The sequence below is a fragment of the Psychrobacter sp. NPDC078631 genome, assembly GCF_050268165.1.
In the GTDB taxonomy this organism is placed as follows: Bacteria; Pseudomonadota; Gammaproteobacteria; order Pseudomonadales; family Moraxellaceae; genus Psychrobacter.
Genome location: NZ_JBNNGG010000003.1, coordinates 484,650 through 530,703 on the forward strand (window position 1 = coordinate 484,650; position 46,054 = coordinate 530,703).

Here is a 46,054-nt window from a genome sequence, read left to right on the forward strand (position 1 = left end):
AAGTTTAGTGCTATCACTGTACTGCCAGTCATTAATATAATCGCTTTGAGTCAAGCGTTGGCCGAATCCTGCTACTGCCATCGCAAACTGAGTATCGATACTGGCTTTATTTAAAGCGTGGCTGGCTTTATTAATCGGTTGGCTAACGAGTTTGGAGCTACCACCTGTCGGTGCTTTATAACGAATTTTTAGATAGCCAAGTTCATTAGAGTTTTGTTTGTTATTCGAACTAATACTGGCATTGCTATTAGCATAACGGCGATCGCTATATAACCCTTTTTGACCTTTTGGTGTTACCTCAAACAAAGCGATAACTGACTTACCTGCCCCAAGCTCACCTGCATCAACTTTGTCATTATTGAAGTCTTCTTCAGCCAGTACGCGATTTTCATAACCAATCAAGCGCCACTCACTCACCACATCAGGATTAAACTCAACTTGGACTTTTACGTCTTTAGCGACGGTGTTAAATGTCGCGGCTAATTCATCGCCAAAGACTTTTTTGGCTTCAGTTAGACTGTCAATATAGCTGTAATTACCATTGCCGTTATCCGCCATCTGTTCCATCATGTGATCATTCAGATTACCGCGACCAAAGCCAACGGTAGACAAAGAGATACCGCGATCGCGATTGGCTTTGACCAAATCAAGCATCTCATCGACATCACTAATACCAACGTTAAAATCGCCATCCGTTAACATCATGATTCGATTGATACCGTTCTTTTTTAGTCCTTGTTCAGCTTGTCTGTAGGCCAATTTCAGAGCATCTTCCCCATTGGTTGAGCCTGAGGCGTTTAACCCATCGATCGCAGCCAATATTTTTGCTTTTTGGTCACCACTGGTCGCAGGCAATGCCACACTAGTACTACCTGAATAGGTCACGATACTGATGCTGTCTTGGGCGCGCATTTGCTCTGTCAACAGCTTAAGCGAAGACTGTGCCAATGGCAGCTTATCACGCGACGACATAGAGCCTGAGACATCTACTAAAAACACAAGGTTGGCAGGTGGCATAGATTGCTTATCCGTTTTTTGCGACCAGCTACTATCAACGGCTTTGATGCCAACTTTGACGATTTTATTATTCTGATCTGCTCTATCCCAAGGTGAGTCTACTACTTCAGTTGATACAACAAACGGGGCACTACCTAAGCGTTTGCCATCATCAAATTGATAGTTAAAATAATTAATCAATTCCTCTACCCGTACGGCATCAACAGGTGGTAGTTGACCCTCGTTTAAATAGCGGCGCACATTGGCGTAGCTGCCCGTATCGGTATCGATAGACAAGGTTGATACCGCCATATCCGTAGTTCGATGTACAGGATTGGCTGCGTTTTTTTGATAGTTGTCTTTTGCCTCTGGCGTGACTATGATGCTCGGTGATGGGCGTACGATACCTGTCTGCGCCGCAGAACGTATCATCATCTGTTGGCTGATGACGGATGGCCTGACGCTGGGTGACGCCATGATAGACTCTGACATCACTGCTGCATCTTGATTGACTGTGCTGCTTGTCTCGGCTGGTAGCGTTTTGCTCATTTGTGAAGTATTACAGGCTGTCAATCCTAGACTGGTTATAGCAGTAATCAATAGTACATTTCTAGTAGTGTTTTTCCCTAGGTGCTTACTTTCGTTTTTTAGCATTTTAGAGGCGGAAATTTTAGATAAAGGGTCAAATGACATAACAGAAATTCCTTATTGTAAGATAATTCAGTAGCGACTTGTCCGTGTCAATATATGGTTAACGCTATTTAAATAGGCAAAGCAGCCGCTTTATTCAGTCTATTAACCGTCATACTTTCAGTTATTAATTTTGCATTAAAGCTATTTTGCACCTATTTTCTTTAGACTAATGATAGATAAAATATCCTAAATAGAAACGATTCAACCTTAAGACATTTATTAACCATATAAAAAACAAATATTAGATTTACTATACTCAACTTAATCTATAAAAGCTATGAATCACCATACTATAAAAGACCTTTATAAGCGCTTATTTTAAGCACGTCACGAGATGTCGTATATTCTGACATACGTCTTTTTAATTGGTGCAATATCCTTTACGATAGCACTATCCTATTTGTATGCTTGAACCAATTATCTATACCTATTAAAACTGATAAGTGAATCCTATTTTATGTCTGATGTTATTGATCATACGATCGCCCCAATTATTCCCAATGAGCCGATGGATACTCGTTCAGTCGCAGAGTTCACTGAGCAGGCCTACCTCAACTATGCCATGTACGTCATCATGGATCGGGCGTTGCCAAATATCGCTGACGGTCTAAAACCTGTCCAGCGTCGCATCGTCTATGCCATGAGCGAGCTTGGGCTAAAGTCATCTGCTAAGGCGAAAAAATCCGCGCGTACGGTCGGTGACGTATTGGGTAAATACCATCCGCATGGTGACAGCGCTTGTTATGAAGCCATGGTACTGATGGCACAGCCGTTCAGTTATCGCTATCCACTCATCACTGGTCAAGGTAACTGGGGTAGCCCAGATGATCCGAAATCCTTTGCGGCGATGCGTTATACCGAAGCCAAAATGTCGGCTTATGCCAATACGTTGCTGGCAGAATTGGGTCAAGGTACAGTCGACTGGCAAGATAACTTCGATGGTACGATGCAAGAACCAACTACCCTACCTGCCCGCCTACCTAATATTTTATTAAACGGTACGACAGGTATCGCGGTTGGTATGGCAACGGATATTCCGCCGCATAACCTTAATGAAGTGGTACGCGCGGCCATTCGTCTGCTCAAAAACCCAGAGCTGTCGGTCAAGCAACTTACCCAATCGATACCCGCACCTGACCTACCGACACCAGCGGAAATCATCACTAGTAAAAAAGATTTGCAAGCGATGTACGAGACTGGACGCGGCAGTTATAAGATGCGCGCGACCTTTCATGTTGACCCTAAAGAAAAAAACCTCGTCATTATTGACGCGCTTCCTTACCAAGTTTCAGGCAACAAAATTCAAGAGCAAATCGCCAAGCTTATGACTGATAAGAAGCTGCCTTGGGTGACAGATATTCATGATGAATCAGATCACGAAAATGCCTGCCGTATCGTCCTTGAGTTGCGCTCAACGCGAGTCGATGTCGATCGTGTCATGAGTCATCTATTTGCAAGTACTGACCTAGAAAGCAATTACCGCGTCAATATGAATATGATTGGCTTAAATGGTAAGCCGCAGGTGAAAAACTTAAAAGAAGTCTTGGAAGAATGGTTAATCTGTCGCCGCTCGGTGGTCACGCGCCGCTTACAGTATCGCCTAGATAAAATTGATAAACGCTTGCATATCTTGGCGGGCTTGCTGATTGCTTATCTGAATATTGATGAAGTGATTCGCATCATTCGTGAAGAGGACGATCCAAAAGCAACCTTGATGCAGGACTATGACCTGACTGACATTCAAGCTAATGCTATCTTGGATATTCGTTTGCGTCAGTTGGCAAAATTAGAAGAGATTGAGCTGCGCCGCGAGCAAGACGAACTCGCTGCCGAACGTGCCATCATTCAAGAGTACTTAGATAATCCAGACAGTCTAACTAATCTGATGATTGACGAGCTTACCGCCGATATGAAAGAACATGGCAATGAGCGTGTATCACCGTTGGCAGAACGTGAAGAAGCGCAAGCACTGAAAGAGTCAGACCTCGTACCGAGTGAGCCGGTCACTGCCATCTTATCAAAAGCAGGTTGGATTCGTGCTGCCAAGGGTCATGATGTCGATGCCGCTGGTATGAGTTATCGCTCAGGTGACAGCTATCAAGCGCACGTGCGCGGCAAATCTAACGAAAGAATTTACGTACTCGACAGTACGGGACGCAGCTACAGTATTGATGCGCACAACTTAGCGTCTGCGCGTGGTCAAGGTGATCCGCTAACCAGTGTGTTAAAGCCGCCAGCAGGCGCTAGCTTTGAGCAGCTACTAACGGGTGATAACGAGCAACGTATTATCCTTGCCAGCTCGGCAGGTTATGGTTTTATTAATACCATTGGTAATCTCGATAGCAACCAAAAAGCTGGTAAAAACGTTATTAACCTAGCAACTGATAGTCGCTTGCTCCCTGTTGCGCGTATCGACGCGCCAGTAGAGACCGCCGCCAATGCCGAAGGTGAAAATAGTAATATACGTGTGACACCTGATCATGTTGCTGTCGTGACCAATGCAGGATATCTACTGATATTCGCCCTTGATGACTTGCCTGAACAAGCTCGCGGTAAAGGAAACAAACTAATCAAACTAAAAGATGGTGAAGAAGTGCTAGCTATCACACCACTTAGTCAGCAAGACAGCCTTGTCATCACTGCTGGCAAACGCCATGTGACACTCAAGCCAAATGATTTGGCTAACTATACGGGTGTTCGTGGTAATCGTGGTGGTCAATTGCCACGAGGCTTTCAGAATGTGACGAGTGTTGAGGTTGTGTGATTTAGCTTGAGTAAGCTCGATTAATAGCCTAGTTGACGTATGGTGCGCCCCGTGCACCATTTTTAGAGATTATTATTACTTTAGTGTATTGGGAGCACCATATAGCTAACCTATCCATGCTTATATTTTCTAAAATATATTATTGTAGATTAGTTAAATTTTGACATAATCAGTATATTTAAAATCGAATTGAAATTAATTAAGTTTCAAGTAGCTAAAATAAATTTATTTAACTTTTTGGGAGTATATTGTGAGTGAGCAACATGTTTACATTTATGTTAGAGAACGAGACCATGTAATAAGCGACGAACAAAAAGAAAAAGCGTTTTCGCTTTTTGACGAAAATATTATTGAGTGTGAACATGAACCCTATTTTGACGCAGTTGAAAATTTAGAACTAACCCATTCAGATGTTATTATTACTAGCCCATTTATTATGACCGCTGGAGATTTTGTAGCAACCAATAGGTTTTGGCAATTAGATGACAATGACAACGAAGAATTTGAAAGCGATATTAATGAAACCATATCTATTCGCCCAAAAATATTACAAGAATTAGAAAACATACTAGGTACTAAAGTTGCTGTTGTATGGGAGCATCGAGATTAGCAACCGTAGGCTGGACTTTTACCATGTAGGGTTGATTAGATAACACTGACTAAGTTGTTCTTACGGTTGAAGGTTGCGAGCAACAACAAGAACTTTACCTCTTCACTACGTCAACACAACTTACTTTCATTAAAAAGCCGCCTACACAAACGTATAAGCGGCTTTTCTACGCTACTCAAAATAGAGAAATTATTTAAGACTTATTAGATTCGCTATCCTTAAAGATCGTTTTCAGGAAGCTTGTAATCTGAGCACTTTTCATTAGATACGGATTAAAGTCAGCACCTGCCGAGAAGCTTTTTAGGGTATATGCTTCGTCTTCTGCACTTGATGTTAAATATTTTATTAAAAACCCATCCCACCTACGTTCTTCTATTTCCTCAATCTCACTGAGGTGGGGTACTAGGTAAGAGTACTCACTGATTAATTTTACTAGTATTTCATTGATAAGAGGTCTTGGACCTTCAATATTTTGAATAAAGTAATTATCATTCACGACAAGCGCTGAGGTTACACCACTTTTTTCATTATTCCTTCGCCATTGCTCAAGCAGACGAGCCAACCCTATCCCATTATTACTGTCACTATTTCTGCCAATATACGTTAGGCTGAGAGTAATATGCTCACCATGTCTTTTTCTATCTTCTAAAGGTTGGCTGGTAGTGATATGCATAAGAAACCTTATTCATAAAAAATTATCTAAATCAAAAGATACTTTATAGACGGCTTTTTTACGCCAATTAAAATAGATGACTCTTATGATATGTAAAGGCTACTCACTTAAAACCTATCGGATTCAACACCTTCAAATATCGCTGTCAGAAAATTTTCAATCTGAGTACTTTTCATTAGGTAAGGATTGAAGTCAAACCCTGCTGAGAAACTTTTTAAGGCATACTCCTCATCTTCGGCACTTTCCGTCAGGTGTTTGGTTACAAACCCATCCCACCGAAGCGCTTCTATTTCTTCTACCTTGACAACATTAGGAATAATCTTGAAATGCTCATCAATTATCTTCGCTAGAGCAGCGTTGACCGCAGGTCTGGAGCCTTGAATGTTTTGAACAAAGTAACCGTCATTGATTACAAGCGCTGCAACTAACCCACTTTCCTCAAAGTATCTTCGCCACTGCTCAAGAGCACGCGTCAATTCTATACCTGTTTTCATTTCGATGTTTTTACCGATATACGTTAGGCTAATCAGCAAATGCTCGCCATGTCTTTTCCTATTTCCTGAGGTTTGACTTGTCGTTATTTGCATAAGAAAATCCATTTATATAATAGGTATATAAATTAATATACACTTTATCATAAAGTATAATCAATAAAACTCTTGGGAATTGACCAGTTTCTTGTCATCTATAATTTGTAATAACATGATAAAAACAGATATCACTAGGTCATTTTTAGTAGTTAAGTCCTACAAGAGTCAGGTATGAATAGTCACTTATGGACATCCGCCAATATTCTGTCCAGTTGCTAAGAAAACATCCTGTACCGATACTGCTAACTTGCTTTCAACAAAAAGCCGCCTATACACAGTTATAGACGGCTTTTATATTTTAGATAGGACAAGTGGATACTACCTGTTCTAAGAGGTAAACGCTTAAAAACTAAATACCACTCATTTAAAATTAATTAGATTCAACATCTTCAAATATCGCTTTCAAAAAGCTTTCAATCTGAGAGCTTTTCATTAGATAAGGATTGTAGTCGGAGCCTGCTGAGAAGTTCTTTAGAGCATGCTCTTCATCTTCAACGCTTGAGGTTAGATGTTTAACTAAAAACCCATTCCATTGGCGCGATTCTATTTCCTCTATATTCACAATATTAGGGACAATAGTGGAATGCTCGTCAAGTATCTTTTCCAAGGCGGTATTGATAGCAGGTCTTGTTCCTTGAAAACTTTGAACGAAATAACCTTCACTAATGACTAAAGCTGAAACGATATCGTTTTCTTCAAAATATCTGCGCCAGTACTCAAGTGCGCGAGTCAGCTCAATCCCAGAATCTAGATCGACATTTTTGGCGATATATGTCATGTGGATAAGAATATGTTCGCCATGCCTTTTTCTATCTTCTGAAGGTTGGCTTGTCGTTATGTGCATAAGAAACCTTATTTATAAAATAATTCATTCAAATCAAGGTATACTTTAAGATAAAGTATAATTAATAACGTTTTTTATCATTTGCTATGATTTTTTTAGATTTATAACATAGAAGTTTCAATGATATAGCATACCAATATCCATAGTAGTAAAATTATACTACAAAGTTGTCACGTTCAGTATCTTGGCATTATTCCAATAGTTAACAAGCCTAATCTATATTCTCCTATAGCCCTGCCTCAACGCCCTTATATGACTAAGTCATGTTTACTTATAGACTAAACTCTACAAGTATTTATCAGGGTCTGTCATGTTTATTAAGTTAGCATATTTATAGGTATATAAAACACAACTTACCTTCAATAAAAAGCCGTCTATGCTATGTATAAAGAGTTTTGTATAGACGACTTTGTTGCATGCTAATTGAATAGCTAACGTATCAATACCGACCCATCTCAACTGTTGTTTCAGCAAGTACCGTATCGCCCTGCCATGCTTGTACATCTACCGTATACAGATGGTTTTTGCCGCCAGAACAAGGTGGCTTATATGCACCGCCCGCCTCGCCTTTACGACTTCGGTATTCTGCAACCATCTCAATACCTACTGGTACTTCGTAAGTATGACCAAATACTCGTGGCACTTCTGCGCTCATAGCACCCTCTGGTAGCGCGAACTCGACGATACCATGGCCACCATGCTGCATACGTTTGTTGCTTACATCGTTGTAGACGAATACCAAGCTTTCCGCGCCTGCCGGAATGTTTGAAACAGTCATACTAGGCGTGGCTGGGCTTTTACCGTCATAGTTTAAACATTGCTGCCCCTCAGGTATTTTCTTGCCATCCCAAGCAGCATCATTAAATTTAACATCCATTGCAAAAGCGTTAGCAGATAAAGCCATTGTTGCCAAAACTGTAACCGATTTTAAGGTAAAGAATTTCATGCTTGTTCCTTTAGGTAGCCGATGCATTAATAAGGATAGACCATCTTATTTCGCAGATTAGTTTTGATAATTGAATATAACTTTATAATAAACAAACACGGTTAAGTTAATCATATCGTTTAGCATTTTTGTTAATCCTTTGGGCAAGCGATGAGCAACTTCACAGATCACTATGCTAATGCTGACTCAATAAGCATATTTGTAGCATCATAGGTTACTCGATAGGTATTTATCTGGTTGGGTATGTTGTAGTAGTATCTGAATCATTGTATCTACACGACTAAAAATAATAGGATCATCATGTTTATCGAAGATAAGATTGCCAAAGAAAGTATGACTACTAAGATCTCGACCCCAAAAATCATCTTTTTTGACATCGATGATACCTTGAGCCGTAACGGCATTATTGCTGAACACAATAAAACGACGCTTGAGCAGCTTGCAGATACCGATATTAAACTAGTGATTTCGACTGGCCGCTCTAAAGCCATATTGCCTGAAGACATTTTAGCGTTGCTTGATGCAGATATATTGGACGCCATTATTTGTATGAATGGACAATACAGTTTTGATAAAAGCGGCCGAATCAGCCACTACCCTTTAACTGCTGAACAGACAGATAAAATCGTACGCCTGTGCCAACAGAGTGATTTGATTCATAAGTTTGACTCTGCCACTCATATCGCTTGGTCAGGTGAAAATGAACGTTTACGCGAGTTCAATGCGGTTACGCCCAATTCGATCCTTGACCCTGAGTACTACAAATCAAATACCGTCTATCAGTGCTCGGTATTTTTTAACAATCAGCAAGAAAAAATGCAGGACATCGACTTTGCTCAATATGATTTAAAGCTGGTACATTGGCATCAGATTGGTGCCGATATCTTGCCAGTAGATGCGTCAAAAGCGCGCGGTATCAAAGATGTATGCGAGTACTATGCGGTAGATGCAAGCGAGTGTATGGCATTTGGTGATGGTATGAACGACTTAGAAATGTTCGACTTGGTTGGATTTGCTGTGGCCATGGGAGATGCGCAGCCAGCTTTAATAGAACGTGCTGACTTCGTCACTGGGACGATTGAAGAGTATGGTATCCAAACCGTGCTTAATCAGTTAACAATGAAGTCATAAGACTGTTCAGGCACATAAAGCCATTAACGTTCATTTAAAAAAAGCCCTTACTAGCTGACTAGTAAAGGCTTTTTATTATGGTCTAATTTTATATAGGCGATTCAAATAAAAACTGTAGCGGTGATGACTCCAATACCTTGAAGATCGTTTTTTCATTTTACAAATTCAATAGAGCGTTAAGCAATCAGTTAAGGCCTCAATTAAGGCATTGTCAATCCACCATCGACGGCGATAGATTGTCCAGTAATAGCCATGCTCAAATCAGATGCCATGAGCAATACTGAACTGGCAAAGTCCGCTACCGAAGTCGCTTGGCGTAGGGGCGTCGTAGTTGCGATATAGTCGAATACCTCTTCAGTGGTTAAGCTGCTTGCATCGGTAGTTTTTAATAATCCACCTGCCAGCAAATTAACCCGAATACCATATTGTCCAAGCTCGCTCGCGAGATTGCGTGTTAGCCCAATCAATGCTGATTTAGCCGTGGTGTAATCATAATAGGTAACCACTGGGTTGTAGACAAGATTGGTCGATATATTAATGATTTTGCCTACTTGCTGCGCTTTCATTTGCGGCAGCACCGCTTGCACCGTGTTGACTGCGCCTTTGACGATACCGTCCATTTGCTGCGAAAAATGCGACCACTTTACTGTTTCAATACTGGTGTACGCAGCGCTTGGATTGAACTGATAACTTGGTAAAGCATTATTGACCAATATATCGATACGACCATGACGAGTGATGACTTCAGCTGCCATGGCTTGTACTTGCTCAAGCTCGGTGACATCCGCCTGATAAGCAAATGCTTGACCGCCTGTCGCGATGATATCAGCCACTATCGTCTCAGCAGCCTGTTTACTATTGAGGTAGTTGACGCAAACGATAGCACCTGCTGCCGCCATTTGTTGTGCAATCTGTGCACCAAGCCCACGACTGGCTCCGGTGACTATGGCAACTTTATCCGTAAGCAATGCTGGTATAACTGAGTGGCTCTTATTCAAGGCGTTTTGAGTTGAGGTACTTTCGGTCATTGTGCTGTATCCTTTATTATTATGGTATGGTTGGTGTCTTAAAGCCAAAGGCTTATACTTACTTAAATGATGTTCGTCATACTTCGGCCTGCGCCAATCATAGCATGGTTATATGCTATCTTTTTTCGATTCGACGTTAGCAGCTCGCTAGCAATTCTACCCAAAATTAGCTGTTATTAAGTTAGTTTTTCTACTCATCTTATTAGCCCAACTGGCTATTTTTATTAGTATTATTGAGCATTGCCTTAATGATAACCCTTTAAATTGTATAAACTAATGACCATAATAGTTTTATTGGCCATGTCAGGCTTGTATCTTTTTGGCTTTTTTATTGAATTTTTCTGATTTGCATTATCTTTATTTAGGAGAGATATTTTGACCCACTTATCATCGTCCCATCCAACTACTCACACCTCGGCTAGTGTCGGTCGCATAGTGCCAAAAGCATTATTAGCAGCAGCTGTCGGCTTGGTGCTTGCCAGTTGTAGCAACTCTGACAATGCAGCGGATGGCAGTGCTGCGGCGAGCAATGAGACACTGAACCTTTACAATTGGTCAGAATACATGCCGCAAGAGATTTTAGATGGTTTTGAAGAAGAGACTGGCATCTCAGTTAATTACACTACATTTGACTCTAACGAAGCCATGTATGCCAAGCTCAAACTATTGGATGATTCGAGCCAGTATGACTTAGCGATTCCATCGACTTATTACGTCGAAAAGATGGCGAAAGAAGGGCTGTTGCAAGAGCTAGACAAATCTAAATTGAGCAATTTTAAAAACCTTGATACCTCATTTACCAATACCAAAGTTGATCCTGATAACAAATACTCTATCCCTTATATGTGGGGCAGCACTGGTCTAGCCATTAACGGTGACAGTGTCGATCCGAAAACTGTCAATAGCTGGAATGACCTATGGGACCCTAAGTATAAGGGTCAGGTGATGCTGACCAATGACGTGCGTGAAGTCTTTGGTATGGCACTGCTGACTCTTGGCTACTCAGGTAATAGTAGCAATCCTGACGAAATCGAGGCCGCTTACGATAAGCTCACCACGTTGATGCCAAACGTCAAAACTTTTAACTCTGATGCGACACGTATGCCATATATCGAAGGTGAGACGGCACTTGGTATGACATGGAATGGTGAAGCAGTCATGGCCAACGACGAAGGTTTGACTAGCTTGGTTTATAAGTATCCAACCGAAGGCGCTATCTTATGGATGGACAACTTTGTCATTCCAAAAAACGCCAAGCAAGTTGATGCAGCACATAAATTTATTGATTATTTATTACGTCCTGAAAATGCAAAAATCGTCAGCGAAGAGATTGGCTACGCATCACCAAACATAGCAGCGCGTGAGCTGATGGATGAGAGCGTCCAAAACAACCCAACGATTTATCCTTCTAAAGAAGTATTAGCAAAAGCTGAGTTCCAAGAAGATGTGGGCGATGAGGCGTTGCAAGTGTATCAACAGTACTGGGATAAGCTAAAGACTGGTCGTTAATAGTTTTGATTTAGTACTTTAAAATAAAGTAATCTTTTAAAATAAAAACGCTGATCCTAAATGGTCAGCGTTTTTTTGCGCTATAAATGTAAATCCGTCTCGCCGCCCTGCTCTTTCATTCGGCGCTGCTCGCGGCGTTGATAGCCCAGACCGGATGCAGCAAACCAATGCGGCTTCGATGTTTGCAGTAAATCACTCAGCTGCTGCAACTGAGTCTGCAAGGTTTGGGTCAACCAGAAATAGCCCTGCCACTCAAATGCTAGGTGCTGTACGCTTGGATACTCCGAGACAGCAATACGAGTAATGGGTCGAAATACTTCATCGCTTGGACTACGTAATACCGCCGCCATATGTTGCATCGCTTGGGTTAGCTCATGCTGATAATGTACCAATAAAACATGGTTTTCTTCATCAATTTCGATATTTGCCAAGCGCGGTGCCGCACTTAGTAGTAAATCAATCGTCCCAATGATATTACGGTGGGTACGTTGAATCGTCTCTAGTGTTTCCTTTTCAATACCTGACTCACTGGCTGTCGCCGCGATATGTGGTCGCACGGCTAGCAAGCGTTTATTGATCTGCTGTAACGCTGTGACCAACGCTCTATCAACGGGTACTTCCTTAACAGGAAAGGCTACTGGGTTTAGTTTTTGAACAGAGTCGTCCACTACTCCATCCGTTGCGTCAATATGATGACCTACGCCTGCATAGAGACTACTACAAGCGTCAAGGTTACTACTCAATAAGAACCGCCACATCAACGTTGATTTGAGCGGCAAAATTAGCGTCACTGCTACCGAAACGCCTGTCCCCAGTAGGATATTTAGCGCGCGGTAGATGCCATCTTGACCAATGCTATTATTGCCTAAATCAGAGACAATCATCAACATAGTGATGCCCGTTAGCAGCCCTGTATACCCAAGCTGTCTAACGGCTAAATAGCCAATGATACCGCTGAGCAGACCAATAAGCGCATAGTCCACCCACAACCATGCACCTGCATTTTGATTAAACCATAACACCCCAAGCGCAGTACCAATACCTAATAAAGTACCGATTACGCGCTCTTTAGCCTTGGTATAAATAGCGCCTTGGTATTGCAATAACCCTAGAATGATAAATACGGTAATAGTCGTCCATTCACCGTGCGGAAGGTTAGTGATTTTATTGACCAATAAAGCCAGTATCACAGCCGTACCTAGTCGGGTGGCATGTAGGATATCTGCATGTTGGTAGCGAACATAGGGTTCGACAAATGGAGCAGTAATACGCTGATAAAGGGTGGGTTTCACGCAAGGCTACTCTTTTTGGGTGGAATGTTTAGGTGAGACATTCTAATAAAGTATTATTAAAATATCTCAATAACTAGCGGTAAGTATAAGTTAATATTCTATCAGCAAAATGACGGGCAAAAAATAACGCCTTTTACCTATTATTCACAGGTAAAAGGCGTTATAAAAAATATCCTAGCACACTATATTGAAATCTACGCTATTGAAGATTATTTATCAAATGACTCAACAAATTGTTCATTGAGAACTGCATCAGTGTGAATGAGTAATAGTCTATTGCGCTAGCGTATTATACTTCTAGGTAGTCTAAAATACCTTCCGCAGCTTCACGACCTTCCCAAATCGCTGTCACAACCAAGTCAGAACCGCGCACCATATCGCCACCAGCGAAGATTTTAGGATTCTGAGTCTGGAATTTGAAGGTTTGCTTTTCGGCTGCTAGTACGCGACCAGAGCTGTCCATCCCCACTTGCTGAGACTCGAACCAATCAGCAGGACTTGGTCTAAAACCAAAGGCCATGATGACTGCATCACATGGGATGATCTCTTCAGAATTAGGAATTGGCTCAGGGCGTTGACGACCACGGTTGTCTGGTGCGCCTAACTGAGTAGTAACAACTTTTACGCCGTTAACTTTACCGTTTAAGCCAATGATTTCGGTTGGCTGACGATTAAATAAGAACTCGACGCCTTCCTCGCGAGCATTGACCACTTCGCGGCGTGAACCCGGCATGTTTTCTTCGTCACGGCGATAGGCACAAACTACTTTTTCGGCGCCTTGACGGATACTGGTACGGTTACAGTCCATTGCTGTATCGCCGCCACCAAGTACCACCACTTTTTTACCTTTAAAGTCGATGTACTCTTCAGCGTCTTTTTCCCAGTCATTGCAACGGTTCACGTTGGCAATCAGGTAATCTAGTGCATCATAGACGCCCGTCAGCTCTTCACCAGCGAAGCCGCCGCGCATATAGGTGTATGTACCCATACCCATAAATACTGCGTCATAGTCAGCCAATAGCTCATCAATGGTGACGTCTGTACCAATCTCTGTCTCTAAACGGAATTCGATACCCATGTCTTCAAAGATCACACGGCGGTTGCGCATGACGTCTTTTTCCATTTTGAACTCAGGGATGCCAAATGTCAGTAAGCCGCCAATCTCGGGACGCTTATCAAAGACGACTGGTTTGACACCATTTCTGACCAAGATATCCGCACAACCTAAACCTGCTGGCCCTGCGCCAATGATAGCGACTTTTTTATCTGTCCAAACGACTTCTGACATATCTGGACGCCAGCCAAGTGCAAACGCGGTATCGTTGATATATTTTTCGACATTACCAATGGTCACTGCACCAAAACCATCATTTAACGTACAAGCGCCTTCACACAGACGATCTTGCGGGCAAACTCGTCCACACACTTCAGGCAAGGTATTGGTACGGTGGCACAATTCAGCTGCCTGAAATATTTGTCCTTCTGTGGCCAACTTTAGCCAGTTAGGGATATAGTTGTGTACTGGGCATTTCCACTCGCAGTACGGGTTACCACACTCAAGACAACGATGCGCTTGCTGTGCAACGGCTTCATTTTCGAAAGGTTTATAAATTTCAACAAACTCTGTTGAACGTGTTGCAATGTCTTTTTTGGTTGGATCAAATCTCGGTACATCTAAAAACTGGAAGTTATTTTCTAAGCGTTTTGCCATGGTGCTATCTCTTTTATATAAGGCTCTTTTGCAGTGGGTGGCGACAGTCAGCGATGTTTGGTTTGTCTAAAATTTAAGACATATATCGCTGCTGTCACGTACCTGCTGAAAACCTGTGAGTTAAAACGTCTCTAAAAACGGAACGCTGGCTAACCTGATTAAAGCGACTGCCGATCCATCAATACAATACAATCCATTCCATTGATACGATAGGCAGTCATGTATCGGCTATTGTGGGTCGGCCATGGTAGTTTTAAGAAGGCTTGCGATGTTCGCCGCTTTTGGCTTAACCAAATAGAACTTACGAACATAGTGCTCAAAGTCGTTCAGAATTGTCTGACCCCATGCACTGCCTGTTTTATCTACATGAGCTTCAATCACTTGTTGCAAATGAATGCGATGCTCTTCTGTTTGCTCGCTTGAAATACGGTTTAGATCGATTAGCTCATGGTTGCAACGGTCAAAGAAGTCGCCTTCCATATCGAGTACATACGCAAAACCACCCGTCATACCAGCACCGAAGTTAAGTCCAGTACGGCCAAGAATCGTGACGATACCGCCAGTCATATATTCACAGCAATGGTCGCCTGTGCCTTCGATGACTGCGTGTGCGCCAGAGTTACGAACGCCAAAACGCTCACCTGCTGTACCGGCAGCATATAGCTTACCGCCAGTTGCACCATAGAGACAGGTATTACCGATGATGGCTGTTTCTTGTGCTATAAAGTTTGAGTCTTTCGGTGGATAAATAACAATCTCACCGCCAGCCATGCCTTTACCCACATAGTCATTGGCATCGCCTTCAAGCTCGATATTTAAACCGCCAGCATTCCATACGCCCAAACTTTGTCCTGCGGTACCAGTTAGACGAAGCTTAATTGGCATATCGCTCATGCCAAGGTTGCCCCAGACTTGCGCAATCTCACCAGAAATACGAGCACCGATAGAGCGGTCACAGTTACCAACGAAATAGCTATAATCGCCGCCCGCCCCTTTGCGAATGTTCACAAGCATATCGCTAATCATCTGCTCAGCAAGCAAGCCTTTATCAAACGGCTCATTACGCTCAACCTGACAAGTTTGTGCTTTGCCCACACTGGCTGGGTGACTAAATAGCAATGGTGTTAAATCAAGATGACGCTGCTTATCAGTATTGCCTTCTAGAATATCAAGCAAGTCAGTACGACCGACCAGCTCTTCCATACTACGAACACCTAGCGCCGCCAACCATTCACGCGTCTCAGTTGCGACAAACTTAAAGAAGTTAATCAGCATTTCTGCTTCGCCAATGAAATGCTCATCACGCAACTTGGCTTTTTGAGTTGCAACACCTGTCGGACAGTTGTTTAAATGGCAAATACGTAGGTACTTACAACCAACTGCAATCATCGGCGTGGTACCAAAGCCAAAGCTCTCTGCACCCAAGATAGCAGCTTTTACTACATCTAGCCCTGTTTTTAGACCACCGTCAGTCTGGACACGTACCTTATCACGTAACCCATTCACTCGTAGAGACTGGTGAGTCTCAGCCAAACCTAGCTCCCATGGTGAGCCTGCATGATGGATAGACGATAGCGGAGACGCTGCTGTACCGCCGTCATAACCTGAGATAGTAATCAAGTCGGCATAGGCTTTTGCAACGCCTGTCGCGATCGTACCAACACCTGGACGTGAGACCAATTTAACCGATACCAATGCATCTGGATTGACTTGTTTCAAATCAAAAATCAGCTGTGCCAAATCTTCGATAGAATAAATATCGTGATGCGGCGGCGGTGAAATCAAAGTCACACCTGGCACCGAATAACGCAAACGTGCAATCAGCGCATTGACTTTACCACCAGGTAGCTGCCCACCTTCACCAGGCTTGGCACCCTGAGCTACTTTAATCTGCATGACTTCAGCGGAACGAAGATAGGCAGGCGTTACCCCGAAACGACCAGAGGCAACTTGCTTGATCTTTGAGTTGCGCAATGTGCCATAACGCGCAGGATCTTCACCGCCTTCACCAGAGTTTGAGCGACCACCGATAGTATTCATCGCCATCGCAATCGACTCATGCGCTTCAGGAGATAGCGCGCCTAGTGACATGCCAGCTGAGTCAAAACGTGTCAAGATTTCAGAGATATCTTCTACGTCATTGACATCGATACTGTTGTCGGTTTTCAGTTGCAATAAATCACGTAAAGTCGCGACCGGACGGCTATTAACTAGATCAGCATAATTGCGGTAATTATCGTAATCACCTGTACGCACTGCGGTATGCAGGCTGTTAATCACATCAGGGTTAAAGGCATGGTATTCTTTGTTGAAGACGAACTTAAGCAGACCGCCCTGATCTAGAGGGGCACGACGCTTAAACGCATTGGCAGCCAATTGTGCTTGATCAGCGGCAAGGTCTGCAAAGGTAGCGCCTTTGATACGGCTTTGTACGCCTTTAAAGCATAAACTGACGACTTCTTCTGATAGGCCGACTGCTTCAAACAACTGCGCACCGCGATAAGAAACAATGGTAGAGATACCCATTTTTGATAAGATTTTTAGCAAACCTTTATCCAAGCCTTTGCGGAAATTAACACGGGCTTGAATTGGATCACCAAGTAGCTCACCAGTCGCGACCAAATCATCGATAACATCATATGCTAGATATGGATATACACAAGTTGCACCGAAGCCAATCAATACCGCTATTTGATGCGAGTCGCGGGCAAGACCTGTTTCAATGATTAAGTTAGCATCGGTACGGATACCTTGCGCGATTAGATAATGATGCACAGCGCCAGTAACCATAATAGCGTTAGCAGGCACTTTGTCTGCATCGATATCTTTATCAGACAAGACAATCAACGTATTACCTGAGCGAATGTTATCTGCCACTTGCTCACAGATAGCGACGATAGCATCAGATAGTTCTAAAGTACGGTCATAGTTCAGATCAATGCGAGCCATCTTAAACGCTGGATCATCCAAAGTTTCAAGCTGCTGCATCTTGCTGGCTGACAATACTGGCGATGACAAAATAATACGGTGAGCATCTCTCGCAGATGGTGCAAATACGTTAGTCTCAGCGCCTAAGCAGGTCTGCAACGACATCACGATTGATTCACGTAATGGATCGATTGGCGGATTGGTTACCTGTGCAAACTGCTGGCGGAAAAAATCACCGACATGGCGAATTTGCTGCGACAGTACAGCCATTGGCGTATCGTCACCCATTGAGCCGACTGGTTCTTGACCATTTTCAGCATTAGGGCGAATGATTTCTGTGCGCTCTTCATTGGTGATGTGATACATCTTTTGTAGCGCTTTTAGCTTATCACCACGGCACGCTTGCGTTGCCAATGTCTCTTCTAGACGCTCATCATCACGGACACGCGTCGCTTCTTCACGCAACCATTTGCGATATGGATGCGCCGTTTTTAGTAAAGTTGCAATAGCTGTCGTATCTAAAATTTGACCTGTTAACGTATCAATGACCAGCATTTGACCAGGTCCAACGCGACCTTTTGCCAGTACGTCTTGCGGCTCGTAATCCCAAACGCCAACTTCTGATGCAACAGTGATATAGCCGTTCTTGGTAGTTACCCAACGTGACGGGCGCAAACCGTTTCTATCGAGCATACAGACCGCATAGCGTCCATCTTGGATGACTAGCCCTGCTGGACCGTCCCACGCTTCCATATGCTGTGAGTAAAACTCATAAAACGCACGCAGATCCATATCCATGCTATCCACATTCTGCCACGCTGGCGGTACCAAGATAGACATCGCATGGAACAGATTCATACCACCAGACATTAGCACTTCAAGCATGTTATCCAAGCTTGATGAATCGGAGCCCGTACTATTTACAAGTGGTGTCAGCTCATTCAAGTTAGGTAGCTTGTCTGATTTTAGCTTTGGCGTACGGGCTTTAGACCAATTGCGGTTGCCTGTAATGGTATTTAACTCGCCGTTGTGCGCAAGATAACGGAATGGCTGTGCCAATGGCCAGCGCGGTAACGTATTGGTTGAAAAACGCTGATGGAAGACTACGATATGTGATGCCAAACGCTCATCTTGCAAATCCAAGAAAAACGCTGGCAAGTCTGAAGGCATTACCAAGCCTTTATAAATAATGGTCTGACAACTCAATGAACAGACATAGAATAGCTCATCATCCGTCAAACGCTGCTCTGCTTTTTTGCGTGCAACAAACAGCTTACGGTTGAAATCATCGGCAGCTAGATCATCTGGCGCATTAACGAACACTTGCTTAAAGTCTGGCAATGTCTCACGACCAATCTCACCAACAATACTCAAATCGAGTGGTACATTGCGCCAGCCAGCCACTTCTAATCCTTGGGCTGTAATCTCATCGCTTAACACTTGCTGGCTATGCTTGGCTTTATCGCTATCTACATTAACGAACACCATACCGACAGCAAAGTTGTCCGTAATAGCAAATTGCTGCTCGTCAGCAATCTGTTTAAAGAAATCGGTAGGCGTCGCTAATAGTAAGCCACAACCATCACCAGTTCTACCGTCAGCAGCAACACCGCCGCGATGTGTCATACAACTTAAACTATGAATGGCAGTTTTTACCAAATCATGGCTCGCTTCACCCTCAATATGGGCAATTAGGCCAAAACCGCAATTATCAGAAAAATCATCTGGCGTGGCCAGGTGTGTTTGTGAGGAAATCATTGACATAGCTTGTCCTTTTAAGTAGACGGGCAACTTACATTTCCAATGCGGAGTATAAGTTGGTACCCGTAAGCAGAACGGGCTGATAGTGGATATTCGTGTGTTCGAATTAGCAAATAGTGCAATGCTCGATAGACATCATACTCTAAGAGAAAGTAAAACCCTTGACCCTCCTGGTCATTAGCTGATGTCTTGACATGTGGTCCGTGTATCAAAAGATAGTAAGTAGCAGCCCTTGGCAACGGGAGAATCTACGCCCTTCAATGCCAGTTACTCAATCAGTGATATCTAATGCCATTCATTTAAGCATCATTTGTTATGTTGTCATGTCTAGCATTTAGCGCTAAGCATACAATAACTTAATAACGGTGCACTTGTTTATCTTGAATATCTGACGCTCTGTATTCAAGCACTTTGTTTACCCTAAAAAGAGTGACAATAAGAGAGGTTGCGTCACTTACGATAACCTTATTATAGATAGTAAGTAACCGCGCTTGAGACAATAATATTTAGTAAAGAACTCTAAAAACTAAGAAAAAACCACTAAATAGTTGTTAAATAGACATTTTTTACGATAACTATACAGAACGTCGCCCACAGTTATATTAGTTAATGATTGTCGAAAAATCTAGTCTTTTCTATCGATTCATCAGCCATAAATTGTAAGAGGACTTATTACTATTGGTTATGAGACGAATAAAACTGCTATTAAAATTTTAATGCAAACCATATAAATGACATTTAGCAAAAGGCTTTGATAATACTTAACAGTAGTAGCTTGCCGCTTATTGTGACGATAAAACTATTTTGTATAGTGCTAAAAAAACCCACTAACCAAATAGCTAGTGGGTTTAATTAATCAGGCAAAAATTAATTACTCTTGTCTTCTATTAGCGCTTTTATACTATCACTATTATTTTTAGGAGGATTAGCGTTAGCACTTTTGCCATTAGCATTTGAATTATTGTTTGTGCTACTAGGGGGTTTAGGCGTTGGCACGACTGGTGGCTTCTTACTAGTAGCGTTCTCCGCCGGTGCCGCAGGCTTTTTGTTTTCTGGCGCAGGCTTACTTGCGTTGTTTTCGTCTTTTGGCGATGATTCAGATATTGTCTGCGTCTCACCACCAACTGTACGCTCTTCGCTAACAGATAACGTGGCAGAGGTATCTACCGACTGACGAATACTCTCTTGAGTACTGCTACCATTAGCGCTTTCTTGGTTACCTCGATTACTGTTAGCACTAGCTGCTTGAGCAGCGGTATCATCAGCTTCTTCTTGCAAACGAGCAGGCACTTCGCGCTTGGTAGGTTTTAAGTCGACGGCACGTGTACGCTTTGTACTTAGATCTTTTACTGGATCAGGACGCTCATAATTATCAATGATACTAACATACCGATTAATCTCTTCTTGCAGTACACGTACATTCGTAGGTAGCTTAAAGTCTATTAACTTTGCTGCTCCTACCGCTTCTTGCGGGCTACTCATAATCCCATAAGTCAGCATATAACGGACTTGCTTTTCATCATCAAGATAACGGAAATAAGCAAATTTATCGCGATCTTGACGGCCTTCTAAGTAACTAACAATCACATCGTTTTCAGCGACATTCATTACTTGAACAGTCCACTTGCCTTTATTAGCTAGCAGATAACGCTTGTCTTTGAACTCATCAGGATAATCGCGCAAATCTCGAATCGTTGCATCAAAGTTAATCGGTTGTACATCCGTATCTAGCTCATGTAGCGATTCGACTTTTAGTGGTTGTTCAAACTCTTCATTCAAAATCTCTGGCGCTGATATCGGTGCATTCTCAATTTTGGCACCCATGGCTGGCGTTTGACTAAACATCCATACTAACGCTGTGACTACCCCTAGAAGCAAGGTCACTATTAGCCAAATCAGTGCTTGACGACTGTATGATTGGCTAGCAGTACGCGTTTTTGTTTTTGATGTTGCCATGAGGCGGTCCTTGGTAAAAACATGTTTTACAGCATGGTATAAATGCTTATTTAAACAGAGGTACAGCTAACCAGTTGGCTATAAGTACGAGATTTTAGTATAAATATATAAACGATAAATTCTTGAGACGTTACGCGCTATGTTTTGACAAAACTTCATGTAATAGTTCGCCGTCAAACTCATTAGTCATTACCGCATCGCCAATTGATTTTAACAAAATTAGGCGGATTTGTCCGTGTTTCACTTTTTTATCGTGGCCCATTAAATCTAAAGCAGTGTCTACATCGATAGCTGGTGGCGTAATAGGTAAGTTTGCCAATTCTAAAACACGCTTAATACGTACAACTTCATCATCAGTTAGCCAACCAATTTTTTGCGATAGCTCAGCTGCTTGTACCATACCAGCCGCCACTGCTTCGCCATGTAACCAATTACCATAGCCTTCATATGTTTCAATCACATGACCAAAAGTATGACCAAAGTTCAATAGCGCGCGCACACCTGACTCTCTTTCGTCTTGTGCCACTACATCGGCCTTGTACTGACAGCAGCGCTTTACAGCTTCACCGAGTACTGCCAAATCAAGCGCCATCATTGCAGACAAGTTTGCCTCAAGCCACGTTAAAAAGGCCTCATCCATGATAAGGGCATATTTAATAATCTCAGCCACTCCAGCCGATAGCTCACGCGCAGGCAGTGTCTTAAGCGTACTCATATCGGCAAGCACCATTTGCGGCTGCCAAAAAGCACCAATCATATTTTTACCTTGCGGATGATTGATACCCGTTTTACCACCAACACTAGAATCTACTTGTGACAGTAGCGTCGTTGGAATTTGAATAAAGTTTACACCACGCATAAAGCTGGCAGCAGCAAAACCAGTCATATCTCCCACTACACCGCCACCAAGGGCAATAAGTGTCACATCACGATTGAAGTGTTCTGTCATTAGCGCATCATAAATCTGATCAATACTTGCCTGATTTTTGTATTGTTCACCATCTGGCAGTACGCAGACCTTTACCACAAACTGCTCTGCTAGCTCATCTTCTAATGCTTTTAAGTATAAAGGCGCCACAGTGTCATTAGTAACAATCAAAACCTGACGGCCACTGATATAAGGCGTGATTTGCTTCGTCATACTACTATGTTCAGTCGTAGATTGTTCAGTAATGACAATAGGATAATCATGACTTTGCGTATGAACTATTAGGCCATCATGAAACGGCATTACCATGTGATACTCCTAAAGCATTTTCGATGAGGTAAAAGTAATTGAGTCTGCATATCAATCGTAGTTGCCAGTCTATTGCTAGTCTTCTTGGTGCGCTGATACATCGGTCGTGCAATCGACGAATGATTCTAGTTGCTGCATCAATTGATTGACCATATGGCGTGGGTACGTGTGACCAGTAGGCATAATAATATGGGCGACTTGGCGATAGAGTGGGTCGCGAGCACTATACAAATCTTGCAATATTTTTCTAGGATTATGCTGCTGCAATAATGGTCGAGACTTGTCTTTAGAGGTACGGGCTAGTTGCACCTCGACCGGTGCGTTAAGATAAACGACAATGCCACGCTGTTTTAGGAACGCTCTGTTTTCAGCACATATGACTGCACCGCCACCGGTCGCTAATACGATTTGAGAGTTTTGGGTCAATTCATCAATGGCACGCGTTTCACGCTCACGGAAACCTGCCTCACCTTCTTTGGCAAATATCCAAGCAATGTCAGCACCTGTCTGCGATTCAATATACCAATCGCTGTCTACAAAGGTGCGACCTAACTGCTTGGCAAGCAGTTTTCCGATTGTCGTCTTCCCTGCTCCCATCGGACCCACTAAAAACACCGACGGTAATTCCTGCCCCATAATACTTACTCAGCTAAATTAGGTATGATACAACGTCATTGTTATTCTGGCTAGTAATGAGCCGTGATTATTGTGAGTAAAATTTAGAGCACACTATTTATCAGTACATACATAGATATTGCAGCTAGAAAACCACTAGTGTCACGCATAAAAAAAGCAAGCACTATGGCTTACTTTTTCAATGAAAGATTAAAAAAACTAAATCAGTTAATACGGCTAGTACCATCATTAATAAGCTTTGGAGTCACAAAGATAAGTAGCTCTTCTTTAGTGTTGTTTCGTACATCTTTACGGAAAGCACGACCGATATAAGGCAAATCACCTAAGAAAGGAACCTTCGTTACTTCGTTATTGGTACGGTTTTTAAAGACGCCGCCTAGCACCACTGTCTGACCATCTTCAATAATGACGTTGGTGGAAATAGAATCCTGAGAAATTGCAACCTGACTATTAATAATAGTCGGAGTACCATTTGTGATTACCAACTTTAAACCAATTTTACCATCTGGCGTTATGTTTGGTGTAGCCTCTAAACTTAATGCAGCCTCTCTAAAGCTGGTTGTTGTCGCACCACTGGCTGATGCTTCCTGATACGGAATCTGAGTACCAGAAGAGACCTTTGCTGTTTGCTTGTCCGCCGTCAAAATCTTAGGTGTAGAAATAACTTCACCACGGTTGTCCGCTTGCAGTGCTGACAGCTCAAGATCTAGCATCACATCAGACATACTGAGCAAACCAAAGGCGATACTACCCGCTGGGTTAGAAACGCCTAAATCGACGTTTAAGTTATCAGGGCGACTAATATCATACGAAGGATAAGAAACTGTTTGACCATTTACGGTCGTCGTCTCTACATCAAAATCTTTTAAATCCCATAAGGTTTGGTCGCTCCCGCCAACCAGTAAACTACGGTTGTTTGCTGCACCGTTTGACAATATACCCCAACGAACACCAATTTCTTTACTAAAGGTATCAGACGCGCTAACGATACGTGCTTCAATCATAACTTGGCGAACAGGAATATCAATTTTACTGATTAGTTTGTGGATATTTTCAATGCTGTCAGCCACGTCTTTAATAATCAAAGTATTGGTGCGTTCATCAATCGTTACCGTACCACGATTAGATAATAACGTATTGTTATCGTCAGCACTGTTGGAGTTATTGCCGCTATTACTAGATGATCCACTGCCTTGAGAAATAAGAGTCAATACATCTTGTGCTTTCGCGTAGTTCAGACGAATATATTCATTGCGTAAAGGCGCATACGAATCAACAGCTTGCTGCGCTTCAAGCTCGCGAGCCTCTTGCTCAGCAAGTTCAGTAGAAGGCGCAACCAAAATCACATTACCATTTTCACGTTTGCCAAGGTTTTTACTTTTCAAGATAATATCAAGCGCTTGATCCCAAGGAACATTAATCAAACGCAAAGTGATGTTGCCAGCAACAGAATCACTCGCAACGATATTCATCTCAGTAAACTGTGCCAAAATATCTAAGACACTACGGATCTCAACATCTTGGAACTCCATCGATAAGGGTTCGCCACTATAGACTCTTTCTTCAAGCGTTGGCTCACGTAACAATTCAGGTTTCTTGATACTGATATTTAACTGGTTACCTGATTGATAAGCCTGATACTCGTAGTCATCCGTCATATTGATGGTGACGACACCGTTTTGACCCTGATTCTTAGTATCAACACTATCAACAAGACCACTATTAATATTCAAACGACGTAATAAATTTCTCGGAACTGTGCTACCAGTCAAACGTATGACAAGCTTTTTACCTTGACGCTGTACATCTACTGGGATGGCTTCGTTAGCAAGTACAACACTTACATTACCACCTCCATCATTACCTACCGAAAAATTGACTGCACTTAGTCCATCATAGCTATACTGTTTGCTTACCTGTGAAGCAGCGAGTTGCGGATTTAATAGTGGGTTTACTCTCACTACCATCGTATCAGCTGGCACTTCATTTTTTACTACTGCCTTGCTCGTAGTACGTACAGGTGCCACTGGTACAGTAGAGGTCTCAACAATAGGCGTAACGACTGCGGTCGTTGTCATACTATTATTGTTATTAAGTACATCTTGAATCGGGTCGCTGGTAATGACAGGACGATTAGGGTCAGTGATGGTCAGCAATAAATCATTGCCTTCAATCGCTGTTGTATAATTTCCTGATTCTTTTAAACCAACAATGAGGCGCGTGGTACTGTCACTACTTAGCGTAGTCACATCATTGATTGCACCGACGTTATATTCATTAAAACGACTGCTAAGCCCATTTTGCACTTGTTCGAAATCTAGCACTAAGCGACTAGGATCATCAAGCTGATAAGCTGCAGGCAATACTGGCAACCCTGTGAACCCCAGGCGCATTTGAGTCACTGCAGGTGCAGTCTGTACTACAGAAACACTATCAATGCGCTGTGCAGCATAAGCACTATTAGTCACAGCCACCATACTGACTGCCAGTGCTGAAATAGCAAAAGCAGAAGAAACGCGGTTGCTCATCATCATTACCTTGTTATTGCGTACTGTCATTATTTATTCCTCAAAAAATCTGCCGACTTAGCTTATAGGGGATACCAGCGACTGGGGTTTTTCTACAAACCCTGCGCGGCTATCTGGCACAATTTCAATCAAGTTAATCTGGGTCGGCGTGATTTCAACAATACGGCCGTCGTTCATTCCAAGATAATCGCCTACTTTAACACTGGCAACTGAACCGTCGGGACGTTGTACTAACGCATATCGCTGACCTTCAGGCGAAATTACCACACCTCGAAAAATCAATTGCGACAGTTCGTACTGCTCAAGTGGTTCTTTTATTCTGTTAATATCAGGACGTACACCTTCAATAGAGGTTCTAGCTCCTTGCACACTGACCAAGCTTGGCGGTAAAAAAGGACTACGCTGCGAACTAGCGCTATAAACAAAATCCTCTACTAGTTCAGCTTTGGGTGGCGGCTCAATAGGCTGTGCAGGCTGATTGCGGATATCAGTCATTGACTGCTCTGCCATACCTATACGATCACTACACCCTGTCATAGATAAAACAGCAATACTTAAAGCCAATAGCATGGGCATTTTTTGAATACTCATTAGTTGCCTCCTGCGTTTGCATCAGTAGCAATAGCTTCATCACCTTCGGGAGCCGCTTCTTTAGAGCGATAAGTCTTAGTTTGCAAGACTAAATTAAGCTCTGGTAAAACATCCAAAGTAGGCTGCGGGTTACTGACTTCAAAATCATGCATAGTGATAATTCGAGGAAGTGCGGCAAGACCACTAATAAAGCTGCCAAACTGATGATATTCACCTAACGCAGCAATACGTATTGGCTGCTCAATAAAGAATTCATTTTCAATCTCAGGCTCTACCGAAATATCTTGAAAACGGATATTACTACCAACGCCTGTCATGTTTATGCCTTCTACCAATTCTGACACACGAGTATCTTTTGGCAACTGATCTAATAGAGTATTAAACTCAGCTTCCATTTGTATAACTTGTGCTTGATACGCTTTTAAATGACGCGCGCGCGACTCTTTTTCACGATAGCTATCGAGTAATGTTTGTTGTTGGCTTTCAGCTGCATTGATCTCGTCAATTTTACTGCTGATGGGTAGTGCCCATGATAACGCTGCGATAAAGATAATAATAAGACCAATGACTGTCACTTTTACTGGTAATGGCCAACTGCCATAGTTCTCTGAATCTAACGACTCAAAGCTACGGCGAAACTCATTTAAATCAAATTGCTTTTTTGGTTTTAAAGCAGATTTTTTGGTTTTAGTGAGACTTTTTTTACGGATAAGCTTCATAACTCACCTCCAAGACTAGCACTAGTATCAGCATCATCAGGGTTAGGTGTATCCGACTGGACTTTAGTCGTCACTACAAACTGTACGTAACTGTCTTCAGGATACACAGGACGTGGCTGTTCACCTGTCTCAACTGTATTATTGAGAGCTGGTGCAGCTTGATAGGCGGTAATATTCTGTTGAATGTTACTTACTGCTGAGTTACCCATCCATTTGCTACTATCAAGGTTGCGGATTAAGCTTGATACAATATTTGGATTATCTGCTAAACCTGTTAAGGTTAAGACATCGCCTTCACGTTTAAGGTTATTTAAATATAGCGCTGGTGGAATAGCTTTAGCAAGATCATCCCATAAACGTACAGGGACAGGACGTCGACCTTGTAAATCTTGAATAACTTGCATGCGTGAAATAATATCGTCACGACGCTGTTCTAAACTATCAATTTCAGTCAATGCTGTGTCTAAGCGATTGTTTTCTTGTTCGATCAAAGCGTTGGCATCAAGCTGTTCATCAAGCTCATTATTAAAGTAACTCCACGAAGCAAAGGCTGCCAATAAAGTTAACAATGTAACTGCAACTACTAAAGTGATGAACTCTTTGTTGAGACGTTCACGCTCTTCTTGTCGCCAAGGTAAAAGGTTAATACGAGCCATTAGTCAAAGCTCCTCAACGCAAGACCGCATGCAGCCATTAAACTTGGAGCATCAATAGTCAATTGCTCATTATCAATACTTGGTGCAATAGTCATATTAGTAAAAGGGTTAGCAATACTGACAGTAACGCCTAGCTTTTGTTGTGCCATACCAGCGAGACCTGCAATGGAACTACTGCCCCCTGCGAGCACCACATGATCGATGCTGCTATATTGGCTTGATGAGAAGTAAAACTGTAGAGAGCGAGTAATTTGCTGAATAGTGTTTTCTATAAAGGGTGTCAAAACTTCAGGATAATAATCATCAGGCAGTGTGCGCTCGCGCTTACTCAGCGTTGCCTCTTCTGCCGATAAGCCATAGCGGTTTTGTATAGCTTCTGTTAATTGAACACCTCCAAATAACTGTTCACGACTATAGATAAACTCACCATTTTTGGCGATATATAAGGTAGTTTGATTATGACCTATGTCTATCAAAGCCACCAGTTCTGGTACATTTGGGAGACTATCCACCATCAATCCAAACGCACGCTCAATTGCATGCGATTCAATATCCATGACTTTCGTTTGCATCCCACCGAACGCTAAAGCATCTACACGTTGGTCAACATTTTCCGAGCGAGAAGCAGCAAGCAATACCTGAACCATATCTTCGCTGACCAAAGATGGTCCTAATACTTCAAAGTCTAAGTTGACATCTTCTAATGGATAAGGCACATATTGGTCAGCATCTAGACGTATCTGAGCCTCACGCTCAACATCGCTAAGTGCCATATCCATATCAATGATTTTAGTGATCACTGCAGACCCTGAGACTGCAGTTGCAGCACTACTACCCGATACTTGGCAACGTTTTGCCAGACTCGTTATAATGTTGCCAACTGCCTCTGTATCTGCTAGAAGCTTATCAATGACGACACCTTCTGGTAGCCTTTCAATACCATAAGATTTTAGGTGGAACATGCCTTGTTGGCGCTGTATGTCAACCAACTTTACTGAGGTGGCACAAATATCCACACCAATCAAATGTCGACTTTTCGAAGTAAATAGCCTCACAAACTCTATACCTTATATTAAGTGTACAATCTGATAGTTATTTGTAATAATTGAATACAATACTTTACTTAATTGATAGATTCAAGCATTTAAAAATATATTAAGGCCAACTTACACATTTATTATTACCTGCTCATTTTGTTCAAGGTATAATAATATTGTCTGCTACAAATTCTAACTAATAAGTCTTATTATGGCCAAGAAAAATGCTACCGCTCGTCTCATTCGTTTTTTAGTGGGACTTTTTATCGCTTGCCTAGCATTGGCAGTTGTTCTAGCACTTGCTGTACCTATTGGTTTCTATGGGATGGCAATGTATTTGTCACCAACCCTACCTAGTACGCAAGAAATTAAAACAGCCAAACTAGAAATGCCATTACAGATTTATAGTAGTGATGATAAATTAATCGGCCAATATGGCAATCGTTTATCGTTACCAGTTAGTTTTGATGAGATTCCTGAAGATTTAACTCATGCCTTTTTAGCAGCCGAAGATGCTTCTTTCTTTCAGCATAGCGGAATTAGTATTAAAGGTCTTGGTCGCGCTGTCACCGAAGCAGTCACTGATGACGATGGCCAAACAGGTGGCTCTACCATTACGATGCAGGTCGCTAAAAATTACTTCTTAAGTCCAGAACGTACTTTAAATCGCAAACTAACAGAGTTGTTTTTGGCGCGGAAGATCGAAGACGAGCTGAGTAAAAATGATATTTTGACGTTATATGTTAATAAAATCTATCTGGGCGAAGGCGCCTATGGCATTCGCGCTGCGGCCAAAAAATATTATAGTAAATCATTAGATAATCTAACTATTGCTGAGATGGCGATGTTAGCCGGTCTGCCAAAAGCCCCTTCTAAATATAATCCTGTTGCCAATCCTAGCCGTGCACTGACTCGCCGTAACTGGATCATTGGACGTATGCATGAGCTTGGCTATATTACCAAAGCTCAGTATGACGAAGCGGTCAACTCTCCTATAGGTATTAACCTATATAAAGAAAAGCTCGATGTAAATATGCCTTATTTGGCAGAAATGACGCGAGCTTCTTTAGTCGAACGTTATGGTGATCAAGTCATGCACGGTGGCTGGCGCGTGCGTCTCACAGTAGATAGTAAAGCGCAAACAGATGCAGAAGCAGCAGTAGTAACAGGCTTAATTGCCTACGAGCATCGCCATGGTTGGCGCGGGGCTGAAGCAAACGATGAGCCTCTCGAAAACTTCCGACGTTACAGCAATATGTCTCCTGCCAAGGTGACTAAAGTCAATTCTCGTAGTTTTGATGCAGTCCTGCAATCTGGTGAAGAAGTGACCGTTAATTGGTCTGGTATGAAATGGGCACGTAAATATATTTCTGCTGACCGTATTGGTTATTATCCTAGTAATGCCAGTCAAGTTGTTAAGAAAAACGATATCGTTCGTGTGATACCTACTTCAAATGGCAACTGGCAATTAGGTCAAATACCTAAAATCCAAGGCAGCTTGGTTTCGTTGAATCCAGAAACTGGTGCTGTCAATGCATTGGTTGGTGGCTTTGATTTTAACCATAGTAAGTTCAACCGCGCTCTACAAGGCTGGCGTCAACCTGGCTCAACCATCAAACCGCTTGTTTATACCGCTGCTTTAGAAAAAGGTTATCGCCCAGATACCATCGTGTCTGACCGAGCTATTCAAGTAGGTGACTGGAAACCTAAAAACTCTGATGAACGTTTCTTAGGTGATATCACTTTACGTCGTGGTTTATATTTGTCGCGTAACCTCGTATCTATTCGCTTGTTACAAGCTATCGGTATCTCAAGTACGCGCAACCTATTAGATGAATTTGGTCTTGATAAAGAAAAGCTGCCGACAACCTTGTCATTAGCACTTGGAGCAGGACAAGCCACACCATTACAAATGGCCACGGCTTACTCAACTTTCGCGAATGGTGGTCATCGTGTCCAACCTTACTTTATTGAACAAATTTACAATTATAAAAACGAGCTATTGTTTCAAGCTAATCCACGTCAAGCATGTGCGTTATGTTTTAACGAAAAACTTGAAAAGGTTAATAACAGCTTAGTTGAAGAGTATGAGAAGTCAATTAAAGCGCTTGATGATAGCACTAATGAAATAACTGCCGATAATTCGTCATCGAAAAGTAATGATGATAGCGAAACAACAGATAAAGAGCTTGATTTAACGGTATATAACGCAGGTCCACAGTCAGACCGCCTAAAAGCGCCTGCCGTACAATATGTAAGCGCCAAACAAGCACCGCGTATACTGCAACCTAGAGTCGCTTTTGAGATGGCCGATATACTACGCGATGTAGTCCAACGCGGTACAGCAGTAAGAGCAAAGGCATTAGGTCGCAATGATATCGGTGGCAAAACTGGTACCACCAATCAGGCCAAAGATGCGTGGTTTGCAGGGTTTCATCCTACCAATGCAACAGTAGTATGGATGGGATTCGATCAACCATCTACTATGGGCCGCCGTGAATATGGTGGTGTGGCAGCACTGCCAGTCTGGATGGACTTTATGAAATCTCAGCTGAAAGACACGCCAAGCCAGTGGGTATCTATCAATAACCGCTCAAAATCCAGAAAGCAACAGCAAGACATCATAGAGATGACTGATGATGGCGTCCTAGTTAACGATGCCTCCAATAAATCAGCGAAACCAGTCAAGACTCAAACTCAGCAGCGTAAGCCTTCGGTTCCAGAGCCTACTGAAGATACCAGCACTCCACCATCAACGAAATCAAGCAGCAATCGTAGTGATGACAGCGTACCGGAGAATCCATTAACGGTGACACCCGTTGAAAGTATGCCACCGATGCCAGAGTCATAAACAAGACAATTCTCAATTAATAATAAAAGGCTTATTCAGTAATGACTGAATAAGCCTTTTTTATGCGCTGTAGACTATGATCTACCCTACTTAATCATCCTTTCAAATGGTTCAATAAATAGCGATCAAGAATAAATCTTCTGGTGAACTTCCTATTAGAACTCGACCATACTTGCACGCAGTTGTTCAATCAGCTCTAAAAGCTGATTGCGCCATTCTCGTATTGTGGTCTCATCAGGCAGCCATTGATTGGATAAGGTGACAACATTGACAATCAAGTCTGGCGACGCTGAATGACTGCTTGGCGCTTCATCGACGATAGTATCTGGCGGTACTGCATAAAGACAACGCTGATAAGCACGTTCTATATTGGCGATAAAGCCTTGCTGCTGTAATTGCTGCAGACGCTGAATCTCAGGAGATACTTGGGTACGCTCGCTCAATACTTGTTCAATATCAAGCAAGGTTGGCGCCGTCATATTTAAGCTATAAAAGTGACCAAGCTCCTGAATAAATGCCAATAAAGCACCATGCAAGTGAAAAATAGCAGTCTCACAGTGTGCTTGGTATAACTGCTTATCATTGGTACTTCCTGCAGATTGGCAAGATAAACGACAGAAATATAACTTTTGATTGGTTCGATCTGCTTGATATTTGGCGACGCGAGTTTTACCTGCCATTTGCTAATTATCCTTTTATGAATAGTGAATTAGAGCATATTTCCAGTGTACTATTTTTTTAGATGATAGCACCATGCCTTTCTTAGTTTTTTATACGCACAAAAAAGCCAGCAACTTAGGCTGGCTCTTTTATCAAATTAAGAATGAATCAAAATACTTAATACGATTAATTATCTTGATTTAACTCTTGAGCAAATGCTTCGTCGAAGCTTGCAAAGTCTTTACTATCAGTGCTTGCAGTCATATCAAATGCTGCATTCAAATCTTTATCTTGTAGCTTCTGATCTGCTTTCTCTTTACGTGCTTTATGATAAGCAAGACCAGTACCTGCAGGAATCAAGCGACCCACAACTACGTTTTCTTTCAGACCACGTAGCTCATCTACTTTACCAGTCACAGCAGCCGCAGTTAGTACACGGGTTGTTTCCTGGAAAGAAGCTGCTGAGATAAAGCTTTCAGTTGCCAGACTTGCTTTAGTGATACCTAGTAATTGACGCTCAAACTGTACTGGGAATTTATCTTCCGCTTCTAGCTTAGCATTCAACGCTTTGATATCTGCATATTCGACCTGATCACCTTTGAAGTGACTTGAATCGCCGCCGTCAGTGATTTCAACTTTACGCAACATCTGACGAATGATAACTTCGATGTGCTTGTCGTTGATTTTTACACCCTGCAAGCGATAAACGTCCTGTACTTCGTTGACGATATAATCAGCAAGTGCAGTCTGACCTTTCAAACGTAAGATATCATGTGGGTTCTGTGGACCATCAGCGATCACTTCACCACGTGCTACCGTCTCGTTTTCAAAGACGTTAATTTGACGCCATTTCGGGATTAGCTCTTCATGTACTTCACCATCTTCATTAGTAATAATGAAGCGGTTCTTACCTTTAGTCTCTTTACCAAAGCTTACCACACCAGTCATTTCTGCCATGATGGCGTGATCTTTTGGACGACGTGCTTCGAACAAGTCAGCAACACGTGGTAGACCACCGGTAATATCTTTCGTACCAGAAGAAGCTTGCGGTACACGGCCTAGAATCGAACCTGCTGCTACTTTTTCACCGTCGCTCACGCGGATGATAGTTTCAGCTGGTAAGAAGTAAACCACTTCTTTGCCTTCGTCAGTGTTCAAGATAATCGCAGGACGTAAGTCTTTTGCTGAACTTGAACGGTCACGAGTGGCTAGAATCTCAAATGAGCTCATACCCGTCGCATCATCAACTTTTACTGTTGCAGTCATACCATCAGTGATGTCACTGAAGCGTGCTGTACCAGCAAATTCTGTGATGATTGGATGCGTATGCGGATCCCACTTAGCGATAGTTTGACCGCCTTCAACCTGCTCTTCGTCTTTCACAAGTACGCTTGAACCATATGGTACTTTATAGCGCTCACGCTCACGGCCAAGCTCATCAGTCAATGCGATTTCAGCTGAACGCGATACGATGACTAAGTGACCATCGGTATGCTGTACTGTTTTCATGTTTTCAAAGTGCGCTTGACCAGCATTACGTACAGAGATGCTGTTGTCTACAGAGGCTGAACTCGCTGCCCCGCCCACGTGGAACGTACGCATGGTTAACTGAGTACCTGGCTCACCAATAGACTGAGCTGCCATAACACCGACTGATTCGCCGATATTCACTTTATGACCACGTGCAAGGTCACGACCATAACACTGTGAACATACGCCATGTTCGATATCACACGTAATTACTGAACGTACCCAGATATCATCGATTGCGTTGTTATCAAGGACGTTAACCCAGTACTCATCGATCAATGTACCAGCTGGAATCAATACTTTATCAGCATCGTCATTATAAGTAACGTCACGAGCAGTTACACGACCCAGTACTAGCTCACCTAGCTTCTCAATGATTTCACCACCTTGGATATGTGGTTTCATGAGTAGGCCTTCTTCAGTACCACAATCATCGCTAGTGATAACCAAATCTTGTGCCACATCAACCAGACGACGAGTTAGGTAACCCGAGTTAGCTGTTTTCAGTGCTGTATCCGCTAGACCTTTACGTGCACCGTGAGTTGAGATGAAGTACTGTAGTACGGTCAAACCTTCACGGAAGTTAGCTTTAATCGGCGTCTCAATGATTGAGCCATCTGGTTTCGCCATCAAACCACGCATACCAGCCAACTGACGAATCTGTGCCGCACTACCACGAGCACCAGAATCTGACATGATAAAGATAGAGTTGAATGACTTCTGCTCGTCTTCTTCACCTTGTGCGTTGATAACTTTATCTGTTGCCAAGTTGTCCATCATCGCCTTAGCGACTTTGTCATTGGTACGTGACCAGATATCAACTACTTTGTTATAGCGCTCACCAGCAGTTACAAAGCCTTGCTCGAACTGATCTTCAATTTCGCGAACTTCGCCTTCTGCCACTTCGATGATTTGCTTCTTAAGTGGTGGAATAACCATATCATCGATACCGATAGACACGCCAGATAGTGTTGCTTGAGCAAAACCAAGATACATCAATTGGTCAGCAAACATAACACTTTCTTTTACGCCGACTTTACGATAGCAAGAGTTAATCAAACGAGAGATATTTTTCTTCGTCATCTCTTGGTTACACTCATCAAACGTCATACCTTTAGGCATGATGTTCCAGATAAGTAGACGACCAGCAACCGTATCTTTGATACTGATTTCTTTGGTCTCGTTACCGTCTTCGTCAATTTGCGTCTCAGTAACACGTACTTTGATCTTGGCGTTTACATGTAGATCGTTTGAACCAATTGCACGCAATGCTTCATTAACGGTAGCAAAAATCATGCTCTCGCCTTTGGCATTGATCGACGAACGACTAATGTAATATAGACCTAGTACAACATCCTGAGATGGTACGATGATCGGATCACCGTTCGCAGGTGACAAGATGTTGTTGGTAGACATCATCAAGGCACGTGATTCAAGCTGTGCTTCTAGCGTCAATGGCACGTGAACGGCCATTTGGTCACCATCGAAATCGGCGTTGAATGCAGTACAGACAAGTGGATGCAACTGGATGGCTTTACCTTCGATCAATACTGGCTCAAATGCCTGTAGACCCAAACGGTGAAGTGTTGGCGCACGGTTGAGAAGTACTGGATGCTCACGGATAACCATTGCCAGCATATCCCACACTTGTGGCTCTTCACGCTCTACCATCTTTTTGGCAGCTTTAATCGTAGTCGCTAAACCATGAGACAATAGTTTGTTATAAGTAAATGGCTTGAATAATTCTAGTGCCATTTTCTTAGGTAGACCACACTGATGTAGACGTAGTGTTGGACCTACAACGATAACCGAACGACCAGAGTAATCGACACGCTTACCAAGTAAGTTTTGACGGAAACGACCTTGCTTACCTTTGATCATATCTGCCAAAGATTTCAATGGACGCTTGTTACTACCAGTGATGGCACGACCGCGACGACCGTTATCAAGCAACGCATCTACTGACTCTTGCAACATACGTTTTTCGTTACGTACGATAATATCAGGGGCGCTTAGCTCAAGCAGACGCTTAAGACGGTTGTTACGGTTGATCACGCGGCGATATAGATCGTTTAGATCTGACGTCGCGAAACGGCCGCCTTCTAGCGGTACTAGAGGACGCAAATCTGGTGGTAGTACTGGCAAGATGTTCATTACCATCCACTCAGGCTTGTTATTAGAATCACGGAATGCTTCTAATAATTTGAGACGCTTAGACATTTTTTTAAGCTTAGTCTCAGAACCAGTTTGTGGAATCGCTTCACGAAGCTCATCAATTTCAAGATCGATATCGATATCTTTTAATAGGTCTTGAACGGCTTCAGCACCCATTTTAGCTGTGAATTCATCACCGAACTCTTCAAGCGCTTTGTAATAATCTTCATCATCAAGCAACTGATACTTTTCTAAGCTAGTTAGACCAGGCTCAGTAACGATGTAGCTTTCAAAATATAGAACGCGCTCGATATCACGTAGCGTCATGTCTAGCAATAGACCGATGCGGCTTGGTAATGATTTTAGGAACCAAATATGCGCCACAGGACTGGCTAGGTCGATATGGCCCATACGATCACGACGAACTTTAGCAGTGGTAACTTCAACACCACATTTTTCACAGATAACGCCTTGGAACTTACGGCGCTTATATTTACCACATAAACATTCGAAATCTTTTACTGGGCCAAAGATTTTGGCACAAAAAAGACCATCACGCTCAGGCTTAAACGTGCGATAGTTGATGGTTTCAGGCTTTTTCACTTCGCCGTGCGACCATGACTTAATAACGTCAGGTGAGGCTAAAGTAATTTGAATGCTATCAAACTCTTGGTTACCGTTGCCGGTAGGGCTTTGCATGATATCGAGTAAATCTTTCAAGTTGCTTCTCCGTTATCTTTATAATCATCTGACAGCGTACCATTGACGCAGATAAGATGAATGAAGGCAATGAATAGGGTTGAGACAAATCACTAAAAGCAGCAGCAATAAAGCAAACTGCCTTTAGTGGACAACTAAGTTAAACAACGGGCTAGTTGCTTTGTTTTAACTCAATATTAATACCCAGTGATTTGATTTCTTTGGTCAGTACGTTAAACGACTCAGGCATGCCTGGATCCATATACTGCTCACCATCAACGATGTTTTTGTACATACGAGTACGGCCTTCAACGTCATCCGACTTCACCGTTAGCATTTCTTGCAACGTGTAAGTCGCGCCGTATGCTTCTAGTGCCCATACTTCCATCTCACCGAAGCGCTGACCACCAAACTGAGCTTTACCACCCAATGGCTGCTGCGTCACTAGAGAATAAGAACCTGTTGAACGCGCATGCATTTTGTCATCAACCAAATGGTTAAGCTTGAGCATGTACATGTAGCCGACAGTTACTTTACGATCAAACTTCTGACCTGTACGACCATCATATAACGTCTGCTGACCATCGCGATCCATACCAGCAAGCTCTAACAGGTCTTTAACTTGGCTTTCTCTTGCGCCGTCAAATACTGCTGTGCCCATCGGTACACCGCCACGTAAGTTGTCTGCTAGCGCCATGATATCATCATCACTCAAGCTATCAAGATCAACTTGCTCACCGCCTACTTGGTTATAGATTTTGTCCAAGAAGTCACGTAGCTCTTTGATTGCTGCTTGAGATTTGAGCATACCGTCAATCTTCTCGCCCAACCCTTTCGCTGCCATACCCAAATGCGTCTCTAGAACCTGACCGATGTTCATACGAGATGGTACACCAAGTGGGTTCAATACGATGTCAACGGTATTACCATTTTCATCATAAGGCATGTCTTCAACTGGCATGATGCGCGATACAACACCTTTGTTACCATGACGACCAGCCATCTTATCACCAGGCTGAATACGACGCTTAACCGCTAGATATACTTTAACGATTTTTTGTACGCCATGTTGTAAGTCATCACCAGCAGTCAATTTGCGTTTTTTCTCAGCAAACTTCACATCAATGTCTTTTTGCTTATCAACCAAGTAGTCAGAAATCTGCGTTAGACGCTCAGAGATTTCTTCTTCTACTGGTTGGATATCAAGCAAGGTCTCAAGGCTCATATCTTTCATATCAGCCAACGCCATTACCGTACCCGCTTTTAGACCAGCTCCGCCGCTGACTTTTTGGCCATCTAATAGATTGCCAATACGACCACGTGCTGCTTCTTCGAAGATACGTAGCTCTTCTTTCAAATCTTTGCGATAGCTATCAAGCTGCGATTTTTCAATTGCTCTTGCGCGTGCGTCTTTTTCAACGCCATCACGGGTGAAGACCTGTACATCAATAACCGTACCTTTACTTGAAGTTGGTACGCGTAGTGAAGTGTCTTTCACGTCAGCCGCTTTTTCGCCAAAGATAGCCCGTAGTAGTTTCTCTTCTGGCGTTAGTTGCGTTTCACCTTTTGGCGTCACTTTACCAACTAGAATATCACCAGCGTCAACTTCAGCACCGATATAAACGATACCTGCTTCATCAAGACTTGATAATGCTGCTTCACCAACGTTTGGAATATCAGCCGTGATCTCTTCTGTACCTAGCTTGGTATCACGAGCCACACAAGTCAATTCTTGGATATGAATAGTAGTGAAACGATCTTCTTTAACTACTTTTTCAGATAACAAGATTGAATCTTCGAAGTTGTAACCATTCCACGGCATAAATGCAATGCGGATGTTCTGGCCTAGTGCTAGCTCACCAAGATCCGTTGAAGGACCATCAGCCAAGATATCACCCAAAGCAATCTCGTCACCTTGGTTAACGATGATACGTTGGTTGATACAAGTGTTCTGGTTAGAGCGCGTGTATTTGATCAAGTTATAGATATCGATACCCGCTTCACCAGCAGTCATCTCGTCTTCGTTTACACGAACAACGATACGCGATGCATCAACATCTTCAATCACACCGCCACGCTTAGCAATAACACAGACACCAGAGTCACGAGCAACGTGACGCTCCATACCAGTACCTACTAACGGCTTATCAGCACGTAGCGTAGGAACAGCCTGACGCTGCATGTTCGAGCCCATCAAGGCACGGTTAGCATCATCATGCTCTAGGAACGGAATCAAACCTGCTGCAACCGATACTACCTGACTTGGTGATACATCCATATGTGTCACCTTTTCTGGCGGCATACGAACAAATTCACCATAGCTACGTACACTGACCATTTCGTCAGATAACGCGCCATCTTCAGTCATCGGAGAATCAGCCTGTGCAATGACAGTACCTACTTCTTCGATTGCTGATAGATATTCAATAACATCAGTAACTTTACCATCAACCACACGGCGATATGGCGTTTCTAAGAAGCCAAAGCTGTTGGTTTTAGCAAAAGTCGCTAGTGAGTTGATCAGACCAATGTTTGGACCTTCAGGAGTCTCAATAGGACATACACGGCCATAATGCGTATCATGTACGTCACGTACTTCAAAGCCTGCACGTTCACGAGTTAGACCACCAGGTCCTAACGCTGATACACGGCGCTTATGGGTAACTTCAGACAACGGATTGTTCTGATCCATAAACTGTGACAACTGGCTTGAACCAAAGAATTCTTTAACCGCAGCCGCTACTGGCTTAGAGTTAATCAAATCTTGTGGTGACAAGTTGTCTGATTCTGCTGAGCTTAAACGCTCTTTTACGGCACGCTCAACACGTACTAGACCAACACGGAATTGGTTTTCTGCCATTTCGCCCACTGAACGAATACGACGGTTACCAAGATGATCAATATCATCGACATCACCGCGACCATTACGAATCTCGATAAGCTCTTTTAGAACGTTAACGATATCATCGTTGGTCAATACACTGCGTTCACGCTGGATATCAGGATCATCAGTGTTATCAAATTCTAAACCAAGACGACGGTTGAATTTCATACGACCGACATTTGATAAATCATAACGATCTGCGTTAAAGAACATGCTCTCAAACAGTTTTTCAGCAGTTTCGACCGTTGGTGGCTCACCTGGACGCATTACTTTGTAGATTTCGATCAATGCTTCTTCACGGCTTGATGTACTATCAGCACGTAGCGTATCGGCAATATAACTACCTTGGTCGATATCGTTGGTGAATAGAATGCTGAACTCTTTGATGGCACCACTGGCTTCAAATGAGTTCAATTTAACCAATAATTCATGGTCGATTGGCGTGTTTGCTTTAGCGATGATTTCGTCATTAACGACGATGTCTTCTGCTAAGATACGCTCGTATAGATATTCATCAGGCACAGCAATCTTCGTCATACCTGCTTCTTCAAGCTGACGGATACGGCGTGCGTTAATGCGTTTGCCCTGCTCTACAATAACGTCACCTTCAGGTGATACGATATCGAACTGAGCCATCTCGCCACGTAGACGATCAGCAACTAGATCAATTTCAAACGTCTCTTCAGCTTTATAAACAGCGACTTTATCAAAGAATAAATCTAGGATTTCAGAAGTTGTTAGACCAAGTGCGCGTAGAATAATTGATGCAAGTAGCTTACGGCGACGGTCAATACGAGCAAATACTAAATCTTTTGCATCAAATTCAAAGTCTAACCATGAACCACGGTAAGGGATAATACGTGCGTTATAAAGCACTTTACCACTTGAATGCGACTTACCTTTATCATGGTCAAAGAACACACCAGGTGAACGATGTAGCTGAGATACGATAACACGCTCAGTACCATTGATAATGAAAGTACCGTTAGCAGTCATCAAAGGCATCTCGCCCATGTAAACGCTTTGCTCACGGATATCTTTGATAGCAGCTTTGCTATCTTTGTCTTTGCTGTCTTTGTCTTTGATGATCAAACGGATTTTGACACGCATAGGCGCAGCAAACGTTGAACCACGTAAGATACACTCACGCTCATCAAATTCAGGCGTGCCTAAATAGTACTCAACAAATTGTAGCTCTGCGTTACCAGAGTGACTCTCAATTGGGAAAATAGAGGAATACGCAGCTTGCAAACCAGTATTCTCACGAGCTTTCGGCTTTTTGTGCTCTTGCAAAAATTGCTCGTAAGAATCTACTTGAATAGACAGTAAATAGGGAATGTCCATTACAGTGGGCAATTCAGCAAAACTTTTGCGAATACGCTTTTTTTCAGTATAAGAATATGCCATCGAGAGTCCTTACAGTAAACGTGGAAACAAATTAAAAGCGTGGCCAGCATGCATAAATACGATGCAAACATGGCGACGTAAACGATAATATAAAACGGGTCTTCGTGTTCAGTTCATGTCTTTTCTGTCAATTACTACTTTACTCTTCAGTGCTTACCTAGCACACTTCACTTAATCTCGTCGTTGCTTGCTAGATTCATGGTAAGTGAATCAGTCTATATGACTGTTGCAACCAAAAAATTCAATATTATATAATCTATAACGCATTGCCTATCAGGCTTACTTTACAAATACATTGCTGGGAAATAATGTCTACTAAGATTGCATCCATACCACTTGCCATCTAGACTACTTATTACCGAACCATGTTCCCTACACATACAAACTGTCTATGAGACTAAATATCGACAGTCATGCCACACCAAGTAGGCAACTTATGATCAACAGCTTTTTTAAGAATACCGCTTTTTTCAGGATTAATAATAGGGGTAACTATAACTTTTAGAATCAGTATAAACTATAGTGTTGATAGGAAAGCATGCAGACACAAAAAAATGCCAAACATCTACAGACGTTTAGCTCATATTAACTGATTTCAAAAACTGGCATGTGTGCTTGCATGTATATCGTCTGTCCTTTTGATGGGTATCCACCGTGATGTTGCATACGTATGTTGGCAGACACAAAAGGTCAAGCTACGAATTATAGTAAAAAAAAGCTGGCAATGCAAGGCATTACCAGCTTTTTTTCGTACAGTGTTAAACTTATTTTAGTTCAACAGTTGCACCAGCTTCTTCAAGTTTCTTTTTCAACTCTTCAGCTTCAGCTTTAGATGCGCCTTCTTTGATTGGAGCTGGAGCGCTTTCAACCAAATCTTTCGCTTCTTTTAGGCCAAGACCAGTAGCTTCACGTACGGCTTTAATTACGCCAACTTTCTTCTCGCCAAAGCTGGCAAGAACTACGTCAAACTCGTCTTTTTCTTCAGCAGCAGCAGCAGCAGGACCAGCAGCAGCAGGTGCAGCAGCAACAGCAGCTGTTACGCCGAATTTTTCTTCCATGTCGCTGATTAACTCAACGATATCCATTACTGACATTTCAGCGATTGCATTTAACACGTCATCTTTAGATAGTGCCATGAGAACTCTCCGTTATCTGATAAAAATTAATTGATTCTAATATCGCCTTGATTGCTTGCCTAATGTGACAATAAAGTGCAACCAAAATTAGCGATGTTAAAGTTACGTTAAAACAAGCAATTAAGCAGCTTCTTTTGCGTCTTTGATTGCCGCTACAGTGCGAACGAACTTGCCAGGAACAGCGTTCATAGTCTGGACAAGCTTGGTCACTGGTGCATTCATAGTAGCCATCAAGATAGAGATTGCTTCGTCGCGAGTTGGTAGCTTCGATACGCGCTCTAGCTCTTCTGGACCATAAACTTCACCACCGACTGATACTAATTTGGTCTCTAAAGCTTTGTTATCTTTGCTGAAGTCGAAAACGACTCGAGCAGCAGATCCCAAATCTTCCATAGAGAAAGCCAAAAGTAGTGGACCAGTCATACGGTCTGACATGCTCTCAAACTTAGTGCCTTCAAAAGCGCGTTTTGCTAGTGTATTTTTTACCACTTTTAAAACGACACCTTTATCACGAGCTTGTTCGCGCAGCTTAGTAAGCTGTGCAACACCAATACCGTGATATTCGGCAGCTACTGCTGAGTAAGCATTAGCAGCAACTTCAGACACTTCAGCCACAACTTGTTGTTTTTGTTCTAGCGTTAATGCCATAAGTTGACTCCTTTAATCTTATCAATCGACTTATAATAAAAGTGCCAAAAACAAGGTTTTTATGCGCTCAAACTGTAAGCTAAGACTGACTTGATACGACACATTACCAGCGGATTCAATTAATAAAAAAAGCATCTACTGGTAACGACTGATTACGGCACCGTTATCAGAATGACGTTGAGTAATAGTTTGAAGATTATAAATAATCTTATCGCACTATTCGCTCGTGTCTTAAACTGTGTGGGCCACCGTCTGCGTAGGACAACTAAGATTTTCATCTGTCGTCGATTAACAAAAGTGACTTATTATCATAAATAACTATCCGAAGATCGCTAATTATGACTCTAAACTACTCTCTACCTACGGTCTTAGACAGCGTAGCAAATACTACGCTGACCTAATTCTTTAAAAACTGTTTGTATTTATCATTCAAAATATTTGAAGATAAAAACTTTAATTATTTAGCAGTACGATAAGGAACAGCGTCGATCGTTAGACCTGGACCCATCGTGCTAGACAAGGTAATTTTCTTGATGAAAGTACCTTTAGAAGTAGCAGGCTTAGCACGCTTTAGATCAGAAAGAATCGCTTGCGCGTTTTGCTCGATTTGATCAGCAGTGAAACCTACTTGGCCGATAGTTGCATGGATGATACCAGCTTTATCAACACGGTACTGAGCCTGACCAGCTTTCGCATTAGTCACAGCTTCAGCAACGTTTGGCGTTACTGTACCAACTTTAGGGTTAGGCATTAGACCACGTGGGCCTAGGATAGTACCTAACTGACCAACAACACGCATTGCATCTGGAGCTGCGATAACAATATCAAAGTCCATGTTACCAGCTTTGATTTGTTCTGCTAGGTCTTCAAAACCAACGATGTCTGCACCAGCTTCTTTAGCGGCTTCAGCAGCAGCGCCTTGAGCAAATACAGCAACGCGTTTGGTTTTACCAGTACCAGCAGGTAGGTTAGTTGCACCACGAACTACTTGATCAGATTTACGTGGGTCAACGCCCAAGTTTACTGCGATATCGATAGACTCTTTGAATTTTAGCGCTGGCAAATCGTTTAGGATTTGAACCGCTTCTTCAATAGTGTACTGTTTTTCGTTATCAATACGGCTTTGAATTTCTTTTTGACGTTTGGTTAGCTTAGACATTATACACCCTCCACGGTAATACCCATTGAACGTGCAGTACCAGCGATGGTACGGACAGCAGCGTCAAGATCAGCAGCAGTTAAATCTGCATTCTTAGTCTTAACGATGTCTTCTAGTTGTGCACGGTCAACTTTACCAACTTTAGCAGTGTTCGGTGTACCTGAACCTTTAGCAATACCAGCAGCCTTACGTAGTAAGTATGCAGCTGGTGGTGACTTCATGATGAAGGTAAAAGATTTGTCGCTGTATACTGTGATCTCAGTTGGGATCGGTAGACCTGGCTCTTGGCCTGAGGTCGCAGCGTTAAATTCTTTACAGAACGCCATGATGTTCACGCCTTTTTGACCCAAAGCTGGACCAATAGGTGGTGAAGGATTTGCTTTGCCTGCAGGCACTTGCAGTTTGATGTAACCATCAATCTTCTTAGCCATGATACTCTCCTAAATGGGTAATAGCGCCAAATCAACGTGGTATATACCTAATTGACTAACAGCTCCCCGGTTGATGAATTTTTTGCTAATTTAGTCTAGTTTTTCAACTTTACTAAATTCAAGCTCAACCTGCGTAGGTCGATTAAATACGTTTACCGTTAGATGTAGTTTAGACTTCTCGTAATCCACTTTTTCTACCAACCCTTTAAAATCAGTAAATGGACCATCGATAACCAACAACTCTTCGCCTGGCTCAAATAGAGTCTTAGGACGTGGGTCAGTTTCAGTCTGGTTCAAACGGTTTAAAATGCGATCAGCTTCTACTTGCGTAATCGGTGCAGGCATCTCAGGCGTACCACCGATGAAGCCCATAATACGTGGGCAATCTTTTACGATGTGCCAAGTATTATCGTTCATTTCCATTTGGATCAATACATATCCAGGAAAGAATTTACGCTCACTCTTACGTTTTTTGCCGTCTTTCATTTCGACGACTTCTTCAGTAGGAACCAATACATCACCGAATGACTCAGCGAAGTCACTACGATTAATACGATCAGTTAATGAACGTTGTACTTGTTTTTCATATCCTGAAAACGCTTGGACAATATACCAACGCATATCACGCTCCTGATCATTATAAATAAGTCGTTATGAGTAAATGTCTCGCTAATAGTCACTAATACGTGCTACTAACCGATAAAGATACCAACGAACCAATTAAAAAAGTTATCCAATAACCAAATAAAGAAACCAGCAATCGCAATCACGACAATCACTTGCCATGTATATTGAAAGGTTTCGTCTTTACCTGGCCACGTCACTCGGCGAAGCTCAACGGCAGCGTCTTTTAATAATATTTTAAAAGCACGGCCTTGATGCGTTAACGCCAAACAGACTAATGCAAATACAACAAGTGCGACAATAATACCAATACGTACCCAGACGTCGTTGGCAGGTTGCCAATAGCCTGGTAAGTATTGATTTACTAGAGTCGCACCGATTAATACAGCTGCGGCAAGTAGCCACAAAATCAAATCTTTTATTGAGCCAGTCTTAGCCACTTCAACAGCAGTAGTACCGCTAGCTGAAACATGCTTATTTTTAGACAGCATTCCACCAGCAACCGCCTTGGCATCAGATAACTTAGTCTCGAGGTTATCTTGATCATTGCTCATAAAGAACTCGCTTCGGAGATGGTGGGGTACAACAAAGATGTGATAAGAAGATGGCAGGCGATGTAGGACTCGAACCTACAACCCTCGGTTTTGGAGACCGATGCTCTACCAATTGAGCCAATCGCCTATGGGTGTAAAGGACAGCATTATACAATATTTAGCATAGAATGCAAGCCCTTGACGGTAAAATTATTAATTTTACCTGATTTTGCACTGCCGCCATCTAAAATAACTGCTAGCGTTAAGTGCAGCGATAATATAACAAGCTATGCTGCAGATTACAATATGCTATCTAACAAATAACTGTCTCTGTCACACATATAGCTAATTCATTAATACACGCTAGGCAGAATTCTATTTTCGATCATGCTTCAACTTTCTCCAATAAAAAAAGGCCACCCTAGATAGGATGGCCTTTTTTATGACTAATTCATAAGCTCATTACTGAGACTTAAGTCTTAGTTCAATACGTTAGCAACAA

At 42.5% G+C, this 46,054-nt stretch carries 31 protein-coding genes and 1 tRNA gene (1 of these 32 running past the window's edge); 5 read left to right on the plus strand and 27 right to left on the minus strand.

Annotated features, from left to right (window positions below; genetic code table 11):
- Nucleotides 1-1,689, minus strand: partial view of a vWA domain-containing protein gene (locus ACQKCP_RS10855; RefSeq protein ID WP_427612325.1) — the 5' portion only. Its footprint begins 105 nt before the window's first position; only the first 1,689 of its 1,794 coding nucleotides appear in the window; the start codon lies at nucleotides 1,687-1,689; the stop codon falls past the left edge of the window.
- Nucleotides 1,690-2,146: 457 nt separating this feature from the next.
- On the opposite strand from ACQKCP_RS10855, the gene parC reads away from it, so the two are divergent.
- The gene (gene parC, locus ACQKCP_RS10860; protein WP_427612327.1) at nucleotides 2,147-4,453 is read left to right on the plus strand and encodes a DNA topoisomerase IV subunit A; all 2,307 of its coding nucleotides are present in this window, start codon (nucleotides 2,147-2,149) and stop codon (nucleotides 4,451-4,453) included.
- 250 nt (nucleotides 4,454-4,703) lie between these two features.
- A complete protein-coding gene (locus ACQKCP_RS10865; RefSeq protein ID WP_427612328.1) occupies nucleotides 4,704-5,063 on the plus strand; it encodes a hypothetical protein in 360 nt (119 codons plus the stop codon).
- A 193-nt stretch (nucleotides 5,064-5,256) separates the two neighbouring features.
- On the opposite strand, the gene ACQKCP_RS10870 is transcribed toward ACQKCP_RS10865, so the two are convergent.
- The 4 genes from ACQKCP_RS10870 to ACQKCP_RS10885 all read right to left on the minus strand — a co-directional run bounded on the left by ACQKCP_RS10870 (nucleotide 5,257) and on the right by ACQKCP_RS10885 (nucleotide 8,116).
- A complete protein-coding gene (locus ACQKCP_RS10870) occupies nucleotides 5,257-5,736 on the minus strand; it encodes a BLUF domain-containing protein (protein ID WP_427612329.1) in 480 nt (159 codons plus the stop codon).
- Between the two features lie 107 nt (nucleotides 5,737-5,843).
- Nucleotides 5,844-6,323, minus strand: coding sequence for a BLUF domain-containing protein (locus ACQKCP_RS10875; RefSeq protein ID WP_427612330.1), 480 nt, complete (start codon nucleotides 6,321-6,323; stop codon nucleotides 5,844-5,846).
- Nucleotides 6,324-6,696: 373 nt separating this feature from the next.
- Nucleotides 6,697-7,170, minus strand: coding sequence for a BLUF domain-containing protein (locus ACQKCP_RS10880; protein ID WP_427612331.1), 474 nt, complete (start codon nucleotides 7,168-7,170; stop codon nucleotides 6,697-6,699).
- Nucleotides 7,171-7,609: 439 nt separating this feature from the next.
- Nucleotides 7,610-8,116 carry a hypothetical protein gene (locus tag ACQKCP_RS10885; RefSeq protein WP_427612332.1) on the minus strand — a complete coding sequence of 169 codons (507 nt, stop codon included), beginning with the start codon at nucleotides 8,114-8,116 and terminating at the stop codon, nucleotides 7,610-7,612.
- A gap of 300 nt (nucleotides 8,117-8,416) precedes the next feature.
- Between ACQKCP_RS10885 and ACQKCP_RS10890 the strand changes: the two genes are divergently transcribed.
- Complete coding sequence (locus ACQKCP_RS10890; RefSeq protein WP_427612333.1) at nucleotides 8,417-9,247, plus strand: Cof-type HAD-IIB family hydrolase; 831 nt, start codon at nucleotides 8,417-8,419, stop codon at nucleotides 9,245-9,247.
- 200 nt (nucleotides 9,248-9,447) lie between these two features.
- Here ACQKCP_RS10890 and ACQKCP_RS10895 read toward each other — a convergent pair whose 3' ends face one another.
- On the minus strand, nucleotides 9,448-10,275 hold the full coding sequence (locus ACQKCP_RS10895) for a 3-oxoacyl-ACP reductase (RefSeq protein ID WP_427612334.1): 828 nt from the start codon (nucleotides 10,273-10,275) through the stop codon (nucleotides 9,448-9,450).
- A gap of 375 nt (nucleotides 10,276-10,650) precedes the next feature.
- Here ACQKCP_RS10895 and ACQKCP_RS10900 point away from each other — a divergent pair, with 375 nt between their 5' ends.
- On the plus strand, nucleotides 10,651-11,784 hold the full coding sequence (locus ACQKCP_RS10900; RefSeq protein ID WP_057761690.1) for an ABC transporter substrate-binding protein: 1,134 nt from the start codon (nucleotides 10,651-10,653) through the stop codon (nucleotides 11,782-11,784).
- Between the two features lie 80 nt (nucleotides 11,785-11,864).
- Here the strand turns inward: ACQKCP_RS10900 and ACQKCP_RS10905 are convergent, their stop codons facing one another.
- The 11 genes from ACQKCP_RS10905 to pilM form a co-directional block, all read right to left on the minus strand.
- Nucleotides 11,865-13,076 (minus strand): FUSC family protein, encoded by a 1,212-nt coding sequence (locus ACQKCP_RS10905; RefSeq protein ID WP_201568655.1) that lies wholly within the window; start codon nucleotides 13,074-13,076, stop codon nucleotides 11,865-11,867.
- Between the two features lie 289 nt (nucleotides 13,077-13,365).
- Nucleotides 13,366-14,787 carry a glutamate synthase subunit beta gene (locus ACQKCP_RS10910; protein WP_057761694.1) on the minus strand — a complete coding sequence of 474 codons (1,422 nt, stop codon included), beginning with the start codon at nucleotides 14,785-14,787 and terminating at the stop codon, nucleotides 13,366-13,368.
- 228 nt (nucleotides 14,788-15,015) lie between these two features.
- Nucleotides 15,016-19,479, minus strand: coding sequence for a glutamate synthase large subunit (gene gltB, locus ACQKCP_RS10915; protein WP_427612335.1), 4,464 nt, complete (start codon nucleotides 19,477-19,479; stop codon nucleotides 15,016-15,018).
- Between the two features lie 864 nt (nucleotides 19,480-20,343).
- Nucleotides 20,344-21,432 carry a hypothetical protein gene (locus ACQKCP_RS10920; protein WP_427612336.1) on the minus strand — a complete coding sequence of 363 codons (1,089 nt, stop codon included), beginning with the start codon at nucleotides 21,430-21,432 and terminating at the stop codon, nucleotides 20,344-20,346.
- Nucleotides 21,433-21,562: 130 nt separating this feature from the next.
- Complete coding sequence (aroB, locus tag ACQKCP_RS10925) at nucleotides 21,563-22,669, minus strand: 3-dehydroquinate synthase (RefSeq protein ID WP_427612337.1); 1,107 nt, start codon at nucleotides 22,667-22,669, stop codon at nucleotides 21,563-21,565.
- Between the two features lie 75 nt (nucleotides 22,670-22,744).
- A complete protein-coding gene (gene aroK / locus ACQKCP_RS10930; RefSeq protein ID WP_427612338.1) occupies nucleotides 22,745-23,305 on the minus strand; it encodes a shikimate kinase AroK in 561 nt (186 codons plus the stop codon).
- 203 nt (nucleotides 23,306-23,508) lie between these two features.
- Nucleotides 23,509-25,863 carry a type IV pilus secretin PilQ gene (gene pilQ, locus ACQKCP_RS10935; protein WP_427612339.1) on the minus strand — a complete coding sequence of 785 codons (2,355 nt, stop codon included), beginning with the start codon at nucleotides 25,861-25,863 and terminating at the stop codon, nucleotides 23,509-23,511.
- Nucleotides 25,864-25,890: 27 nt separating this feature from the next.
- Nucleotides 25,891-26,424 (minus strand): pilus assembly protein PilP, encoded by a 534-nt coding sequence (locus ACQKCP_RS10940; protein ID WP_296208227.1) that lies wholly within the window; start codon nucleotides 26,422-26,424, stop codon nucleotides 25,891-25,893.
- Nucleotides 26,424-27,143: a type 4a pilus biogenesis protein PilO gene (locus ACQKCP_RS10945; protein WP_427612340.1), complete on the minus strand. Its 720-nt coding sequence runs from the start codon at nucleotides 27,141-27,143 to the stop codon at nucleotides 26,424-26,426. Before ACQKCP_RS10945 ends, ACQKCP_RS10940 begins: the two co-directional genes overlap by 1 nt.
- Entirely contained in the window at nucleotides 27,140-27,799 is a 660-nt protein-coding gene (locus tag ACQKCP_RS10950; protein ID WP_427612341.1) for a PilN domain-containing protein, read from the minus strand. Before ACQKCP_RS10950 ends, ACQKCP_RS10945 begins: the two co-directional genes overlap by 4 nt.
- The gene (gene pilM, locus ACQKCP_RS10955; protein WP_427612342.1) at nucleotides 27,799-28,854 is read right to left on the minus strand and encodes a type IV pilus assembly protein PilM; all 1,056 of its coding nucleotides are present in this window, start codon (nucleotides 28,852-28,854) and stop codon (nucleotides 27,799-27,801) included. Before pilM ends, ACQKCP_RS10950 begins: the two co-directional genes overlap by 1 nt.
- 193 nt (nucleotides 28,855-29,047) lie before the next feature.
- Between pilM and ACQKCP_RS10960 the strand changes: the two genes are divergently transcribed.
- On the plus strand, nucleotides 29,048-31,687 hold the full coding sequence (locus ACQKCP_RS10960) for a penicillin-binding protein 1A (protein WP_427612343.1): 2,640 nt from the start codon (nucleotides 29,048-29,050) through the stop codon (nucleotides 31,685-31,687).
- Nucleotides 31,688-31,842: 155 nt separating this feature from the next.
- Here ACQKCP_RS10960 and ACQKCP_RS10965 read toward each other — a convergent pair whose 3' ends face one another.
- From ACQKCP_RS10965 to ACQKCP_RS11010, 10 genes are all read right to left on the minus strand, one after another.
- Complete coding sequence (locus ACQKCP_RS10965) at nucleotides 31,843-32,367, minus strand: DUF6586 family protein (protein WP_427612344.1); 525 nt, start codon at nucleotides 32,365-32,367, stop codon at nucleotides 31,843-31,845.
- Nucleotides 32,368-32,533: 166 nt separating this feature from the next.
- The gene (gene rpoC, locus ACQKCP_RS10970) at nucleotides 32,534-36,751 is read right to left on the minus strand and encodes a DNA-directed RNA polymerase subunit beta' (protein ID WP_057761718.1); all 4,218 of its coding nucleotides are present in this window, start codon (nucleotides 36,749-36,751) and stop codon (nucleotides 32,534-32,536) included.
- 151 nt (nucleotides 36,752-36,902) lie between these two features.
- On the minus strand, nucleotides 36,903-41,021 hold the full coding sequence (gene rpoB, locus ACQKCP_RS10975; RefSeq protein WP_427612345.1) for a DNA-directed RNA polymerase subunit beta: 4,119 nt from the start codon (nucleotides 41,019-41,021) through the stop codon (nucleotides 36,903-36,905).
- A 764-nt stretch (nucleotides 41,022-41,785) separates the two neighbouring features.
- Nucleotides 41,786-42,157 carry a 50S ribosomal protein L7/L12 gene (gene rplL / locus ACQKCP_RS10980; protein ID WP_057761722.1) on the minus strand — a complete coding sequence of 124 codons (372 nt, stop codon included), beginning with the start codon at nucleotides 42,155-42,157 and terminating at the stop codon, nucleotides 41,786-41,788.
- Between the two features lie 120 nt (nucleotides 42,158-42,277).
- Nucleotides 42,278-42,805 (minus strand): 50S ribosomal protein L10, encoded by a 528-nt coding sequence (gene rplJ, locus ACQKCP_RS10985; protein ID WP_057761724.1) that lies wholly within the window; start codon nucleotides 42,803-42,805, stop codon nucleotides 42,278-42,280.
- 457 nt (nucleotides 42,806-43,262) lie between these two features.
- Complete coding sequence (gene rplA / locus ACQKCP_RS10990) at nucleotides 43,263-43,964, minus strand: 50S ribosomal protein L1 (protein WP_427612346.1); 702 nt, start codon at nucleotides 43,962-43,964, stop codon at nucleotides 43,263-43,265.
- Entirely contained in the window at nucleotides 43,964-44,395 is a 432-nt protein-coding gene (rplK, locus tag ACQKCP_RS10995) for a 50S ribosomal protein L11 (protein WP_057761727.1), read from the minus strand. Before rplK ends, rplA begins: the two co-directional genes overlap by 1 nt.
- Nucleotides 44,396-44,485: 90 nt before the next feature.
- Nucleotides 44,486-45,016: a transcription termination/antitermination protein NusG gene (nusG, locus tag ACQKCP_RS11000; protein WP_057761729.1), complete on the minus strand. Its 531-nt coding sequence runs from the start codon at nucleotides 45,014-45,016 to the stop codon at nucleotides 44,486-44,488.
- 71 nt (nucleotides 45,017-45,087) lie between these two features.
- The gene (gene secE / locus ACQKCP_RS11005; RefSeq protein ID WP_057761731.1) at nucleotides 45,088-45,573 is read right to left on the minus strand and encodes a preprotein translocase subunit SecE; all 486 of its coding nucleotides are present in this window, start codon (nucleotides 45,571-45,573) and stop codon (nucleotides 45,088-45,090) included.
- A 51-nt stretch (nucleotides 45,574-45,624) separates the two neighbouring features.
- Nucleotides 45,625-45,700, minus strand: a tRNA-Trp gene (locus ACQKCP_RS11010).
- Nucleotides 45,701-46,054 lie beyond the last annotated feature (354 nt).

Bases quoted from the DNA above. Each gene is read 5' to 3' on its own strand.
- ACQKCP_RS10885 (WP_427612332.1), bottom strand. From the start codon at position 8,116: ATGAAATTCTTTACCTTAAAATCGGTTACAGTTTTGGCAACAATGGCT.
- aroB (WP_427612337.1), bottom strand. From the start codon at position 22,669: ATGGTAATGCCGTTTCATGATGGCCTAATAGTTCATACGCAAAGTCAT.
- ACQKCP_RS10920 (WP_427612336.1), bottom strand. From the start codon at position 21,432: ATGGCAACATCAAAAACAAAAACGCGTACTGCTAGCCAATCATACAGT.
- pilQ (WP_427612339.1), bottom strand. From the start codon at position 25,863: ATGACAGTACGCAATAACAAGGTAATGATGATGAGCAACCGCGTTTCT.
- gltB (WP_427612335.1), bottom strand. From the start codon at position 19,479: ATGTCAATGATTTCCTCACAAACACACCTGGCCACGCCAGATGATTTT.
- rplK (WP_057761727.1), bottom strand. From the start codon at position 44,395: ATGGCTAAGAAGATTGATGGTTACATCAAACTGCAAGTGCCTGCAGGC.
- ACQKCP_RS10910 (WP_057761694.1), bottom strand. From the start codon at position 14,787: ATGGCAAAACGCTTAGAAAATAACTTCCAGTTTTTAGATGTACCGAGA.
- ACQKCP_RS10945 (WP_427612340.1), bottom strand. From the start codon at position 27,143: ATGAAGCTTATCCGTAAAAAAAGTCTCACTAAAACCAAAAAATCTGCT.
- ACQKCP_RS10880 (WP_427612331.1), bottom strand. From the start codon at position 7,170: ATGCACATAACGACAAGCCAACCTTCAGAAGATAGAAAAAGGCATGGC.
- aroK (WP_427612338.1), bottom strand. From the start codon at position 23,305: ATGGGGCAGGAATTACCGTCGGTGTTTTTAGTGGGTCCGATGGGAGCA.
- ACQKCP_RS10895 (WP_427612334.1), bottom strand. From the start codon at position 10,275: ATGACCGAAAGTACCTCAACTCAAAACGCCTTGAATAAGAGCCACTCA.
- secE (WP_057761731.1), bottom strand. From the start codon at position 45,573: ATGAGCAATGATCAAGATAACCTCGAGACTAAGTTATCTGATGCCAAG.
- rplL (WP_057761722.1), bottom strand. From the start codon at position 42,157: ATGGCACTATCTAAAGATGACGTGTTAAATGCAATCGCTGAAATGTCA.
- ACQKCP_RS10965 (WP_427612344.1), bottom strand. From the start codon at position 32,367: ATGGCAGGTAAAACTCGCGTCGCCAAATATCAAGCAGATCGAACCAAT.
- ACQKCP_RS10960 (WP_427612343.1), top strand. From the start codon at position 29,048: ATGGCCAAGAAAAATGCTACCGCTCGTCTCATTCGTTTTTTAGTGGGA.
- nusG (WP_057761729.1), bottom strand. From the start codon at position 45,016: ATGCGTTGGTATATTGTCCAAGCGTTTTCAGGATATGAAAAACAAGTA.
- ACQKCP_RS10940 (WP_296208227.1), bottom strand. From the start codon at position 26,424: ATGAGTATTCAAAAAATGCCCATGCTATTGGCTTTAAGTATTGCTGTT.
- ACQKCP_RS10875 (WP_427612330.1), bottom strand. From the start codon at position 6,323: ATGCAAATAACGACAAGTCAAACCTCAGGAAATAGGAAAAGACATGGC.
- rpoB (WP_427612345.1), bottom strand. From the start codon at position 41,021: ATGGCATATTCTTATACTGAAAAAAAGCGTATTCGCAAAAGTTTTGCT.
- rplJ (WP_057761724.1), bottom strand. From the start codon at position 42,805: ATGGCATTAACGCTAGAACAAAAACAACAAGTTGTGGCTGAAGTGTCT.
- ACQKCP_RS10890 (WP_427612333.1), top strand. From the start codon at position 8,417: ATGTTTATCGAAGATAAGATTGCCAAAGAAAGTATGACTACTAAGATC.
- rplA (WP_427612346.1), bottom strand. From the start codon at position 43,964: ATGTCTAAGCTAACCAAACGTCAAAAAGAAATTCAAAGCCGTATTGAT.
- ACQKCP_RS10950 (WP_427612341.1), bottom strand. From the start codon at position 27,799: ATGGCTCGTATTAACCTTTTACCTTGGCGACAAGAAGAGCGTGAACGT.
- parC (WP_427612327.1), top strand. From the start codon at position 2,147: ATGTCTGATGTTATTGATCATACGATCGCCCCAATTATTCCCAATGAG.
- ACQKCP_RS10870 (WP_427612329.1), bottom strand. From the start codon at position 5,736: ATGCATATCACTACCAGCCAACCTTTAGAAGATAGAAAAAGACATGGT.